This window comes from Pseudomonas asturiensis (assembly GCF_900143095.1).
Taxonomy (GTDB): domain Bacteria; phylum Pseudomonadota; class Gammaproteobacteria; order Pseudomonadales; family Pseudomonadaceae; genus Aquipseudomonas; species Aquipseudomonas asturiensis.
Window position 1 is genome coordinate 108838 of record NZ_FRDA01000001.1, and the last position, 57475, is coordinate 166312.

Sequence of the window (57475 nt, forward strand, 5' to 3'; positions counted from 1 at the left end):
TCCTGACCCTCTTGTCAGCGCTCAGGTCGTACAAAGCCATGATTTTTACTCGGAACTGGGCCTGGCCGACGATTTTCATCCTTGCCCGAGTTATTACTGCTTCGGTGCGGCAGATGCTGACTGTCTGCTGGACAACGCCAGGGCGAGGGGGCAGCGAGTGCTTTCGCGCACTCAGCTTCAGGCTGACAGCCCGCATATCGAATGGGGCGCAGTGGATTACGCCGTAGAGGATAAGCATGCCGGCTTCAGAGATCCCCTGATCACATGGCATGCGCTGCGTGCCGCCTGTGAGCGACTTGGGGTGACCTTCCGGTTCGGTCATCAGGTTCTGGCGTTCGAGGAAGGTGTCGGTGCGTATCAGCTGTTGACGCAAGCGGGGCGTCATGTGGCGCATGGGGTGATCTTCGCCACGGGTTACTGGACATCCAGCCTGCTTGAGCGCCTGGCACTGCCGGTCGTAGTGCGCAATCGAACCATCACCGTTCATCGGCTCTGCGGCCATAACCTGCCGCATCTGCCTTTTGTGGTTGAACACGACAGTGGCTTCCATGCTCGTCCGACCGCGTTTGGCGAGATTTTATTTGGCGTTCCTCAGCTCGATTGGGACGTTTCGCCAGATGACCTGCCTGACCGCGCCAGCGCTCATCTGAACAAGGCCGTTGCCCATTTGCAGCGCTACGCACCCGTGCCGCTTTCATTCTCAGGTGTTCGAACCACACGCTCTGCAGACGCCTTCGCTCCAAGGGCTCACGAGGCGCAAACCACATTGCCTAAACGTACGCATGTATTTGCTTTCGGCGAAGGCGCCGCTTTCAAGTACGCACCGGCCAGAACCTTGGCTTACATCAACTCAATACTGGAATCCTAGATATGCTGAATCAGGGAACGATTGATTTTCGCGGTACATTGCCAAGTTCCGAAGCATTGGTTCACACCTTGGTGAATGGCTATATGTTGTCTGCCTCCTTATTCGGTTGCGTAGAGGTGGATCTGTTCAGTCATCTGGATGAGACCTCAGGAACCGCAATCAGTGAACTGGCCGACGCATGTCTGCTCAGTGCGGCGCACGTGCAGAAACTGGTGTCCTTCGGTTTGTCAGTCGGACTGATCATTCAGCGGGATGATCAGTTCTTCAACTCAAGCGATGCACAGAAACTGCTCTCCCGCCACAGTGCACACAATATCTGCTCGGCGGTCGAGCACCATCGTCGTCATGTCTATCCGTTATTCGGCCATCTGGCCGAGTCGCTCAAAAGTGGCAAGCCCATCTCTGATCGTCTGCACCTGTCTTCGGTGCAAGGCGATACTCATGAGTTTTATGCCGAACTGGATAAAAGCGAGAGCGACTTCGCCGTGTTTATGGCGGCCATGAACACGTTCAGCACGGGAGCGGGGACACGCATTGCCGATACATTGGGCGCAAGAATCGGTTCTGCTGCTCCCTTGCGCATACTTGATCTGGGCGGCGGCGGTGGGCAGGTGTCTATTGAAATCGCACAGGCGATCCCACAGGCGCAGATCACACTGATCGATTTGGAAAAAGCCACGCGCTTTGCCCGCGCCGAAGTTGATCGCAAGGGGCTGGGCAATCGAATTTCCTGCCTGCCAGGAGATATCTTCGCTCGCTTGCCGTTGGCTGAGGCTGGTTTTGATGTGGTGCTGATCTCCGCGGTCTTGGGGGACTGGAGTCATGATTATCAGGTCAAGTTGCTGGCCAATGCTTACCATTACCTCAAGTCGGGAGGGTGCCTGGTGGTCAGTGAGACCTTGCTGGACGATGATCTGGCCGGGCCGATTCTGCCGACGCTCATGAGTCTGTATGTACAGATCCTGACTGAGGGTGGGCACAATTTCACTGCAAAGTCTCTGGTGGCGTTGCTGGCTGGCAACCGGTTCGAACACATCGAAGTGCAGCTCAATCGTGCGCACGGCTGCCGCGACACCGTGCTTGCCAGCAAGACCTCGTAAGACACTCTCCAGAGACCGGAGCACACGCAGTGAGAGCGAAGCATTGATGACCTGACTTCAGGCAATGCATGTGTTTCGCCGGTTTTGACCGATCATGGCTGCGTTGTCCTCCTCGCTGAAAGAGCAGAGGGACCTCATGGGTCAGATGGGGTGTCGATGAAGCGACTGGCTTGGCGTAACAAGAAAGCCCGGCACCTGGCCGGGCTTGGCTCATTTACAGGTCCCGCCCTTATGGTGCGAACCCGTTCCTCCGGTCGGATGTGTGCCCTTTGGACAGGCCGACGCAGAGACTGAAACGATTGAAAGTAGTGCGATAAGTCCGGCTACAGCTAGCTTTTTCATGATGCCTCCTTGCACTGCGGTATGCAGTGCAAGGCTATCGGCGCCAAAGCTGTCTTCTTAATGAAGTTGGCATGTGTGTGTCAGAATTCCTCGTTACCTCCGAACGCGGCGTTGCTTTTGACAGTCTGCCGCGCTGAAGCCTCCTTGAATATTGCCGTTTCCCCCCACCGCTCAATCGCCAGCCCAACTCCACAGACATCCGCTACTTTTCTGCACAGAAACAGGCAGTCATTGCGCCATCTGGTAGCACAATGCGCTGCCTGCCGCCCGTGTATCAGCGGCATCTAATCAGAGAATTGCAAGCAAATCAGGTGGTTACTTTGAAGCGGGTCAGTTGGCACGCACCCTGCTTAAGTGTATCCGTGGATAATTGGATACAAAAATACAGAGAGGCTGCCGATGCAATTTGCCCCCGCTTACGTTGACCGTCAGCCCCTCACAGCCGAGGAGGAGGCCTACAACTTCCTGCTTGACGCCATTTGCAGCGGCCGCTACCGCAAGGGTGACCGACTGATTGCAGAGGACATTGCCAGCGAGATCGGCATGAGCCGTATGCCGGTGCGCGAAGCGTTTCGCCGCCTGGATGCCCAAGGGTTGGTGACGCTGCGGCCGAACCGTGGCGCGGTCGTCAGCGGTCTGGATATCGATGAGTTGCATGAGGTGTTCGAGATGCGCAGCGCCCTTGAAGGCCTGGCGGTGCGCGTTGCGGTTAGCCGCATCGGCGAACGCCAGATGGCGGCTCTGGAGCGTCTGCTGGATGAGATGGATGACTACCGCGACGAGAGCGCTGCGTGGGTCCGCTGCCACCGCGCTTTTCACGAGTACCTGTGCAGCCTCAGCGGGCGCCCGCGCTTGATGAAGCAGATTTCAGCGCTCTATTCGCTGGTAGAAGCTCCCATGCGCTTGTGGCTGCAGCACAGTGAAAAACCCCTCAGTGCGCGACAGGAGCACGCGGTGATCCTTGATGCGATTCGCGCCGGTGACGCCGCTCGCGCCGAAGCCGTAGTGCGCGAACACATCGAAAGCACTGTGCCGGAGTTGAGTCAATTTCTGCAGTTGAAAAAATAAGAGAGGCGGGTCGCACCCGTCCGTGTTTTGACTTTAGTCCTGCCCCGTTATTCAACGAAGTGGAGTGTCTGGTCATGCATAAACAACGCCGCGCCTTGCTGGTGGCTGCAACCCTTGGTCTCTGTTCGCAATGGGCGTTTGCCGCGCCCCAAGTGCCGGAGCGCCTGCAAAAGGTCGATAAACTCACGTACTGCTCGGGGATGGATTCACCGCCTCTGGTGTCCTTCGACGAAGCCCAGAAACCGCGTGGGCTCACTGTTGACCTGGGCCTGGAAATCGCCAAACGTCTGGGCGGCAAACAGGTGCAATGGCGGGTCATCCCGTTCTCCGGGCTGGTGCCGGCATTGCTTGCCCAGCAGTGCGACATGATCGTCGACCAGTTGTTCGATAAGCCCGAGCGCCGGCAGGTGATCGACATCGTCAACTACATGTATTCCAGTCAGGCGGTGGTGGTACCCAAGGGCAATCCCAAAGGCATCAAGACCCTGGATGACCTGTCCGCGCACAAGGTGGCGGTGCTCAACGGCTCCACTATCAAAACCTTGCTCGACACACAGAACGAAAGCCTCGCCAAGGCTGGCAAGCCACCGATGAAGCTGGTGGTTTACAACACCGACACCGATGCGTTCCAGGCGCTGCGCATCAGCCAGGTCGATGCCTATGGCACCACTGTGGAGACTGCCGGTTACTACGCGGCGATGGCCCCGGATCTGTTTCAGGAAGGCGTGCCGGCATTCAGTCGCATCCTCACCGGCCTGGGCATGCGCAAGGACGACCCACAATTGACCGCCGCCGTGCAGCAGATCATCAGCGACATGCGCAGCGACGGCAGCTATGCGCAATTGCTTAACAAATGGCATGTCAGCAGCGACACACTCGACTGAGGCTCTACAACGATGAATTTCAATTGGGATGTGTTCTGGCAGTACCTGCTGCAGCCTAGCGGCGTATACCTTACCGGGCTGTGGCTGACCTGCCTGATCAGCGTACTGGCGATGCTGCTGGGCTGTGCGCTGGGCCTGGCAGCGGCGCTGTTGCGCCTGTCGAAGAACCCGCTGTTGCACCTGCCGGTACGCTTTTACGTGTGGCTGATGCGCGGAACGCCGTTGCTGGTGCAGATCGTGTTTCTGTACACCGCATTGGCCGCGGGCGGGATCTTCCGCTTCGAAGACGTCGAGCTGTTCGGCTTGATCATCCCCGGCAATATTCAGGCAGCAATCATCGCCCTGGGCCTCAACGAAGGCGCGTACATGGCCGAGATCATTCGCGCCGGGATCGGCGCGGTGGACAAGGGCCAATACGAAGCCGGACGCTCTCTGGGCATGGGCTTCGCCAAGCTGATGCGGCGTATCGTGCTGCCTCAGGCGTTCCGCGTGATCGTGCCGCCGCTGGGCAATGAGTTCAACGTGATGCTCAAGAACACCACGTTGGTCAGCGTGATCGGTGTGCAGGAATTGCTCCTCAGCACGCAGATGATCACCTCGGCGACCTTTCGCGTGTTCGAGTTGTACCTGGTGGTCGCCCTTTACTTCCTGACGCTGACGACCTTGTGGGGCTTTTTCCAGCGCTGGCTCGAAAACCGCTTCGGCCAGTCCGATCGGCCTTCGGTGCCACCGCCGGCCGCCAGCCGCATGTTCGGCCGTAGCACCCTGAAACTGCTGAGGGGACGTTAATCATGGCGCACCAAAGTGACGAACTGATCATCGAGGCGCTGGACATCCACAAGTCGTTCGGCGAACTGCAGATCCTCAAGGGCATCTCCCTGCAAGTGCGGCGCGGTGAAGTGGTGGTGCTGATCGGCGCCTCGGGCTCCGGCAAGACCACTTTCATCCGCTGCATCAACCTGCTCGAAGACATCCAGAGTGGGCGCATTCGCGTCAACGGCCGCGCCATGGGCTATCGCGAACGCAGCGACGGCAGCCTGGTGCGCGACTCGGAGCGCAACATCGCCCGCCAGCGCCGCGACATCGGCATGGTGTTCCAGCGTTTCAACCTGTTCCCGCACATGACCGCGTTGGAGAACATTATCGAAGCGCCGATCCAGGTGCTCGGCGTGCCACGTGCCCAGGCACTGGAGCAGGCGCGCGGCTTGCTGGCGCGGGTGGGCCTGGCGGACAAGGCCAGCCATTATCCGTCGATGCTCTCCGGCGGCCAGCAGCAACGGGTAGCAATTGCCCGTGCGCTGGCGATGAAGCCCCAGGCCATGCTGTTCGACGAACCTACCAGTGCCCTCGACCCGGAAACCGTCGGCGAGGTCTTGCAGGTGATGAAGGAGCTGGCCGAGGAGGGCATGACCATGGTGGTGGTTACCCATGAAATGGGCTTTGCCCGCGAGGTGGCCGACCGCGTGGTGGTGCTCGATCAGGGGGAACTGATCGAGCAAGGGCCGCCGGAGCAGATCTTCAGTCGCCCCAGCCATCCGCGTACCCGGGCGTTTCTCAGCCGCGTGTTATGACCTTTTTGAAGAGCCTTTGCCATGTTGAAGTTTTCTGCTCACGAGTATCCCTATCCGTCGCAGCGCCAGAGCGTATTTGCCCGTCGCGGCATGGTCGCGGCGTCGCAGCCGCTGGCCGCCCAGGCCGGCATTCAGATCATGCAAAAGGGCGGCAACGCTATTGATGCAGCAATCGCCACGGCGGCGGCCCTTACTGTGGTTGAACCCACCGGCTGCGGTCTTGGCGGCGACGCGTTTGCCCTGGTGTGGTGCAACGGCCAGTTGCATGGCCTGAACGGCAACGGCCATGCGCCGGCTGCGTTGAGTGTCGAGGCCGTCAAGGCGGCGGGGCATGCGCAGATGCCGTTGTATGGCTGGACCCCGGTCACTGTGCCTGGCTGCCCGTCGGCATGGGCCGAGTTGTCGCAACGCTTCGGCAAGTTGCCGTTCGCCGAATTGCTGCAGCCGGCCATCAGCCTGGCACGCGACGGTTTCCCGTTATCGCCAGTGGTTGCCCAGCAATGGCAGATCTCCCTGAACGAATTCAGTCCGCACCGCGATGAAGTGCTGCAAGCCTGGTTCGACACGTTCCTCATCGATGGGCGCGCACCCCGGGCGGGCGAGATTTTCCGCAACCCGGCCCAGGCCCGCACGCTCGAAGAACTTGCCACCACCCGCTGCGAGAGCCTGTATCGCGGTGCGCTGGCCGAGCGCCTGGATGCGCATTCGCGTGCCAGCGGTGGCTACCTGCGCGCCAGCGACCTCAAGGATTACCGCGCCCAGTGGGTGGATCCGATCCACATCAATTACCGTGGCGTGGATGTCTGGGAAATCCCGCCCAGCGGCCAGGGCCTGGTGGCACTGATGGCGCTGAAAATTCTCGAAGGCTTCAGCTTCGATCACCGCGACAGCCAGCAGACCTGGCATCGGCAACTGGAGGCGATGAAGCTTGCTTACAGCGACGGCCTGCACTACATCACCGACCCGGCGCACATGCGCGTGGCAGTGGCCGACCTGCTCAGCGACGACTACAGCACCCGCCGCCGTCGTCAGATTGGCGAGCAGGCACAGCCACCCAAGCCCGGTGACCCCCATGCCAGCGGTACGGTGTACCTGGCCACAGCGGACGCCGAGGGCAATATGGTCTCGTTTATCCAGAGCAACTATCACGGCTTTGGCTCCGGCGTGGTACTGCCCGACAGCGGCATCGCCTTGCAGAACCGCGGTCAGGAATTCAGCCTCGATGAGGCCCATGCGAACTGCCTGGCACCGGGCAAGAAAACCTTCCACACCATCATCCCCGGCTTCCTCAGCCAGCACGGCAAGGCCCTTGGACCGTTCGGCGTGATGGGCGGCTACATGCAGCCCCAGGGCCATGTGCAAATGGTGATGAACCTGGTGGACTTCGGCCTCAACCCGCAAGCGGCCCTCGACGCGCCACGCTGGCAATGGCTGGGCGACATGAAGGTCGGCATCGAACACGGTGCTTCCCGCGACCTGGTCAATGCACTGGCGCGGCGCGGGCACAAAGTGCAGACCGACAGCGACCTGACCGACTACGGGCGTGGACAGATCATCCTGCGTGACCCGGTTACCGGCGTGTTGTGCGGCGGCACTGAGCCGAGGGCGGACTCACATATCGCGGTTTGGTAAGCGGCTGCACCGGCACTGACCCCGGCGGATCATTGAGCTGTTCGGGGTCAGTACCCTAAGTTGTCAGTGATAAGTTGTTTGAGTTTTCCGAAGTCGGATTCTCTGCTCTTGGGTTATTTGATCTTTCGATATGTTTTTCGCGTACAAGCGCTTAAGAACGTGGCAGCGCAGAGAGGCCAGTCATGTTGACTCGTCAAACACGACGAGGCTCGCCCTCGGCAATTTCGCGTATCAGGCTCAGGTAACGAAGCGCGCCCAACCCCAAGGGCCGGTTTTTTACCCAGATGATATCGACCCATAACCGCATCTGGCTCGGCATGTAGTCAAACACCACCTCCGTCAATGCGCCCGACGTGATGAGAGGCTGTACCAGCGGTTGTGGAAGATAAGCCCAGCCCAATCCTTGCTGCACCAGGTCCAGCGTGGCCAGATAATTGTCGCTGTGCCAAATCCGCCGCGACAGCACAACACGTGGGTCAGAATCTGCAGGTCCTCCAGTAGCAACGATGATCTGCCGAACGTCGACCAGTTGCTCCTCACTTAAGGGACTTTTCTTGCCGGCGGCCGCAGGGTGATCTGGAGCAGCAACCGCTACTAACAACTGGCTCCCTGCTTCAAGAAACGTCTCGCGCTCGTCAAGTCCTGGCCGTTCAAATCCCAGTGCCAATTGCACGCGCCCTTCATGCAACATGCGCATCGCCTCCGGATGGGACGCGGAGCGAATCTCGATTTCAAGCGTGGGAAACTCCCTGGCGATGATGGCCAGCGGACGATTCCATGGGCCTGTCTGCAACTCCGGCGCCATCGCAAGGACCAGGCGCCCCTCCAGCCCCTGATGAAGCTGGAGCGCATGGGCGTCCAGCAGGTTTAGCTGGCTGGCAACCTGACGTGCCTGGGGCTCCAGTGCTTTGGCGATTGCCGTAGGAATGGCTTTGCGGGTTGAACGGTCAAAAAGCAACAAATCCAGCTCTGCCTCAAGCTGCGACACCGCCATGTTGATGGCCGAAGGGACCCGACCCAATTTCCGGGCCGCAGCAGAAAAGGAGCCGCTGTCCATGACGCAGAGGAAGACTTTAAGGGACTCGCTGGTGAACGCCATAAGGGTCGTCAGTTTTTCTGATAATGGTCGTCTTTATGTATCAGGTTTACTGGCTTAGTTTCCACTCTGCTTTCAAATTAAATATGCGGAGCACACCATGTTGGGTATGGAGTCGGAAGGGCATGTGGCACTTGTCAGCGGTGCCGGAAGTGAAGCCGGGATCGGCATGGCCATCGCTCGCAGACTGGCTGCATCCGGCGTGAAGTTGATCATTACGGCAAGCAGTCAGCGCATTTTTGAACGGGTTGAAGAACTGCGCGCTGAAGGGTTCGAAGTGGAAGGCCGGCCAGCTGACCTCACTGATGAAAGTCAGGTGCGTGAATTGAGTCTGTGGGCAGAGTCCGTATGGGGACGGGTCGATATTCTGGTGAACAATGCCGGTATGTCCATGCAGGGAAGCCCTGAGGTGTTATCGGAAGTGGCCACGATGGAACTGCAGGCGTGGAATCTTTCACTGGCCAGGAATTTAACGACCGCTTTTCTTCTGACACGGGCCGTCTTGCCCGGTATGAAGGCGCGAGGTTATGGGCGCATCGTCACTATCAGTTCCACCACGGGCACCCGGGGAAGCAATCCAGGTGAAGCCGCTTACAGCGCTGCCAAAGCCGCGATGGTGGGCATGAACATGGGACTTGCACTTGAAGTCGCCAGGCAGGGAATCACTGTAAACAGCGTGGCTCCCGGATGGATCACCACCGGTTCAACCACGCCCGTTGAAGCAGAGGCGGGGCGCTATACGCCGCTAGGACGGGCAGGCAGTCCGCGCGAAGTGGCGGCGGCTGTTGCATTTCTGGCGTCGCCTGAGGCCAGTTACATCACCGGTGAAGTACTCGTGGTGGATGGCGGTAATTGTCTGGTCGAGAACAAAGCCGCTCAAGCCTGACCTCATGACACGGACGGTCCTTCTTCTTTGGCTGCAAGTCAGACAGCACCTTTCCCCGCCATTCAACAACTGATCGGGGCGTGAAGAGGGCGATGGAGTGTTGTTATCTGAGCGACAACGGATTTCATTAATTTCATAGTAAGCATAGGGTTTTTATCATGTCTAACAGTGGTATTTGTGAATCAGCGATTGCTGCTTTTACCGCCGCCGAGCGCGCACGCTTTATGGAAAACAACCCGACGTCAATGGCGCTGGCCCAGCGTGCCAAGGCCAATTTGTTCAACGGTGTTCCCATGCACTGGATGAGCGACTGGTCGATGCCTTCGCCGCTCTTCGTCCAGCGTGCCAAAGGTGCACGTTTCACCGATGTTGACGGTCATGAATACATCGACTTTTGTCTGGGTGACACCGGTACGATGTTTGGCCATTCACCTGATCCTGTTGCCCGCGCCATAGCCGAGCAGGCAAATAATGGCTTGACCACGATGCTGCCTGGCGAAGATGCGGTGGTCTGCGCCGAGTTACTGGCTCAGCGGTTTGAGTTGCCTTACTGGCAGGTGACCGCCACTGCAACTGATGCCAACCGTTACGTTCTGCGCTGGGCGCGGGCTATCACCAAGCGCAAGGTCTTGCTGGTGTTCGATGGCTGTTACCACGGCACCGTAGATGACGTGATGGTGCGCTACCGCGACGGCAAAACAGTGCACCGTGCGGGTCTCGTGGGCCAGGCCTATGATTTGACCCAGTACAGTCGATCCATCCCGTTCAACGATGTGGCCGCGCTGGAGGCTGCGTTAGCCCAGGGCGATGTCTGCGCGCTGATGTGCGAGCCCGCGATGACCAACATAGGCATGGTCCTGCCGGATCCTGGATTCATGCAAAAGTGCCGGGAATTGACGCTTAAATATGGCAGCCTGCTGGTCATTGATGAGACCCACACTATTTCCACGGGCCTGGGCGGATGCACCCGCCAATGGGATTTGAAACCCGACTTTTTCGTGATGGGTAAACCCATCGCAGGTGGCGTGCCTTGCGCTGTGTTCGGCATGACCGAGTCAGTTGCCTTGGCTATGAAGGACGCTCAAACGCGTGGCAGTGAAGAGAGTGGCGGGCATGGACACAGCGGCATGGGAACGACGTTGTCTGCCAATGCACTGGCGATGCGTTGCATGCGCGCCAGCCTCGAAGACGTCATGACAGCGTCTGCCTATCAACACATGCTGCCCCTGGCCTCAAGACTGGCGCACGGGTTTCGAGCGTTGTTCAGGCGCCACCAGCTGGACTGGTCGGTAACGGAGCTGGGGGCTCGTTGTGAGTTTCAATTCTGTGCCACCTCGCCCAGAACCGGTGCAGAAGCCGAAGCGGCTTTCCATGACAGTCTGCAAATGGCCCTGCATCTCTATCTGATCAATCGCGGCATCCTGATCACGCCTTTTCACAACATGACCCTGTGCTGCCCGCAAACCAGTGAAGCGGATATCGACAGGCTGATCGGTGAGCTGGATAACGCGCTGACCACGCTGCTGGCCCTGCCTGGAGCGCGGGTCATCCGTTCATGACGGGACGTCTGACACCGCCACCTTTCTCAAGTACTGCCACGTCGCTTGAATGAGCGCCAAGAGGTTTGACATGCAATTTGCTGATAAAAAAGAGGCCGAGGATTATCTGGCCGCGCACCCTGAAGTGCTGAGCATCGAGTTGTTCCTTATCGACGCCAATGGCGTTCCACGGGGCAAACTGTTGCATCGTAATGAGCTGCTGGCGATCTACGAAAACGGGCGGCCACTGCCAAGTTCCATTCTTGCCTTGACCGTGCAGGGTGAGGACGTAGATGAGACAGGTCTGGTCTGGGATGTCGCTGATGCTGATTGCTGGACCTACCCCTTGCCGGGAAGCCTGACCCTGCAGCCCTGGCGCACCAACCCCACAGGCCAGGTGCAGGTCAGCATGCACCCGACCCAAGGTATTCCGGCCGCCCCGGCCGACCCGCGCCATGTACTGGTGAACACCATCGAGCGGTTGAAAGCCGATGGATTCCATCCGGTCATGGCCGTTGAGTTGGAGTTTTACCTGCTGGACCGGCAACGCGACGTCAACGGTCGGCCGCAGCCCGCGTTGCAGGCCAATGGGGTACGCCCCGTGGCTCCGCAGGTGTATGGCGTATACGAACTGGAGCAGCTTCAACCGTTTCTTGATGACCTCTACGCAGCGTGTGCATTACAGGGATTACCCGTGCGCACAGCGATCTCCGAGTATGCGCCGGGTCAGCTCGAGTTGACGCTGGAGCATCGTTTCGACGCACTCCAGGCCATTGACGAAGGCGTACGTTACAAACGCCTGGTCAAGGGTGTGGCCAACAAACACGGGCTGCAGGCGTGCTTCATGGCCAAGCCATTCAGCGATCAGGCCGGCAGCGGTCTGCACCTGCACGTCAGCCTGGCCGACGAGCAGGGCAACAACCTGTATGCGAGCGAAGACCCACAGGGCACGCCGCTGTTGCGTCACTCCATAGGAGGAATGATGGCGACCTTGTTCGACTCGCTGGCGATATTTTGCCCCCATGCTAACTCCTACCGCCGATTCCAGACCGGCAGTTACGCGCCGCTGGCCAAAAGCTGGGGCGTCAACAATCGTACCGTGTCTTTCCGCGTGCCTGGCGGCCCCGCGATAAGCCGGCATATCGAACACCGTATTTGCGGTGCCGATGCCAACCCCTATCTCGCCGCTGCCGCAGTACTTGCCGGCATTCATCACGGCATCACGCATCAAAGCGATCCGGGTGCGGCGATTGAGGGCAATGGGTATGAGCAGGCGACCGATTTCCTGCCCACCGACTGGCTGACAGCGTTGCAGGCATTGCAGCGTTCAACCTGGGCACGCGAGGCGCTGGGCGCTGAATTCCTCAAGGTGTTTCTGGCAATCAAGTGGAGCGAGTTCCGTGCATTCAATGCTGAAGTCGGAGAGCAGGACTGGCGCTGGTACCTCACTCACGCCTGAGTGTTCGCCCGTCAGCCTGCCTTGACATGGACCGCTGGCGTCAGACCATGTTCGCGCCGCGCTCGAAGATGAGTTGGCGAGCATCACGGTGCGGACATGGCCGCTGGTGTAGCACCGCTGGGTAAGTTCACCGCCCCGTCGCTCTGGTAACCATCTGTTTTCAGGTGTCGTCATTTGCGCCTTACCTGCGGCAAAACCCCGGTCAGGTGCAGCCGGGCCGCGGCCCAGGCCAGGTGCAGTGCATGACGCAAGGCCACTGCATCAAGACTCATGACCCGTACCGAAACGCCGCAATCATTGGGTAATGCACTGACGCCCACGTAGCTGTCGGTCAGCGCAGACAGTGCGGTGCGCAAGCCCTGTTTCACTTCATCCAACGGCAAGCCCTGTCCGATCAGCATGAACGTCGCCAGGGCCTGGAACGACCCGCTGACACCCGGCAGACAACGCTGCAGGTCTTCGCCGGTGAGGGCCAGACGATCCGCAGCCAGCAAACGTCCGGCGGAGCAGCGCACTTCCAGGTGCGTCCGGTAATAGCCCGGCGGCCCCTTTGAGCCTGATGGGGTGTGCACGCAAAACGCGTCACACATCAGCACTCGCGCGTCGGGGTGCAAGGTCAGCAGCACCTGGCTGTGCAGGCGAGCCTGCGGAAACAGGATGGTCGCCATGGGCAGGTATTCCAGCAGCGCGCCACTTTCGGCCAGCAGGGTGACGGTCTGGCGCGCCGGTTGTTCGACCATACTGTGGACGATGGTCGCCGCACCCGTACTGACGTGGACCTGCGTGCCAGCCTCTGCATGCAGATACAAACGCACGTGTTCCCCGGCAAAAAGGCCTCCCGAGCAGGATTGCAGATAGATCGCTGCCATACCGGGCGGGTCTTGCGGCAGTTTCAGGGTGCGGCCCAGATGAAAGGGATAGCCCACTTCCTGACGAGAGACATAGCTGATCCCTGATGGTGCTCTGCTGAAGCTAATCTGCGCCGCGGGGCGCGTCTGCGCTGGCAGCATCGTCGGGCGGGCGTTCATGCTCGGTCGAACAGCACGGCCCGGCTGATCGCCTCGACCACGTCATCGACACCATCGCCTGTGCTGCAGTTGGTGAACAGCACCGGGCGACCGTCGCGTGCGTCGGCTGACTCACGGCGCATACGCTGCAGATCGACGCCGACATGGGGCGCCAGGTCGTATTTATTGACCACCAGCAAATCGCAGTTCAGCACGCCCGGGCCTCGTTTTCTCGGGATATCGTCACCTCCGGCCACATCGATGACGAAGATCCAGTAATCCACCAGGTCCAGCGAAAAGGTCGAGGCCAGGTTGTCGCCGCCGGACTCGATCAGCACCAGATCAAGGTTCCTGAACTGCGCCTCCAGCTCATCCGCCATTTGCAGGTTGAGAGTCGGATCTTCACGAATCGCTGTGTGCGGGCAGGCGCCGGTTTCCACGGCGCGGACTCTCATCGGGTCGATCAGGCCGCTGCGCTGTACACGTTCTGCATCCTCGCGGGTCGCCAGGTCATTGGTGATGATCGCCAGCTCGGTTCCGCGTGCGATAAAACGCGGGATCAACTGTTCCAGCAAACGGGTCTTGCCTGAGCCGACCGGACCACCGATGCCGACACGGGCGGCGCCAGGGTGAGGCTGTGCTGCAGCGAGGGTGGGCGCATTCAAAGGCAGGTTCATCGTCATTCTCCTTCAGAAAACAGGCTCAGCGCAGCATGTAGCGTTGGGCGAGCGGGACTTGGCTGACCGGGTCGCAGAACAGCCGCTCGCCGTCTGCGTAGACGTCGAAGGTCTGCGGGTCGACGCGAATGTCCGGGCAGGCATCGTTGTGCAGCATGTCGGACTTGCGCAGGGTGCGCGTGCCGAACGCGGGCAGCAGCGCTTTTTTGAGGCCCAGCGTGCTGGCGGTGTCGGCTTCGACGGCCAGCCGGTTGACGAAGTTGACCGACAGCGCCTTGCTCGCTTCGCCGAACGCCCCCCATTGCGGGCGCATCATCAGTGGCTCGCAGGTGTAGAGCGACGCCGCCGAGTCACCCATCACGCCATGCACGATGAAACCGCCTTTGACCACCAGTTCCGGCTTGATGCCGAAGAACGCCGGTCGCCAGAGCACCAGATCAGCCAGTTTGCCTGGCTCCAGTGAACCGATGTAACTGTCGATACCGAACACGCGTGCGGCATTGATGGTGTATTTGGCGATGTAGCGCTTGATGCGCTCGTTGTCGCCCAGCGCAGTGGCTTCTTCCGGGAGACGACCGCGCTGGTCTTTCATCTTCGACGCCAGTTGCCAGGTGCGACAGATGACTTCGTTGATGCGGCCCATGCCCTGGCTGTCCGACCCCAGGATCGAGATCGCGCCGGTGTCGTGCAGGATGTCCTCCGCCGCGATGGTCTGCGGCCGCACTCGGGATTCGGCGAACGCCACGTCTTCCGGCACGTCCGGGTTTAGGTGGTGGCAGACCATGATCATGTCCAGGTGTTCGTCGAAGGTATTGACGGTGTAGGGGTTGGTCGGGTTGGTCGAGGAGGGGATACAGTTGGGCTTGCCCGCCACGCTGATGATATCCGGCGCATGGCCGCCGCCCGCGCCTTCGGTGTGGTACATGTGGATCGTGCGATCGCCGATGGCCGCCAGCGTGTCTTCCAGAAAACCGGACTCGTTGAGCGTGTCGGTGTGCAGTTGCACCTGAAAGTCGTATTCGTCGGCGACTTTCAGGCAGGTGTCGATCACCGCCGGCATTGCGCCCCAGTCTTCGTGGATTTTCAGCCCCAGGCAGCCGCCGCGCAGTTGCCCGAGCAGCGATTCGGGCTTGCTCGAGTTGCCACGTCCGAGAAAGCCGAAGTTGATCGGCCAGTGCTCGGAGGCCTGCAGCATCTTGCCGACATTCCATTCGCCGCCACAGTCGATGCCCACCGTGATCGGGCCCAGCGAGCCGCCAATCAAGGTGGTCAGCCCGGCTGCCAGCGCGTGATCGCACAGCTGTGCCGAGTCGAAATGCACATGCACGTCAATGCCGCCTGGCGTGACGATCAGGCCTTCGGCATCGCGCACGGTGGTGGCGACGCCGCAGATCAGTTGTGGATGGACGCCGTCCATGATCTGCGGGTTGCCGGCCTTGCCGATGGCGACGATCTTGCCGTCCTTGATGCCGATGTCGCCTTTGACGATGCCGATCACCGGGTCGATGATCAACGCGTTGCAAATCAGCATGTCGAGGGCGCCGTCGTCACTGTCGTGACCGGGCATCAGGCCCATGCCGTCACGCAGCGTCTTGCCGCCGCCGTGCAGGCATTCGTCGCCGGGCACCGCGTGGTCGAACTCGACTTCGGCCAGCAGCGAGGTATCACCGAGCCGGACAGCGTCGCCGGTGGTCGGGCCGTACATCGCGGCGTATTCCTTACGGGTCATTGTGGCCATGGGTTCAGGCTCCCTTGAAGTGCTGGGCACGCGCGCGGCCCAGCGCCGTGCGCTTGCAGTCCGGGTCGTGCAGGTTGCCGTTGGTAAGGCCGCTGAAACCGTGAATGTCGCCGGTACCGCCGAACTGCACCAGTTGCACCTCGCGCAGCTCGCCGGGTTCAAAGCGCACAGCGGTGCCGGCCGGGATGTCCAGGTGCATGCCGAAGGCGATTTCGCGGGGGAAATCCAGCGCCTTGTTGACCTCGAAGAAGTGGTAATGGCTGCCGATCTGCACAGGCCGGTCGCCGGTGTTCAGGGCGCGCAGCGTCGCTGTCGGCCGACCGGCGTTGAGCTGAATGTCACCGTCAGGCGCGAGAATCTCGCCGGGCGTGGGCATCGCGGTCAGCGGCAACCGACCCGGCCGGATCGGTTGATGGACAGTGACCAGTTTGGTGCCGTCCGCAAAGGTACCTTCGACCTGCAGCACAGGCAGCAACTGCGCAACGCCGGGCATCACGTCGTCAGTGTTCAGAATCGTCGAGCCGAAGCCGATCAGCTCCGCCACGCTGCGTCCCTCGCGAGCGCCTTCCAGAATCTCGTCGGCGATCAGCGCCGAGGCTTCCGGGAAATTCAGGCGCAGTCCCTTGCTGCGACGTTTGCGCGACAGTTCGGCGGCGGTGTACAGCGTGAGCCGTTCAAGCTCGGTGGGGGTCAGCAGCATAGCGTGGCTCCTGCGGGCAGGTGATCAATTGGCGAACAGGCGCAATTCCTGGGTTTCGTGGCGCATCACGGCGATCTCGGCCATGGGCGTGAAGCCGCTGGCGTTGTCCGGTTCCGGTGGGGCTTGAGCCAGCAGTTGCGCAATCAACGGTTGCATCGTGGTCAGCACTCGCTGTGCGTCAATGTGGCCTATCACGCCGAGGCGCACGGCGGCGCTGACCAGACCGGTACACAGGCCGTGGGCGGCCGCCAGTTGGCAATGCTCCAGATGCATGCCCAGGTGTTTCCAGATCAGACCCTGCAACACGGGCAGGTGCCCTGGCGTTTGGCCCGCCAGTACCCGTTGCTGATACGACGCCGCGCCGGACGTCCCCAACGCAACGTGAACGCCCAGCAACGCCTGGCCGATACGCCGTGAGCCCTGACGCAGCTCTTCGGCCAGGGTCAGCGCTTCGACCTGTGCGTCCAGCGCCATCAACTGATCCAGATCATCGGCTGACTGCCAGGCAGCGACCAGGAAAGCCCGATCAAAACTGTTCCAGCGATGCCGCAATTGGCCTTCGACGAAACCGCACACCTCAGCGCTTCGGTCAGGGCGTGTTTCCCGTTGCCGGCGTCGTGGCGGGATCCGCTCGATCGAGCCCAGATAGCCGTCCGTCTTGAGGGTTTCCAGGCCCCATGACCAGGCCACCGCACCGCCAGGAAAGAAACTGTCGGCTTGCTGCAGGGCCAGCAGGGCGCTGCTTAGGTCGATGCTCTGGTCGTTGCCGGGGGCGTTCATGCGCGCGCCACCCGACCGTCGGCGAGCATCGGGGCCAGACGTTCTAGATAGTCGGCTTCAGGTCCGTTGAGCGGGATCTGCAATCTGTCTTCGGCAAAGCGTACTGCCCAGTGCATGTTGCCCGCGAAGTAACCCAGTTCCAGCGCCGCGGCTGCATCGCGCGGCTTTAGGCTCAGGTATTGCTGATCCTGCATCTGCACGACGATGGCGCGCTGGCCGTCGAGCATCAGCACCGAACCGTTACGCAGCTGTTGATGGCGCTCCAGACGAATCGCGCAGTCGGTGCCCTGGTCGCTGGAAAGACGCAGGCGATGGCGCTGAATGTCGCTGCCGGACAGGCTCAGGGTTTCCACCTGCCCGTTGTGGCTCAGGTCATGAAGCCGGTCGGCGAGGGCCGGGTCGCTGGCCTGGCCGAGGATGCGGTCGAGTATCAGCATGGCGGTTTCTCCTGCTCCGGTTCAGATCGTGAGGTAGCGCAGGATGCGCTCGCGGTCGACGGTTTCGCGCACTTCGCTGTGCACGAATTCGCCTTTTTCGATGATCAGGTAGCGGTCAGCCACCGCCATGGCAAACGACAGCACCTGTTCGGAGACGATCAGCGAGAAGCCACGCTCCTTCTTGAGCAGGTTAAGGGCCTTGGCGATGTCCTTGATGATCGAGGGCTGAATGCCTTCGGTGGGTTCGTCGAGGATCAGCACCTTGGGGTTGGAGACCAGCGCCCGGGCGATGGCCAGTTGTTGCTGCTGGCCACCGGACAGGTTGCCGCCCTTGCGCCTGCGCATCTCGAACAGCACCGGGAAGTACTCGAAGATGTAGTCGGGAATCGCAGTCGCGGGCGCACCCTGCATGCCGGTCAGGATGTTTTCCTCGACGCTCAGGTAAGGAAAGATCATCCGGCCTTGTGGTACGAAACCCACGCCTGCCGCAACGCGTTCGTAGCTCTTGCTGCCTGTGAGTTCCTGCCCGGCCAGTTTGATGCTGCCGCTGCGGGTCGGCAGCATGCCGACCAGGCTGCGCAGCAAGGTGGTCTTGCCCATGCCGTTGCGGCCCATGATCGCCAGCGATTCGCTTGGCGCGAGGTCCAGACTCAGGTCGCGCAGCACATGGCTGTCGCCATAATAGACATTCAGGTGAGTGACATTCAGCATGTTCAGTGCCCCAGATAGACGTCGATGACGCGAGGATCGTTCTGCACCTGATCCATCGAGCCATAGGCCAGGGTCTTGCCCTGATGCAGCACGGTGACCTTGTCGGCCACCGACTTCACGAACTCCATGTCGTGCTCGATGATCACCATTGCCCGGCCCTTGGCGATGAGTTTGAGCAGGCCTGCGGTTTTCTCCCGTTCGCCTGCGCTCATGCCTGCCACCGGTTCATCCAGCAACAGCAGTTCCGGGCGTTGCATCAGCAGCATGCCGATCTCCAGCCACTGCTTCTGGCCGTGGGACAGCAGCCCGGCCTTGCGGCCCAGTTGATCCTTGAGAAAGATCATCTCGGCGGTCTGCTCGATCTCGGTCTGCAGGGCGATGTTCCTGCCGGCGAACAGGCAGTTGAAAATGCCGCGTTTGTCCGGCGAGGAGATGTCCAGGTTCTCGCGCACGGTGAGGTCTTCGTACACCGACGGGTTCTGGAATTTGCGACCCACGCCTGCGCGGGTGATCTGGTACTCGATCATGTTCGCCAGTTGCAGGTCCTTGAAGCGAATGCTGCCGGCGCTGGGGCGGGTCTTGCCGCAGATCATGTCCAGCAGCGTGGTCTTGCCCGCGCCGTTCGGGCCGATCACCACATGAACCTGGTTTTCCTCGACGTAGAAATTGAGGTTGTCCACGGCCTTGAAACCGTCGAACGACACGGTCAGGTCTTCGACACTCAGTAGCAGCGCACCCATCAGTGGGTCTCCTTGTTGTTCAGCCGTTGCAGCAGACCGGCCAGACCTGTGGGCAGGAACAGCACCACACCCATGAACAGGAAGCCGATGAAGTACTGCCAGAAGCTGACGAAGTTTTCCGACAGATAGGTTTTCGCCGTGCCGATCAGTAGCGTGCCGTACACCGCACCGACCAGCGACAGACGTCCACCCAGGGCGGCGTAGATGACAATTTCAGTTGACGGAATGATGCCCACCAGCGAGGGAGAGGCCAGGCCCACCTGCAGGGTGAACATCACGCCGCCCAGTGCAGAGATCAGCGCCGCCACGGCAAAGATGAAGGCTTTGAACAGTGCGGTGTTGTAGCCGGAGAAGCGCACCCGGTCTTCGCGATCGCGGATCGCCACAATGACCTTGCCCAGTCGGCTGCGCAGGATGAAACCGCACATCGCGACACAGGCCAGCAACAACAGGGTGGTGATCAGGTACAGGATCCAGGGTGTCTGCGGCGTTTGCAGGCTCAGGCCGAAGACGGTCTTGAAGTCGGTGAGACCGTTTACGCCGCCGGTGTAGCCTTGCTGACCGATGATCATGATCGACATGATCGAGGCCAGCGACAGGGTGATGATCGAGAAGTACACGCCACCCACGCGCTTCTTGAAATAGGCGTAGCTGAACAGGAACGCCAGCAGCGCTGGAAGAATCAGGATCGCGACCAGTGTGAAGGTCGCCGATTCGAACGGCTTCCACCACCATGGCAACGCCTCGACACTGTTCCAGATCATGAAGTCGGGCAGGGCCGAGCCGTAGAAGGCGGCGAGAGCGCTGGCGGCTTCGTCCGTGGCAGTGGCTTCAAGCTTCAGGTACATCGCCATCATGTAGCTGCCCAGGCCGAAGAAGATCCCCTGGCCGAGGCTGAGGATGCCGCCGTAACCCCAGATCATCACCATGCCTACCGCACAGAACGCCAGGCTCAGGTACTTGCCCGCCAGCCCCAGGCGAAAATCGCCCAGGCACAATGGCAACACCACCAGCAGCAGAACCGACAGCCAGATCAGGCTGTAGCGCTCCAGCAGCGGCAGCCAGCCGCCACTCAGCCAGCCGGGTCGGGACGTAGTTGTCTGAGGCAGGGCGGGCGGCTTTTCAGTCATGTCATTCATCTCAACGTCTCACTTTCGTGGCGAACAGGCCGTTGGGGCGGAAGAACAGCAGTACGATGACCACCAGCAGGGTCATGGCCTTGGCCATGGAACCGGTGGTGAGATACTCCAGCGAAATCTGTGTCTGGCCGATGGCGAAGGCCGACAGGAAGGTCCCGAGCAGGCTCTCGACGCCGCCGAACACGACCACGATGAAGGTGTCCACCAGGTACTGCTGACCGCTGACCGGGCCGGTGGAGGCCAGCATGGTGAACGAGCTGCCGGCGATACCCGCCAGCCCGCACCCCAGGGCAAACGTCACCGAGTCCACACGTGCTGTGTTGATGCCCGCAGCACCCGCCATCGCGCGGTTCTGGGTCACGGCGCGAATGCGCAGGCCCCAGCGGCTGCGGTAAAGAAACAGGAACACGGCGGCGGCGATGACGAATGTCAGGCCGATGATGAACATCCGGTTGATCGGCAGCTCCAGGCCTTCGCTGACTTTCCACGCACCTTGCAGCCACTGCACGGTGGGCACGCTGACTTCCTTGGGGCCGAAGACCTGGCGGAACACTTGCTGCAGTACCAGTGACAGGCCCCAGGTCGCCAGCAGGGTATCCAGCGGGCGGTTGTACATGAAGCGAATGAAACAGCGTTCAAGCAGGAAACCGAAAGCGAAGGTCACCACAAAAGCGACGCCAATCGCGACGATGAAATACCAGCCCATGAGTTCGGGCAGGTAGCGCTGAAACACCACCGACGTGACATAGGTCATGTACGCGCCCATCGCCATCAGTTCACCGTGGGCCATGTTGATCACGCCCATCAGGCCGAACACGATGGTCAGCCCCAGTGCCATGAGCACCAGCACCGAGAACAGCGAGAACCCGCTGAAGACTTGCATTACCAGCGTATCGAGAGTCATGGCGTCGCCACCTGTCGCTGAAGGTTGAAAGAGGCGGGCGCGCGTCAACTCACGCCCCCGCAGGTGTCAGAGTTTCGGGAACGGATTGGGCTCGATGGGCGCGGACTCGTAGATCACGTCAACCTGACCTTGAGCGTTGAGGGTGCCGATACGTGCGCGCTTCCACAGGTGATGGTTGTCCTTGTGGACTTTGATCTCGCCTTCAGGCGCATCCAGCTCCATTTCCGAGGACGCAGCGATGACCTTCGGCACGTCGAAACTGCCGGCTTTCTCGACGGCCTTTTTCCACAGATAGACGGCCGTATAAGCGGCAGCCATCGGGTCGCCGATCACGCGCTGCTGGCCGTAACGGGTCTTGAACGCCTGAACGAATTTGTCGTTGACCGGGTTTTTCAGGCTCTGGAAATAGCTCATGCAGGTCAAAAAGCCGACGAGGTTTTCAGCGCCGATGCCGGTCACTTCTTCCTCGGTCACGGCCAGCGCCATCAGGGTCTGGTTGCTGCTGTCGATGCCGGCGGCCTTGAGCTGTTTGTAGAACGCCACGTTAGAGCCGCCGACGATGGTGGAAATCACGATGTCAGGTTTGGCGACCTTGATCTTGTTGATCACCGAGGAGAACTCGATAGCGCCCAGTGGCAGATAATCCTCGCCGACAATCGAGCCGCCTTGCTTGGTCACCGCCACACGGGCCAGCTTGTTGGTGGTGCGTGGCCAGATATAATCCGAGCCCACCAGATAAACGCTCTTGCCCTTGTTGGCCATCAGCCAGGTGACAGCTGCCAGGGTTTGCTGCGAGGCCTCGGCGCCGGTGTAGATAATCGCCGGGGATTTTTCCAGACCTTCGTAGAAAGTCGGGTAGTAGAGCAGGCCCTTGTTGCGCTCGAACACCGGCAGCACGGCTTTGCGCGAGGCTGACGTGAAGGCACCGAAGGTGACGGCGACATGATCATTTTCCAGCAGCTTGCGCGCCTTCTCCGCGAAGGTCGGCCAGTCGCTGGCGCCGTCTTCGACGATCGGCTCGATGGTTTTACCCAGCACGCCACCGCTGGCGTTGATTTCATCGATGGCCAGTTTTTCGGCGTCCACCACCGAGGCTTCGCTGATGGCCATGGTGCCGGTGAGCGAGTGGATGATCCCTACTTTCACGGTGTCGGCAGCCTGCGCCTGACCGATCAGGGAAAACGGCAGCAAGCTCATGGCGCTCAGCAACAGCGCATGCTTGATCAAACGGCGTTTGTCGTTACGCATTCACTTCTCTCCCAGGAATAAAAAAAGCCCGACGTTCCGTCCTGCGAACAGGCGGAAGGTCAGGCTTTTGTGCCGAATCTGGCGGGACAGACGATGTCCGATCCAGTCGTACGCGAGGTGTCTCCCTACTTGCCAAGAGGGCGTAGGGCAGGCAACTGGCGCGATGTCTCCAGAGAGTCATAGCAAGGCCGGTGCCAAGTGCCGAAAAGGGCGCCTCAGGCCGTCTTGCAACGGGCCGCCAGAGTTCCCCTTCATTAATTGCACGCGCGCAAGGGCCTGCGCTGCTTTGGCGCGAAGGCAGGGCGGGGTGCACCAAAAACGTGACCGCAAACCTGTGACAGACGGCGTGGTGCCTGTCGATTCTCGAGGTTACGGGCGCTGGCCCGCTCCCTGCATAGCCTTGAACGACACCTTCGCAGGGTGCCTTGTCACACGCCCATTCTCGGCAGGTGTGGAAGGCCTCTCGCATGCGCTGGCCCTGACACTGTCGTCACGCCAGCCCAGGCACAACCGCCTGAGAGCCACCGCTGAACCGCGCGGTTTTTCGCTCAGCCCTTTTATGCATGGACCTCAAGACCCCGGCCAGTGGCGGGCGTCTCATCTCACGTTGAACAAGGTTTATAGGCATGGTTGACCAGTCGATCCGCATAGGCGGTCTGTTTTCCAACACCGGGGTCACGGCCGCAGGCGAGTGCTCGACGATGCGCGGCGCGCAGTTCGCCATTCAGCAGATCAATGCCAGCGGTGGCGTGGATGGCCGACCGCTGGAAATGATTACCCGTAACCCGGATTCCACCCCTGCGCTGTTCGCCATGCACGTCGAGTCGCTGATTCGTGAAGAGAAACTGAAGTTTTTCTTCGGCTGCTACACCTCGGCAGCACGTAAGGCCGTGTTGCCTGTCGTCGAGCGCTACGATGCCTTGCTGCTGTACCCCGTGTATTACGAAGGCTTCGAGTATTCACGCAACATCATCTACACCGGTGCCACGCCCAATCACAACGCTGTGCCGCTGGGCAATTACATGTTCGATCACTTCGGCAGCCGCGTCCTGATGATCGGCTCCGAATACGTCTATCCCTACGAAACCAATCGCCTGATGAGCGACCTGCTGTACGAGCGTGGCGGCCAGAAACTGGGTGAGTATTACCTGCCGCTCAAAAACGCCCGTCCCGAGGATTTCGCCAAATTGATGGTCAAGGCGCGGGAGCTGAAACCCTCGTTCATTTTCTCCACGGTGGTCGGTGAAACCATGGCCCATCTGTACCAGGCCTACGCCGATGCAGGCTTGGATCCGGCGGTCATGCCGATTGCCAGCGTGACCACCAGCGAAACCGACATTCAACAGATGGGTGTGCACCTGGGCACCGGACACATCTCGGCGGCCAGTTATTTCCAGTCAATCGACACGCCGCTCAATCGCCAGTGCATCGCCGAGTACCGTGAACTGTTCGGCCAGCATCAAGTGACCGATCGCTGTTGGGAAGCCGCTTATTTTCAAGTGCACCTGCTGGCCAAGGCCATCAGTCGGGCAGGCAGCACCGACGTGGAAGCTGTGCTGCAGACCATGCGCGGTCTGGAGTTCGACGCACCTCAAGGACGAGTGAGAATCGATGAAAACAATCACCATACCTACCTGTACTCACGGATCGGACGCGCCAACGCCGACGGTCAGTTCGACATGCTTTACGAGAGCCAGAAGGCGCTCAAACCCGACCCCTACGCCATTGCGCCCGATTTCAGTGGCTGGTCCGGTCTGGCCGGGAGGCGTCCATGACCCTGCGAGCTGCGAAGAAACGTCTGCGCAACGACAGCGCAGGCGGCATCAAGGACCTGCGTGATATCAGCGTGCTGGTGATGCACCCGGATGACGAAGACGGTCGTAACCTGATCGCGCAGTTGCAGCGCATCGGCTGTCAGGTGCGCGTTCAATGGCCGATTCCCGAACGCCTGCACAGCGAGGCCGATGTGATTGTGCTGGCGGTGTCGCCGGAAAGCCTGGCGACCAACACGCCCTGGCTGTTGCACAGCGCGACCCCGCCGATCATCCCGGTGATCGCCTATGAAAACCCGATCATCGTCGAGGCGCTGGTGCAGTTGAACGCCTGCTCGGTGATTCCCTCACCCGTGCGATCCTTCGGTTTGCTCACGGCCCTGACGATCACCCTGAGCCAGGCGCGCAAGACCCGCGAGCGCGAGAAGCACGTCAAGCGGCTCGAAGGGCGCATGGCCGTCATGCGCACCGTGCAGCAGGCAAAAATCATTCTGATGGAAACCAAGGGACTGTCGGAAATCGACGCCTACAACGCACTGCGTGACCAGGCCATGAGCAAGCGTGAACCGGTGGAGAAAATCGCCGAGGCCCTGGTCAAGGCCCATGAGTTATTTCAACAAGCCTGTTCCTGATTATCTCTGGAGTGTCAGGTCCATCCCTGATCCTCTTCTGCGTGGACGTTTGCCATACGCCCTTGACCGGCAGGTATGGAGCACCGCGTGGCGACCGGCATGGACAACGGCGTCCCCCGGAACGAGCTTGAGCCCGTGCACTCGGCACGGGCGGCTCCTACCGTCATCTGGAGAACATCATGTCCGTAAAACGCCCTGAAAAAGCCGACTTTCTGCTTGCTGCCCAAGACCATGGTTACGACCTGTCTGACAGCCAGATGCAGGCGTACCTGAACCTCGCCGATGAAACCCTGAACGCGTACGAAGCCATCGACACCTTGTACGCCGCCCACATTGCCCAGCCGACACCGGTGCGCGAGCACAGCAAGCCCCACGATACCCAAAACCTGCATGCCGCCTGGTATGTGAAAACCCATATTGCCGGTGCTGCCGAGGGACCGCTGAAGGGCAAAACGGTGGTCATCAAAGACAATGTTTCGGTCGCAGGTGTGCCCATGGCCAACGGCTCGTTGAGCCTTGAAGGCTACGTGCCGTCCGAAGACGCCACGGTGGTCAAGCGCTTGCTGGCGGCCGGTGCGACGGTGGTCGGCAAATCCGTGTGCGAAGACCTGTGCTTCTCCGGTGCCAGCTTCACCGCCGCCAGCGGTGCGGTGAAGAACCCCTGGGACATGACCCGCAACGCGGGCGGTTCATCCAGCGGCAGCGCCGTGCTGGTTTCGTTGGGCGAGGTCGACATGGCCATCGGTGGCGATCAGGGCGGGTCGATCCGCATGCCGTCGGCCTGGAGCGGCATCGTCGGCCACAAACCAACCTACAGCCTGGTGCCGTACACCGGAGCCTTTCCCATCGAACGCACCATCGACCACGTCGGGCCGATGGCCAACACGGTGCGTGACTGCGCGCTGATGCTGGACGTGATCGCCGGTGCCGACGGTCTGGACTCCCGCCAGAAAAATCCGCCAGCGGTCCATTGCCTCGCCACCCTGGATCAAGGCGTTGCCGGTTTGAAAATCGGTTTGCTGCGTGAAGGCTTCGCCATCCCTGGCATGTCCGAGCCGCAGGTGGATTCGTTGGTCAAAGCTGCCGTTGCCCAGCTGGAAGGCCTCGGTGCCATCGTCGGCGAAGCGAGCGCGCCGTGGCATTCAGGCGTAGCGCTGGACATGTGGAGCGTGATCGCTACCGACGGCGCTGCTTATCAGATGCTGCAAGGCAACGGCTACGGCATGAACGTGGATGGGTATTACGATCCGGACATCATGAGTTACTACGGCGCCAAACGGCGCGAACACGCCAACTCGCTGTCCCACAGCGTGCGTGCTGTGGCGCTGACCGGTCACTACAGCCTGAGGAACCTGCATGGAGCCAGTTACGCCAAGGCCCGCATGCTGGTGCCAGAACTCACGCGCCAATACGACGAGGCCTTCAAGTCGTTCGATGTGCTGGTGATGCCGACCATGCCCTTCGTGGCTACGCCACTGACCGCGCCGGATGCGCCCATCGAGGAGTACGTGCACAGCGCCCTCAATATGCTTGCCAACACGGCACCGTTCGACCTCACCGGGCACCCGGCGACGTCTATTCCTGCCGGGCTTGCCGAGGGTTTGCCTGTAGCGATGATGATTGTCGCGCCACGCTTTCAGGACGCGCTGGCGCTGCGTGTAGCGCAGGCTTACGAACAGATCAGGGGGGAGTTTCCCAAGCCGCCGCGTGCTTGAACGCATGCTTGAAACCGCTACGCGCCAGCCAAACGCCCGGATACGTCCGGGCGTTTTCCCACCACGGGCCTCAGGCCGACAGGTAGCCGTCCACGGAGTTGACCGTGGCGTAGCCAAACTCGAACGCGGCCATCATCGCCGCATGCACCTGGGCAGCAGGCGCATGCACGCCGTTATAGGTCAGGTCCAGCGTCGCGCAGGCGTCATGCAGCACCGTCACCGGGTAACCCATGTCGGCCGCCGCGCGCACCACAGCGTCGATGCACATGTGGCTCATTGCGCCGATCACCACGACCTCCTCGACACCAAACGTTTCCAGCTGCTGCTTGAGCCCGGTTTCCCGGAACGCGTTGATATGCTTTTTGACGATAACCGGTTCGTTGCCGTGCGGAGCAACCGCTGGCTGGATCTCGGCTCCGCCGGACCCCTTGGTGAAGATCCCGGCACCTTCGGCGTCGGACTCATGGCGAACGTGGACAACCGGAACGCCATGACTTCTGGCGTGAGCGATCACCCGCACAGCATTGGCGACCGCGGCTTCAATGCCGGTCAACGGCAGTTTGCCGGTGGGCAAGTATTCGTTCTGCAGGTCAACGACGATAAGGCCTTGTTTCATGAGCTGTCTCCAATCAGATGATGAACCGGACATGGGTTTGCCAAGGACCCCATTGTTGCCAAACGCGGGATCATCCAACAGTGGCCTGAATGACATAATCCGATAGAATCGGGCCAATCCCGCTCCCATCAGAGATAGATCGATGCCTTCCATGCGCGTTGCTGTTCTGGCCTTTGACGGCGTCAGCCTGTTCCACCTGTCCGTGCCCGGTATCGTGCTGGGCAGCGTCGAGTCCACTGCGGGCGGGCTTGCCTACGAGGTCAGCTACTGCGCCGAGGTGCCGGGAATGGTGAGCTGCGATCAGGGCATAGGCATCGCCGTTACGCACGGACTTGAGCTGATGCAGGTGAGTGACGTCATCATCATTCCCGCATGGGGCGATGACCTTGAGCCTGCTTCTGCACCGCTCGTGAAGGCGCTCCAACACGCCAATGCTCAAGGTAAACTGATTGTGGGGTTGTGCCTGGGCTCTTTCGCGCTCGGAGACGCTGGCCTGCTTGACGACAGGGAAGCCACCACACACTGGGTGGCCCGCGACGTATTCGCTCGGCGCTTTCCCAAGGCACGTTTTCGACCCGATGTGCTGTACGTAAGCGCAGATAACATCATGACCTCGGCCGGAACCATGGCTGCCGTCGATTGCTGCCTGCACCTGATACGTGAGCGTCACGGTGCTGACGCTGCAAACCGCGCGGCGAGACTGCTCGTGACGCCCCCGCACAGGCTGGGTGGTCAGGCGCAGTATGTTGAAAACCCTGTCCCCCAGTTGGCGACCGACACTCATCTGTCCGACGTGTTGGCCTGGGCGCGCCTCAATCTGGGCAACGATCTGTCGCTGGATGTTCTGGCTGAAAAGTCGCGAATGAGCAGACGTACGTTCACGCGTCGCTTCAAGGAAGCGACCGGCAGTACGGTCTCCAACTGGCTGAACGCCGAGCGAGTGGCCAGAGCGCAGCAGTTACTGGAAACGACTGATCTGCCGGTTGAATCCATCGCGGGTGAAGCCGGATTCGGAACGCCGCTGTCCTTGCGACAACAGTTCAGCGCGCAGTTGGGGACCTCACCTTCGGATTATCGGCGGATGTTTTTTCGGGAGAAGGGTTCGGCAGAGAAAGTGAAGAGGGCGAGCAGCCAGTCGCAACGGCTCGCTGGCGCCTTCACTGATGACTAGCCGTTTTCGGCACACATCTCCCAAACCCGACGCCACCGGAATGAAACTTGCGTGCCGTCACCCTTGTGACCTTGAAACGTATTAAGGGGCAAGGCCGATGAACAACAATAATGTGGCGACACAGGCTGCACCTCACCTGCAGCATTTCCAGACCTGTGACATCGACGAGCACGGCCGCAATCTGGGCGGCTGGCAGGTTCGTTACGATCAATTGACGCCCGGAGGCTTTGAGGGCGAATTGACGGAATTCCGTTCGGATTGGCTGCAATTGGTCCGCGACCGCTCTAATCAGGCGCTCACGAAGAGTGGTATGGCCTGGAAGGGCGCTATCACTTTCGCGTTGCCGTTGAGCGCTGCGGGGCCCGCGTTCTGCGCCGGGCATACGCTTCAAGCGCCGAGCATGATCGTGGCCCATGGCGAACATCTGCCGGAATTGAGCACGCCGCTGCAACTGGATGCGGTGGGTGTGGCGATTGAAGAGGGCGCTTTGGCGCATGCGCTGGAACGCCAGGGCAGTCGTTTTGAAATTACCGATCTTCCCACGTGTTACCGTCTGGTCGGCTCCACTGTGCAAAAGAGGTTCGCGGCACTGTTCGATACGCTGTTGACCGGCGATCAGGCGTGCCTGGATAAGCTTGAGCACGATTCGATCCGGCGTGGCATCCGTGATGCGGTGATGTTGCAGGTGCTTGAGCTGGTCGCACCTGATCAGGCTCCGCCTCTCAATCCCACGGCGCGCAAAAGGATGGTCGATCGGGCGCGTGACTACGTTCTGGCGCATCTGGACGAGCCTCTGTCGATCCTGGATGTGTGCAACCACATCGGCACCAGCCGTCGCAAGCTTCAGTACTGTTTTCAGGAAACGCTGGGTATCAACCCGGTTGCCTACCTGCGCACCCAGCGACTCAACGCGGTCAGGCGCGAACTGCGTGAGAGCAGCCGGATCGAACGTGTTCAGGTGGTGGCCGCGCGCTGGGGGTTCTGGCACTTGAGCCGGTTTTCCAGCGACTACCGGACATTGTTCGGTGAAACCCCGTCGCAGACATTGCAGCGCACGCATCTTTGCTGAAAACGGATAACGACGCGGCGCATAGCTCAATAGCATGACCCCATCACCTTCGCGGTCAGGGGCATGCGATGAGTCATAACAATAATTTCAGGATCAGACGCTTCACCTGCTTGACGCTCGGCTTGATGAGCCTTTGGAACACGGGGCAGGCCACTGAAAACGGGGCGCCTACCACCTCCTTTGGCGTCTACGACTTCGGCGCAGGCATCTCGCCTCCGTCTACCCCCGTGGGCACGCTGGGCATGCGGGTCGCGTTTTACTCAACCAATGTGCAGAGAGACCGTCAGGGCCATTCGCTGGACAACCGTTTTTCCCTGGACGTCTTGTCCATTGGCGTTGGGTACTTTCGCATGACCGATTACCGGATGCTGGGCGCGCGTTTTGGCTACGGCGTGGCGGTGCCATTCTTTCAGATGGATGCCTCGTTTCGGGTTCAGACCCCTTCCGGCCCGCTGGACCTGAAGGCGGATCCTTTCAGGATGGCCGATATCTCGGTGTCACCGCTGATTCTTCAGTGGGATCTTTCTCCCAATCTGTTCGTGAACGCGCGCCTGCAGGTTCAGGCACCTACCGGCGACTACGACAAGAATCGCCCGATCTCGCCAGGCGTGAACCACTGGACGGTTTCTCCCACGTTCAACGCGACCTATATCACTGACAGCGGTTTTGAAGTGTCCAGCAGCTTTCAGACTGACTTTAATACGCGCAACCCCGCGACCGACTACCGGAACGGCGTCGAGTACCGGCACGAATTTGCCGTGGGCCAGCATGCAGGCCCTTTTACGTTGGGGCTGGGCGGGTTCTATTACCGGCAGTTTTCCGATGACGATGCGCCTGGGCTGGAAACGGGCAACCGCGCCAGAGTGGTCGCAGCGGGTCCCGCGATCAGCTACTTCAAGCCCGGCATGCCTGCCGCCTGGTTTCACATTTACAAGGAGTTCGGTGCGCGTAACCGCGCCGAGGGCTATACCGCGGCATTACGTGTGGGCCAAAGCTTCTAGGATGATGTGCATGAATTTTTCAGCCTGAATCCCAACCATCAGGAACCTTCGCATGAAAGACATTCAGACGTTGTTGAACGACGAGGACGGTACCGGTCTGGCCGAGTGGGTCAAGCGTGGAGAGGTTCAACCGATCGATTTGCTGGAGGGAGTGATCCGGCGCATCGAGCAGGTCGAGCCGCAGCTCAACGCGCTGGCCGAGCGGTTGTATGACGCGGCGCGCGCTGCAGCTCGGGATTTGGAGACGGTCGACGGTGTTTTCGCAGGGGTGCCGACGCTCATCAAGGACCTGTTTTCGCCGGTCGCCGGTGCCGTCATGAGCAATGGCTCGCTGTCGATGGGCGAGTTCCGCGCGACCTTTGATTGTGAAGGGGTCAGTCGCTTGAGGCGCGCCGGCTGCGTGCTTGCCGGGACCACCACTGCACCGGAGTTCGGCACGTCCTATTCCACCGAGTCCACGCGCTTCGGCGCGACCCGCAACCCGTGGAACCTCGAGTACAGCGCCGGGGGCTCCAGTGGTGGCGCTGCGGCACTCGTCGCAGCGCGGGTGGTGCCCTTTGCCCACGGCAACGACGGCGGCGGTTCATTAAGGGTGCCTGCATCGTGCTGCGGCGTGTTCGGTTTCAAGCCCAGTCGGGGCCTGATGCCTTCTGGTCCGATGGTGGGCGAGGGCTGGGCGGGCATGAGCACCGCACACGCGATCACCCTGTCGGTACGCGACAGCGCCGCCTTGCTGGATGCCACGGCGGGCATGGATCTGGGCGCGCCGTACGCGGCGCCTGTTCAGGCCACCTCATATGCCAGCGCCGTGCAGCGTGACCCCAAACCCCTGCGCATTGCGTTGGTCGAGCAGTCAGGGACCTGGCCCACCTCGGTCGAGAGTCTTGCCGCCGTGCGCGAGGCGGCGCAGTTGTGCGACTCCCTCGGGCATCGGGTCGAACCGGTCAGTCTGCCCGTGGTGTTGCCCGAGTTTCTGGACCATGTGTTCACCATCATCGGCGCCAACACACGCAACCATGTCGACCTGCTGGGGCGTATGAGAGGCTTTGATGTTCGGGATGCTGAACTGGAAGCGCGCACACGCATTATTCTGCGTGACAAAGGCAACGTCAGCGGCGCGCAGTACACCGCCGCCGTCGAATGGATTCACGCCCTGGGTCGGCAACTGGCGGTCTTCATGCAGGACTACGATGTGATTCTGTCGCCGGTTCTGACACGTGAGCCGGTGCGCATTGGCGAGCTTGTCGTCGCGGATGTCAGCACCCGCCTGGATGAAGTGATCGAGCGCTCTCACCGCTACTCGCCTTTTGCGGCGTTGTTCAATGCCAGCGGGCAGCCGGCCATGTCGGTGCCGCTGTCGTGGGGCGCAACAGGTCTGCCCTTGGGCGCGCACTTTGCCGGACGGTTTGGCGAAGAAAGCCTGCTGCTGGCGCTCGCCGCGCAACTGGAGCGGGCACAGCCCTGGCGCGGACGCGTGCCGCTGGTCAACGCCCGTTGCCTATGACAGCGGGATGCCGAACTCATGAGTGCGGCCGCCACTTGAGCCGGTGACTTCAACAGGCGGCCGTGTCAATGAGCAAGCATGTTGTGATGAATGCTGAACATGATCCACAGCGTCAGTCCGACCAGCAGCACGATGATGACGGTTGAGAATATCAACGCCCGCAGGTTCCAGCGTTGCTCGACCGCGGTGTCCAGATGCAGGAAGAATTTCAGGTGGACGACGACCTGAATCATGCCGGTCAGCACCACCAGCCAGAGCGTGGTCATACGTGGCAGCGCCGGGTACATCGCCATCAGGAAAGGAATGAGCGTCAGCACCACCGAGAGGATGAAGCCGACCATGTAGGACCGGCTGCTGCCATGGCTGGTGCCGGCAGTGCTGCGCACAGGGCTTTGCGAATACATATCAGATGACCCCCAGAATGTAGACGACGGTGAATACGCAGATCCAGACCACGTCCAGAAAATGCCAGAACAGGCTCAGGCAACTGAGCCGCGTCGCGTGTACGGTGGTCAGCCCGCGCGCGTTGACCTGCCACATCAGCACGGCCATCCACACCAGTCCCGTCAGCACGTGCGCACCGTGGGTGCCGACCAGGGTGAAGAACGCGGTGAGGAACGCGCTACGGTCCGGTCCGTGGCCATTCTGGATCAGGTGATGAAATTCATTGATCTCCATGGCAATGAAGGCGCTGCCCAGCAGGAATGTCACCCCTAGCCAGCGCAGCACGCTGGCGCGGTCGTCACGGTTCATGGCGAGCATGGCGTAGCCATAGGTAATACTGCTGAACAGCAGCAGCATGGTTTCGGTGAGTACGTAAGGCAGCTCGAAAATATCGACCGCAGAAGGCCCGCCCGCGACGCTGTCGCGCAACACTGCATACGCTGCGAACAGGGTCGCGAACAGGATGCAGTCGGTCATCAGGTAGATCCAGAAGCCGAAGACCGACATCGATCCCGAGTCTTCGTGGCCTTGTTCTTCGGTGTGGGCGATGCCCTTGTCGATCACGATATTAGACATGCTCAGGCCTCTGCCAATGCTTTGAGGCGCGCCTGTTCGATCTCAGCCACCTCGCGTGCTGGAATGAAGTAGTCGATGTCATCGTTGTTACTGCGCATCACCATCGTGGTCACTGACGCGACCAGGCCCAATGCCGCCAGCCACCAGATGTGCCAGACCAGCGCGAAGCTTGCGATCAGTGCAAACAGGCTGATGATCAGCCCGGCAGGCGTATTGCGAGGCATATGAATGGCGCGGTAGTCGGTGTGGAGGAGCGTACTGACCCCGCGCTCTTTCATGCCTCAATAGGCATCCAGGTCATCGACCCTGGGCTGCTCGGCGAAGTTGTAGACCGGCGGCGGGGAGGCGGTCGCCCACTCCAGCGTCCTGGCGTCCCAGGGATCGCCCGTGGTATCGCGGGTGTTGTGGCGATTGCGAATGCTGACGAACAACTGCAGCAATTGAGCGGCCACGCCGCAGAGAACGATCGCCACGCCGATCAGTTCCAGCATCAGCCACGGCCGCCACTCAGGGTTGTCGAAATGGTTGAGGCGTCGGGTCATGCCCATGAAGCCCAGAATGTAGGACGGCATGAACGCGAAATAGAAGCCGACCAGCCAGCACCAGAAGGAAATGCGCCCAAGCCTGTCATTGAGAATGAAGCCGAACGCCTTGGGAAACCAGTACGTCAACCCGGCCATATAGCCGAATACCGCGCCGCCGATGATTACGTTATGGAAGTGCGCGACCAGAAACAGGCTGTTGTGCAGCAGAAAGTCAGCGCCCGGCACGGACAGCAGCACGCCGGTCATGCCGCCAATACTGAAGGTCACGATGAAACCGATGGTCCAGAGCATCGGCGTCTCGAAGCGCACCCGACCGTGGTACATGGTAAACAGCCAGGTAAAGATTTTTACCCCCGTCGGCACGGCGATGATCATCGTCATGATGCCGAAGAACGCGTTGACGTTGGCGCCTGCACCCATGGTGAAAAAGTGGTGCAGCCAGACGATGAAGGACAGCACAGTGATCACGATGGTGGCCCATACCAGCGACTTGTAGCCGAACAGGCGCTTGCTGCTGAAGGTGGCCGCGATCTCGGAGAAGATACCGAAGGCTGGCAGGATCAGGATGTAAACCTCTGGATGGCCCCACGCCCAGATCAGGTTCACGTACATCATCGGGTTGCCGCCCGCTTCGCTGGTGAAAAAATGCATGCCCAGATAACGGTCCATCGTGAGCATGAACAGCGTGGCAGTCAGGATCGGAAAGGCGGCAAGAATCAGGATCGACGTACACAACGCGGTCCAGGTGAACACCGGCATCTTGAACAATGTCATGCCCGTGGTGCGCATTTTCAGAATCGTCACGAAGAAATTGAGCCCGGTCAGCAGCGTCCCGATACCTGACACCTGCAATGACCAGATGTAATAGTCCACGCCCACGCCGGGGCTGTAGCCCAGCTCTGAAAGCGGGGGATAGGCCACCCATCCGGTCCGGGCGAATTCGCCCACGCCCAGCGAGAGGTTCACCAGCGCGACACCCACTACGAACAGCCAGAAGCTCAACGCGTTGAGAAACGGATACGCGACATCGCGCGCACCGATCTGCAACGGCACCACGATGTTGATCAGGCCGACCATGAACGGCATCGCCATGAAGAAAATCATGATCACGCCGTGTGCGGTGAAGATCTGATCGTAGTGATCGGGCGGCAGATAGCCAGGCCCACCTTCGGCGGCCATCGCTTGCTGGGTGCGCATCAGGATGGCGTCGGAAAAGCCGCGCAGCAGCATGACCAGCGCCACGATGATGTACATGCAGCCGATCTTCTTGTGATCCACCGTCGTGAACCATTCGCGCCACAGGTAACCCCACGCGCCTTTCCAGGTAATGGCCGCGAGGAGCGCCATGGCGAGCACGCCGACCCCGCCCAGGGTGTACATGATGATGGGGTCGTGAAGCGGGATGGCATCCCAGGACAGTTTTCCGAACATCTCAGCGCTCCTTCCGGGTCAAATTCCGGTCATCAGCCTCTTCACCCGCCACGGGCTCCGGCATCGTCTTTCTGGCCTTGTTCATGCCCTCGTATTTGTCGACGATGGTCTTGAAAAACTGCTGATCAACTCTCGAGTAATAAGTGACGTCATAGCCGTGGGTCGGGATCGCCAGGGTCTTGTAGGCACCGAGATCAAGGGGGCGAGAAGCCGCTCTGACCCTGGCGACCCAGGCGTCGAATTCGGCGGGTGAGGTCGCCAGCGTGCTGAAGTGCATGTCGGAAAAACCGGGGCCACTGTAGTTGGCGGAGAAACCCCGGTACTGACCCGCCTCGTTGGCGATCATATGCAACCTGGTTTGCATCCCCGCCATCGCGTAAATCTGGCCACCGAGTGCGGGAATGAAGAACGAGTTCATGGCCGCGTCGGAGGTGACCGTGAAACTGACCGGCGTGTGCACGGGCATGGCCAGCTCGTTCACGGTGGCGATACCCAGGTCCGGGTAGATGAACAGCCACTTCCAGTCCATGGCGATGACCTGGACATTGAGGGGCGGGTTGGCCGACTCGATCGGTCGATAGGGATCGAGCGTGTGCGTCGTGACCCACGTGACCCAGCCCAGGATCATAATGATGATCAGCGGTACGCCCCACACCACCGCTTCGATCTTGTGAGAGCTGTCCCAGCGCGGGGAGTACCTGGCGTTCTTGTTCGTCGATCGATATCGCCAGGCAAACAGGAACGTCATGACGATGACGGGAATCACCACGATGAGCATCAATGCAGTGGCAAGAATGATCAGGTTGCGCTGCTCAAGTGCGATCTGGCCCTTGGGATTGAACAGCACCCAATTGCATCCTGATATCGGGGCGATCACCAGCGCCATCAGACAAGACTTGATCCTTCGCATTGACGCTGTACCTCGCGTTCCGGATAAACCAACTGCAGTTAAGTTGCCATGATTCAGGAGGCTGACTGGCGGTCACGCTGCTACGGAGTTGATCGGTCTGTCTCATGTCATGCGCTCAGCTAACGATCAACGGTTAACGGTGTTTCGTTCCTGTGGCTCGCCATTGATAGCCGAGTGAGTGTCAGGTACGTGAGCGTGCGGGCCTTGTGAAGGGTGGATACCTGAACGGTCCACTGGCCAGTCTATTCATCAGGCACTCATAACTATTGCGTCCGACTACAGCCTTTAATATTCGAAAGGCTGTTGAAGCTCGTTATTCGATGTCAGCGGCATCAGGAACACCCATGTCGTGCGCACACTATAAAGACTTGCACTATTTCCGAGGCTAACTTCGTCGGGGGCTGTTAATCGGCTTGAATGAACACAGTGTGGCTTGCTTTCAGAAAAATGCCCGGCAAACGACGAGTGGTACAGCTCGCTAGTTGATAAAGTGCCTCTTGTCGGCGGGCCTGGAGAGTGTCCGCGGATTCAATATGCTGATAGGGATGCGTGTCCCTTGTTATTACGTTATCGGAGGGCAATATGTTCAATAAACGATCCACGTCTGCTGCGCAACCTGAACACCCGGTCATCGACAAACAGTATGAACGCCATCTTGAAAACGGCTGCAAGGCCAATGTCTGCGCTCATCAGTTGCCCGACGGTGATATCGAACTGGTGGTGTGTGTGTTTGGTCCACACGGACATACAGTCGCCAGGCGGACGACGAAATTGCCGGGCGCTGAATGGACTGTCCCGGATGCCATGAAGCGCGGCCGGGATCAGGCCGAGCGGATTGCCGGAGGGGAGTCGGGCCGTCTGCCCTGCGCTGATCGCGCCGATCGGGAAGAGGACGACGATGACTGACCGGTATCCGTCAGGTACAGGGTGGGCGCCAGTCCAGTAATAGCATCAAGTACGTTCAATGTCAGGCCCCCCCCCCCTGTAAGTGCATAAGTCTTTATTCCGGTTCTGCCCGGATACGTATGTCATTCCCCTCAGGAATAACAAGGCCAGTACCCCGAAGTGTCTGTTTCGCCTTATGGGCGGGTCGGATTTTACGGTATCAACTAATGGTTCTTGAAGTGTGTGCTCGTCGAGCGTGGCCCGTTGTTTCAATAAGCGTCATGTGTACATCGTTTGTACGACGTGGGGGTCGCCTGTTGCGTGGCGGCAGTTGTAAAGCAGGTGTACAGATAAGAGCGTAAATAGACAGTGTTGCACTGTTTTATCAGGTCGCAGTGTACCGAGGGGCGATAGGCACTCAGCCAGGTTGCAACATTGGGTTTGTTCGGCGTCGCCCGCTACTGTCGATGAGTACCTGCTGATACAGGCAGGGCAACGGGGTGCAAAAAAATAATCAGCACGCCCGTGATCCGACCTGCGCAACTGCGCGTATGCAGAGGTTGGTTTTTTTCAGGTACTGATCTTCTCACGTTCGGGAGGCACATGGATCCGCGTCTGGCAGGCCTTTCTTTCCTGCTTACCCTTACCTGGGCCGCAACCGTAGGCGTAGTCATGTGGTTTTTTTCCTGATTCGACGCTGCAGCAATCTTCGGATTATCGGTAGTGGCGAACTAATGGCACCTCGGGCAGTCTGTATCAAGTGTTCAGGGCTTGATACCTGGCAGGCCTTTGAAAACTGCGCGGCGGCCCTATCGGGCAAATTGATAAATACGATTACCGGATTGGCCCTGCAGGCAGCAAGGTCTTACGCATCGGGGAACGTTTTGCAGGGTTGAGAAACGCCGATGTGTCATCACTATTTCCATTGCTGTTTTACCTTCAGAGCACCACTCCATGCCGACCACCATTGAAAGCACCCCTAAGGAAATAACCGAGGTGCAGCTGGACCTGCGCTCGCTGATGACGGCCATTGATCGGTCGCAGGCGATGATTGAGTTCGATCTCGAAGGCAATATTCTGCACGCCAATACCAATTTTCTGGACTGTGTCGGATATCGTCTCGATGAGATTCAAGGGCGGCACCATCGCATTTTCTGCACCCCCGACCACGCTTCCAGCCTCGAATATGCAACGTTCTGGAAAAAGCTGGGCGAGGGCGCTTTCGACGAAGGCCAGTACAAGCGGCTGGGCAAGGGCGGCAAGGAAATCTGGCTGCAGGCCACCTACAATCCGGTGCTCGACGAGCAAGGCAATCCGTTCAAGGTCGTGAAGTTCGCGACCGACATCACTCACCAGCGCAAGACCAATGCCGAATACGAAGGCAAGGTCTCCGCCATCGAACGCTCTCAGGCGGTGATCGAATTCGATCTGAACGGCCGGGTGCTCACCGCCAACGAAAACTTCCTGTCGATTCTGGGCTATCGCCTGGATGAAGTGCAGGGCCAGCACCACAGAATGTTTTGTGATGAAGAGTACCTCAGTAGCCCGGCTTACCGTGCGTTCTGGGCCAAGCTGGAGCGTGGTGAATACGACTCCGGTGAGTACAAGCGTGTCGGCAAAAACGGCCGCGAGTTGTGGATCAGCGCCACTTACAACCCTATCCTTGACCCGGATGGCCGTCCTTACAAGGTCGTCAAATTCGCCAACGACGTGACGGAGAGTCGCGCACGTCAGGCCGAACAGGCCGGCAAGGTGACCGCTATCGAGCGTTCTCAGGCCGTGATCGAATTCGATCTGACCGGCAAGGTGCTGACCGCCAACCGCAATTTCTTGAACGTGTTTGGTTATGACCTCGAGGAGATCGTCGGCGAGCATCACCGCATGTTTTGCTCCGAGGAATTCATCGCCAGCCATGCTTACCGCGATTTATGGGACAAGCTGGGTCGTGGTGAGTACGACGCCAGTGAATACAAGCGCAAGCGTAAGGACGGCAAGGAAATCTGGATTCAGGCCACCTACAACCCGATCTTTGATGCCCAGGGCAAGGCATACAAAATCGTCAAGTTCGCCCTGGACGTGACCGACGCCAAAGAAAGCAGTGTCGAGGATAAGGGTAAGGTCACGGCAATCGACCGTGCCCAGGCGGTGATCGAGTTCGACATGGCCGGCAATATCCTCACCGCCAACCCCAACTTCCTGAAAGCAATGGGTTATGGCATGCAGGAACTCAAGGGCCAGCATCACCGGATTTTCTGTGAAGAAGAATACGTGCGCAGCACGACCTATCGCGAGTTCTGGCACGGTCTGGGGCAGGGCGAATTCTTCTCCGGGCGTTTCATGCGCCTGAGCAAATATGGCCAGCGCATCTGGATTCAGGCCACTTACAACCCGATCTTCGACCACGAAGGCAAGCCTTTCAAGGTCGTCAAGTTTGCTACCGACATCACCCGGCAGGTCGAAATCGAGCAGGCCATCGAGGCCAAGACCGTGGCGATGGGCGAGTCGGTCAAGTCGCTGATGAACGCCATCGCCTACGTGGCGCAAAGCACCGATACGGCGACCGGGCTGGCCAGACTCACGCGTGATCAGGCCAGCCGTGGTTCGCAAACGCTGGGCAAGGCGTCCGAAGCCATGGGCATGATCGCCAAGTCCGCCGAGGGCATTCAGGACATCGTTCAGGTCATCAGCGAAATCGCCAGCCAGACCAACATGCTGGCGTTCAACGCGGCCATCGAAGCGGCACGTGCAGGCGAGCATGGTCTGGGCTTCTCGGTTGTGGCCGACGAAGTGCGCAAGCTGGCCGAAAAGTCGTCGCGGGCCACCAAGGAAATCAACAAGCTGATTCTGGAAACGGTCAGCCGGATCGAGTCGGGCAACGAGATTTCCCGCAGCGCTGGCGAAGCGTTCGAGCACATCGTCGAAGGCGTCATGCAGACCACCCAGGCGATTGACGGGATCAACACCGCCACTGAGAAACAGCGTGAGTCTGCCCAGGAAGTCGAGGCATTGATCGTCGAATTGCACAAAGCCAATGCCAACGGCAGCACCGAGACGCTGGACAGGATGTCTCTCGGACAACCTGCATGAGCGGCATGAACGCCTATGGCGTGGTGCAGATCAACGGCACCTATCTTGCTGTCGTCGCGGACGCGCTGATGGAGGCCGTGCATTGGCCGACGGATCTGCAACCGCATCCGCTCACGCAGGGTGCGTTGCTGGGCGTGTTCACGTTGCGTGGCAAACCCGTACCGTTGGTGGATCTGCGCGGTCAGCTTGCCAACGGGGCTGACCATTCGGCACCCACGGCGCTGGTTGCCATCCTCAAGTTCGGCGGCGGGTTTCTGGGGCTTGCGATCGATGCGGTGTGCGACATCCTTAAGGCAAGTGACTCGCAGTTCTGCTCGATAGGGCCTGGAGGCACCCGCACCGGATTGCTGCCGGAGTTGCTGTTGGGGGGCGAAGAGTCACGCATGATCTACAAGCTGGATCTGCAGGTGCTGGCCGATCTGCCAGGTGTCATGTTCGCGGCTGATCAGCACGCGCAATTGCTCGAAGAGCAAGCGCAGGCGGCCAAGCGGCGCCTGCTGCATTACCTGGTGTTCGAATGTGACGGTCGCCACTTCTGCATTGATGCCAGCGTTGTCACCGAACTGGTGGACGGACCTGAGATCAGTGCATCGGATTTTGGCAGTGACTGCTGCTTTGGCGTGACCTCGGTGCGCGGCACGAAGGTTCCGGCGCTCAACCTCTCTGAAGTGCTGGGGCTGGACCATACGCGGCAAACGCTCAAGCCCCAACTGTTGCTCCTGACCACGCCGGACGGCCGGGTATGCGGGTTCGGTTACGACCGGATGGTTGCGATCCACCGGCAGGACCCGGACAGTCTGTTGGCAGTGCCTGGCTATGGGTTACCCCATCCGCAGTTGTTTGCTGGCGTGATGAACTTGCAGGAGGGTGAGCAAGCCTTGCTGCTCAATCACCCGGCGTTACTGCAACGGCCTGAGGTCAGCAGTTACACCAAGGTCTACCAGCACGACGTGCAGCCGGCGCAAGCTTCGCATGATGTGACCAAAGCCATGCTGCGGCATGCCTGTCTGCTGTTCGATGCCCCAACCCGTTTCGTAGCGCCGTTAAGCCAGATTGTCGAAATCCTTGCCATGCCGAGGCAACTGATCGGCCTGGCTCAGCCGTCTACGCATCTGCTGGGGCAGTTCAACCTGCGCGGTGAGCAGGTGCCGTTGATCTGCCTGAGCAGCCTGCTTGGGGAGACGTCTGCGGAGCCGACTGAAGCCTCCCGCGTGTTGATTGTGCGCGGCGAGCGTCTCTGCTTTGGTTTTACGGTGAGTCGTGTCGACGCTATCGATGCGTTCAATCAGTTTGATCCGGCAATGCTGGATCAGGGCTGGCAGAACACGCTGGGCAGGGATATTTCGGTCAACGACCGGGCGCGCTCACTGGTCAGTGTCGGCAGTTCTGAGCGCAGCTTGCGTCTGACGCTGCTGGATCTGCAGGGCGTCGCCAGGCAGTTGGAGCGCAGCGTCGATCAGCGTGCAGTGGCCTGATGTGTGGTGAATCAATCTGAACCGAATGCGGCACACGTGGCCTTACATGAACAGCCACGAGTGGAGCATCTGACGATGACCGAGAAGAAAGACGAAAAGAAACCGGAACCTCGCGACGACGTGCCTGCGCACTCGACGCCTGAGGAAAAGGAGCGCCTCAAGGATTTCAACAAGGATGGCATTCCGCCCGGCGCCTGCTGAAACCGGTCTTCACCCAAACGCCCGGCCTGTCATCAAAGGTCGGGCGTTTGGCATTAACAGGTGTGTGACGATCATTTTCCGGCGGCGAAATCGTGCAGGACACTGCCTTCCATTCGATAGCGCACCCACTCGTCCTGGGGCGCTGCGCCGATGGCTTCATAGAACTTGATGGCCGGTTCGTTCCAGTCCAGCACGCTCCACTCCAGACGACCACAGCCGTTGGCCACCGCTTCGCGCGCGATGTGGCGCAACAGTGCGCGCCCGGCACCGACGCTGCGGTGTTCTGGCGTGATGTAGAGGTCTTCCAGGTACACGCCGTTGCGCCCCAGCCAGGTGGAATAGCTATAGAAATACACCGCGTAACCGATGGGCTTATCGTCGTACAGGCACATCAATGCCTTGGCGGGCGCGTCGTCGGTAAACAGGGAACGCTGGATGTCCTCTGCGCTGGCCTTGACCTCATGCCCGGCACGCTCGTAGATCGCAAGTTCGGTGATAAAGGCCAGAATCTGATCGGCGTCGGCAGCAGTGGCGGGACGAATGTCGAGGGACACAAAGACTCTCCTTGGATGATGGACGCGGCATGATAGCCGTAGGGTCCTGCAATCCGGTAGTCAGGCGTCACGCAACAGGTCGTTGGCGTTGAGCAATTGCCAGGCGATATGCGGGTTTGCTTCCAGTGCCCGCCGAATGGCTGCTGGAATGGACTGGCGAGTCTTGCGGCATACCCCGACCTTTTGCTCGACGGCAATATGGATACCGCGCATGGTTCGAACCTCGTTGAAGCCTGGCATGACCTCTACGCGCACGCCCAGTTGTTCGGCGATCCTGTGCAGAACGTGCTCCAGATCGCTCAGGCTGGTGATGGCTTCGAGCCGTTCGAGCAGGCGCTTTTCCTGATCCCGAGTCAGCAGCAGAATCCGCCGGTCTGCATCGGGTGCGTCCAGTTGCTCCCGCTTACAATCGCAGACGCCAGGTGGGCAGGGGTTTCGTGTAGGAGGCGAGGCATTCATGGCGCTCAGCATAGCCACGGAGTATGGCGTCTGACCATAGGTGTTTCAGGTCATTTATCGTGGCGCTAACACGATTTTTTCTTCAGTGGATCACAGATGGCTGGACAGGAGGGCGGCTTGGTCCGGGCGGCAATCCTGCGATAAATGCTGCCGGCGATTTTTCTGATACATCGTGCGCGCCTTATCGCCGGCAAGCCGCCTCCCACAATCGCGTGTTTGCTTCGAGACAGCGCAGCCCGTCAGGGCGCTCGGCGTCCGTCCGGGATTCTGCGAAAGTTGCCAGCCCTGATGTTACGCGTGCAACGACCGATCAGATCAGTGCGGCCACTTCATCTCGCCCTTGATTACCTTGGCGCTCATCTCCAGCGAACCCGGCTCGGCCAGTTGCGGCCAGGCTTTTTGCATGGCATCAATCAGCGCAGCGGAGTCCTTGGCCTTGGTGGCGTTCTCGTCGAAGGACTTGAGGTAGTCGGCGGTGAACGTCACGGCTTTGGTGCCTTCGGGCACCTGACCCAGGTAATGGCCCGGGATCACCGTCGTCGGTTTCAGCGCCTGGATGCCCTCAAGTGTCGCCAGCCAGTCCTTGCGGGATTTCGGCGTCTGGGTGTCGGCGATCCAGACATGAATGCCACTGGACACCACGACACCACCGACAACGGTCTTGAGTGATGGAATCCACACGTAGCTGCGTTCAGGTGCCGCGCCGTCCAGACCTTTGATCTGCAGCGTCTGACCTTCAAGCGTCAGATGATCGCCCTTCAGGACTTCAGGCAGTACCAGTCTGGCAGGGGCATTGTCTTTGAGGATCGGCCCCCAGTACGCCAGCTTGCCCTGCATCGAGGCCTTGATGGCGTTGACGGTAGGCGCGCTGGCGACGATCTTCGCTTCAGGAAACGCGGCCTGAATCACGTCAAGGCCGAAGTAATAGTCCGGATCGCTGTGGCTGATGTAGACGGTGGTGAGCTTCTTGCCACTGGCCTTGATCTTCTGCACCAGTGCTTCAGCGTCATTGCGCTGGAACTGAGCGTCGATCAGCACGGCGTCGTGCTGGCCCGTGATCAATTCGGAAGAGACCGGGAAGATGGCTTTTTCAGCCGGGTTGTAGACATCGATCTTCAACGGGTCGGCGGCCTGTGCAGCCAGCGGAAAGAGGGTGGCGAAGGAGAGGGCCAGCAGGGAACTGCGCAACATGGGAATGACCTTTTCGAATAGCAGAACAGAAGTGCTTTTATCTTAAGTTGCTTGAACTGAAACAAAAGCCCCACTATTGGCAACTATCAGTTGCTTGAATCGGACGAATCATGGATCGCATCATGGCGGCACGGGTTTTCATGGCCATCAACGAGCGAGGCAGCCTGATCGCGGCGGCCGAATCGCTGGATATGTCTCGGGCGATGGTCACGCGTTACCTGGCGCAAATGGAAACCTGGGCGGGTGCACGATTGCTGCACCGAACCACCCGAAAGCTCGGCCTGACGGCGTCCGGTCAAGTGACGCTGGCACGCTGTCAGCAGCTGCTGGAGCTGGCCGATGCCATGCCGCTGGCAGCCGACACGCAAGTGGACGAGCCACGCGGCATGTTACGTATCGCCTGTTCCCAGTCACTGGCGCAGACGGTGTTGGCGCCTGCAGTGACGGCCTATTTGCAACGCTACCCCGGCACGTCGGTGGATCTGCTGATCGGCAATCAGGCCGTGGATCTGGTCAGCGAACGGATCGATCTGGCGATTCGGATCACCAATCAACTGGACCCCAATCTCATTGCCCGGCCGTTGGGAACGTGCGAGTCGATCATGTGCGCATCGCCCGCTTATCTGGCTGCGCATGGCACGCCAGCCCGGCCGCAGGAGTTGAGCAGTCACAACTGCCTGACCTATTCCTACTTCGGCAAAAGCCTCTGGGAGTTTGTCGTCGCGCGACAGCCGTTGAGTGTACCGGTGGGTGGCAACCTCAGTGCCAATGATTCAGTGGTCTTGCTGGAGGCCGCAGTGGCCGGGGCGGGCATTACCCTGCAACCGGCGTATTCAGCCGCGCCATTGCTGGCCAATGGAAAGCTTGTCGCCCTGATGCCCGATTACTCGCCTCGCTCATTGGGCATGCACGGGATCTACACCTCGCGTCATCATCAGTCAGCGACGCTGCGTACCATGCTGGATTTTCTGGCGCAGTGGTTTGGCGGGGAGGTTTTGTTGCGCGGGTAGACCAGCAAGGTCTTTTACTGTGAGGGATGTCTGTGTCCGGGCTGCGCTGGGGCAAAAACCGGGCAGAGGGAGGCGTTTGCTCGGCAGTTCACGCGGTCGTGGGAGCGAGCTTGCTCGCGAAAGCCATGTTTCACACGCAACGTCTCGACTGGATGTACCGGCCTCCACGCGGGCAGGCCGACCGTGACGCGGCGCATCACGGGAAGGCATAGAATGCGGACTCAGTGAGCCGAGTGCCTGGCTCAAGTCACCCTTGCGCCCTTACGGCGCCCTACTTTGAGGGACCAAAGTAGGCAAAGTCCCTGGCTCCGGTTCCGGCCCCGGCTTCGCCGGGGTTCCTTCGTCCTGACACTGATTCGGGAGTGTCTCCACTGACGCGTAGAAAAAACGTGTCAGTGCTGCTGCGTTATTTGGAAAGTCAGAAGACTCACTTGAGCACGTCTGACTGGATAACGATGAAACCCCGTGGGAGCGGACTTGTCCGCGAATGCAGCAGCCAAGCCACTGCATTTTCTTCGGATGTATATAAAAAACGCGTTCCCTCAGCAGGTCACGCGTTCGCCTTGGGTTCGCGTTCTTCCTGAAACTCCAGGCATCAAGTCTTGAACTTGCGCACCAGTGCATCCAGTTCGTTGGACAGTGACGCCAGGCTGCTGGAGTCTGCGCGGGCCGAGTCCGACAGGTCTGCGATCAGCTGCGCATCGCCATGGATCTGGCTGATGTGCCGGTTGATGTCTTCGGCCACCTGGTGCTGCTCTTCGGCGGCCGTCGCGATCTGGGTGTTCATGTCGCGGATCACGTCCACCGATTCGCGAATCTGCCCGAAGCTGCTGCGCGCCTGACCGATTTTGGTGACGGAATCCTGGGACACGTCCAGACTTGCGTTCATCTGTTGCGCCACAGATTTGGTGCGTTTGGCCAGGTTGCCCAGCAAGGTGTCGATCTCGGCGGTCGAGTCGGCCGTACGTTTGGCCAGTGCGCGGACTTCGTCAGCCACCACGGCAAAACCGCGACCCTGTTCACCGGCTCGCGCAGCTTCAATGGCGGCGTTGAGTGCAAGCAGGTTGGTCTGTTCGGCAATCGAGCGAATGGTGGCCAGAATCGACTGAATATCGACGCTGTCTTTCTCCAATTGTGTGACGTCCTTGGCCGAGCGGGCGATTTCCTCACTCAACTGATCCACGCTGCGGACCGCATCGTCGATCTGGCGCTGACCTTCACGGGCCTGCTGTTGACCGCTGTCGGCCGAGTCTGCGGCCTGGCTGCAGGAGCGGGCGACTTCGTTGGAGGTTGCAACCATCTCATGGAACGCCGTGGACACCATGTCCACTGCTTCGCGCTGACGACCTGCTGCTTCAGCCATGTCATTGGAGACACGGGTGGAGCTGTGAGACGCCTCGAGAATCTTGTGTGCAGCCTGGCCTATGTGCTGAATCAGGCTGCGAATCGCGGTCAGGAACTTGTTGAACCAGCCCGCCAGTTGCGCGGTTTCATCGTTTCCGCGCACAGTCAGGTCATGGGTCAGGTCGCCTTCGCCGCCCGCGATGCCCTCAAGACCGGTCGAGACGCTGTGAATCGGACGCACGATGACGCTGGCGAACCTCGCACCGACAATGGCGAACACCAGCGCCAGCACAGCGGCAATGACACCGATCAGCCAGGTCAGGCGTGTGGCAGAGGCCATCACTTCGTCCTGTTTGATCAGGCCGATGAAGTTCCAGCCCAGTTGCTCGGACGGATAGACGTTGGCCATATAGCGCTCGCCATTGAGCGTGACTTCGACCAGGCCGCTGCTGGTTTTGGCCAGATCGACAAACCCTTCGCCCTGTTCACCCAGCTTCTTGAAGTTGTGTTCCGGTTGCTTGGGATCGACCAGTACGTTGCCGTTCTTTTCCGTAAGGATCAGGTAGCCGCTTTCGCCCAGTTTGATCTGCTTGACGATGTTGGTCAGTTGTTTGAGCGACACATCGATGTTGACCACGCCGCCGGGGTTGCCGAGCTTGTTGGGAATCGCGCGGATGGTGCTGACCAGCACCGCATCGTCGGCGGCCCAGTAGTAGGCGTCGCTGCGCACGGTCTTGCCGACGTTGGCCATCGCCGTCTTGTACCAGGGACGAACACGCGGATCGTAGTTGCTCATCCTCGGGTCTTCCGGCGTCATGACGTAACTGCCGTTGATCAGGCCGTAGGACACATAGGAGTAAGCCGGGTGTGCCTTGGCGATGCTGGCGAACAGTTCGGTCGCCTGCCTGTCGTTTTCCGACTGAGGCGTTGCCGCTGCTCCCGTATAGTTTCTGAAATCATCGCTGGCGCCCGCGATCAGCGGATGCGCCGCAATGTAATTGACGTTTTGAGTGATGCCGTCGAAAAACAGCTGCATGGCGTTATCGACCTGACGAATCTCGCGTCCACTGCTGTTCACGAAGTCATTGGTCGCCTCATCGCGCAGGTTCACGACGACAACGGTCGCCACTACCAGGATGGGCAGGCACGCAATGACTGCGAATGCCCAGGTCAATTTCTGTTTGATGTTCATGTGAGCTCCGGAGTGTCCATTACTACCGCGTGTTGGGCGCTGCATTTAGGCATGCAGTCTGTCGAACCAAGTCATCACCTGGAGCGTTGTCTTATGGTCTACCACTAGCACGTCGGCATCGGAACGGGATTCTTTAGCGGTTATGACGCGATTGGGAATTTCTGTCGTTTCTGGGTCAGGGGCGATAACCCAGGTCATTGCTGATGCGTTCGCTGCAGGCCAGCAACAGGTCCTGAAAACGTTCTCGCGCGCCCTCCGGGTCCATAATCGCATCTGGACCTGACAGATTGATGGCAGCGGTTACGTTTCCGGCGTGGTCCTTGATCGACGTTGCGATGGCTGTTGAATAGTCCGAGCGGTGCAGCACCCAGCCGCGCTCGCGGTCCTGCTCGACCATTGCCTGAAGCTCAGGCAGTGTGCGAGGCGCCGGGGCAGGGTAGTCGTCCAGACGCAGATGCTGATAGAGCCTGCCCAGTGCGGCGGTGTCCAGCGCTGTCAGTAACATGCGACCCATCGCCGTGCAGTGGCAGGCGATACGGGTGCCGACGGGTACGTTCACCGACAGGCGTTGCGCGGCGAACGCACGATAGAGGTACAGGCTGTCGGTCTGCTCGCGAATGCTGAGGTGACAGGACAGTGAAGACTCGTCGCGGAGGCGGTTCAGATGCGGCATCGCCACGTCGACGATGTCGCGGCTGGCCAGGTAGCTGAAACCATCACTGATCACTCGCGCACCCAGCTCGTACTGGGTGCCGTTCTTGTTCAGATAACCCATGGTGGTCAGGGTGAACAGAATCCGGTAAACGGCTGAACTGCTGACCCCCAGACGCTCGGCGATTTCGTGAATGCCGAGCGAGCGGGTCCGGGCCGAAAACATGCCCAGCACACTCAACCCTCGAGCCAGGGCGGGCACGAGGTAGTCGGTGTCTTTTTCAGTCGTGTCAGTCATGGATAGCTTCACACTGGCTCATGTTCGTTTTCGTCCCCGCTGGATGAAACACAGAATGTATGGGAGGCGGCTTGCCGGCGATGTGTTTGTTCAGTTGACCGCTCGCTGACGGGGCGTACGCTTTCGCCGGCAAGCCGCCTCCCACGGGATATGCATTCAGCCAGCCACCCTTGTTTTGGGTCCGCTTTTCGCGCTCGTTGTGCAATGACGAATACAGCACGTCAGAACGATCTCAAATACTCACCCCGTCAAACTCCGCCATCGCATCCAGCAGCGCATCCTTGAAGTACGTCTGTGACGCCCGATCAAACAGGATCTGGAAACACGGCACCGATTGCGCGCCGAGGTTGATCACGATCACATTGATACGCGCCGCCGAGGTCTGAGCCACCGCGCCCGGCGGGAAGGCTTGCGCGCGAAGGTCGACGCCGCACAGTTTGGCCATGACCTCGCTGATGCACACGCCGCTCAGTTGCAGCCAGGCGTGGCTGTCCTGGCGTGGCAGCAGGTAGTTGGCAGCGTGGTCCAGTTCCCAGCGGGCTTCCTCGTCGGCGACTCGCTGGCCTTGATCCTGCGGGCTGCCCAGCAACAGGTACTCGGTCTGTGACAGGCGCGCAACATGGCTGCCGTCGGCCTGAGCCACGGCCCGATTGGGCGCGTCGGGCAGGGTGAAACCACGTGCGGTCAGGTAACCGGCGCTGTCTGTGCCGCGAAAACCGACACGGGGCAGGTCGATCATGTCCTCAAGCGTACACAAGGGCATCGGGTCGAGTCCGACAGCGCGTTCTGCAATAAGAAGGGTCATGGTTCAGAGCTCCTGGCGCTGATTTTCGGGGTCGAAGAAGGGCAGTTTCACGACGGTGGCCTGGACCACTACGCCGTCTTCGACGCGAATCGGAATCTGCTGGCCGGGCACACTCTGGTCGAACGCGGCGTAGGCCAGGCCAATGATCTTGCCCAGTGTCTGCGAATACTCGCAGGAGGTGACGTTGCCGCTGATATCCGGCCCCTTGAGCACCAGATGGCCTTCGAGCGGCATCGGGCTGGCCTTGGGCAGCGTGAAACCCACCAGTTTGCGTTTCTGTGGCTGGGCTTCGAGGATGTCCACCGAGCGGCGGCCGACGAAGAAGGTTTTGCTGCGGCTGACCGCCCAGCCCATGTCGATCTCGGCCGGGTGGGTCATGCCATCGGTGTCTTGACTGATGATCACGTGACCTTTTTCCAGTCGCAGCAGACGCTGGGTTTCAACACCGAACGGGCGCATGTCGAACGCACGGCCCGCTTGTGTCAACGCGTCCCAGAGCTTGAGCCCGTGGCGCGCCGGCACGTGGATCTCGTAACCCAGTTCACCGACAAATCCGACCCGCAGCAGACGCGCCTTGATGCCCGCGACCGTGCCTTGACGTACACCCAGATAAGGAAAGCCGTTGGGCGACAGGTCCAGATCGCTGCACACCTGTTCCAGCACCTTGCGCGAATCGGGCCCGGCCACGTTGACCGCGCAGATCGCCGCCGTGACGTTGGTGATGTCCACGTTGAGGCGCCACTGGGCGTTCCACTTGAGCATCTGTTGATAGATGCGATCCACGCCGCTGGTGGTGGCGGTCACGTAGAAATGCTGTTCGGCAAAGCGCGCGCACACGCCGTCGTCGATCACCACGCCTTGTTCGTTGGTCATCAGGGCATAGCGCGAACGACCAATCGGCTGCTTGAGAAACGCGAAGGTGTACAGACGGTTGAGCAGCTCGGCGGCGTCAGGCCCACGAATGTCCAGCCCGCCCAGCGTCGACACGTCGATGATCCCGACCTTGCCACGTACATGCGCCGCTTCTTCCTGCATGCAGGCATCACGCTGCGACGGCTTGCCGTAGAACGCCGGGCGTTGCCAGATACCGGCGGGCATCATTTTCGCACCCGCTTCAAGGTGTCGGCGGTGCATGGGTGTTTGCCGATACGGGTCGAAGGCACGGCCTGCAACGTGGGCCAGCTTTTCGGCCTCGAACGGCGGACGCGCCGTGGTCACGCCGGTTTCGCTGATGCTGCGCTGGGTTGAGGCAGCGACCAGACGTGCCGTCGGCAGCGCCGAGTGGCGACCCTGCGACGGGCCCATGCCGACAGTGGAGTAACGCTTGACCAGTTGAATATCGCGGTAGCCGATCCGGGTAGCGTTGATGATATCGCGCACTTGAAGGTCTTCATCGAAATCGACGAAGTCCTTGCCCTTGGGGTGCGGAAAGATCGGCCAGGCAAAATTGACCCGCGCTTCGCTACGCAGTGATTGCAGGGTGCCGCTGAAGGCCAGCCCCAGCGCTGTGACCACGTCGGCGGCGGCGCGAGTTGCGTCGGCCAGCACGTTGTCCAGTGCATGGCAGCCGTTGACTGAACCGGCGATGCGCAGGTTCTGCGGCAGGCCCCTCAGAGCGAATTCGGCCTGGGCGTCGTCGTAGTCGAGTTTGCCGCCTGCCTGACACAATAACTGGTAGGCGGGCATGTAGCCGCCGGACATGCACAACAGGTCGCACTCGACTGTCAGGCCGCTGCTCGCCACCTGCCCTTGTCCGGTGATCTTGCGCAGGTCCGCACCACTGACGTGGCGCATGCCTTTTTCGTGCAGGGCTTCGAACACCGTCGTGCTCATGTGGCAGGTGATGCCGCGTCGTTCGACGGCGTTGTGCAGTGCCCGGTCGGACGCGTGGGTGCGCATGTCGACAACGGCAACGACCTCCACGCCCTGATCGTGCAGGTCAAGCGCCGCAAGGTAGCCATCGTCGTTGCCGGTCAGTACCACCGCGCGCTTGCCGGGTTTGACCGCGTAAAGCTTCATCAGACGCTGCACGGCGCTGGTGAGCATCACGCCGGGCAGGTCGTTGTTGCGAAAGATCACCGGCTGGTCGAACGAGCCGCTGCACACCAGACACTGCGTGGCGCGCACCTTGTACATGCGCTTGCCCTGAATCACCGGCAGATAATTGTCGGTGAACCAGGCGTTGCAGGTGGCTTGCTTGAGCACGCGGATGTTGGCGTGACCCTCCACGGCCTCGACCAGATCACGGCGGACCTGTTCGGCACGCAGGCCTTCGAGGTCGAAGCGCGCGTAAGTCAGCGAACCACCGAGGATTGCCTGCTGTTCGATCAAAAGCACGCGAGCACCGGCGTTGGCAGCGGTCAGTGCGGCCTGCATGCCTGCTGGCCCTGCGCCAACGATTGCCAGATCAGTGAAGAGGTAGGCCTTGTCGTGATACTCCGGCTGGAATTTCAGGTCGAGCACACCCAGACCGGCTTTCTTGCGAATGATCGGCTCCCAGACTTTCCACATACCCTTGGGCTTGTAAAACGAACGGTAATAGAAGCCCACCGGCATGAATTTGGAAAACTTGCCCAGGTACGCATCCTTGTCGTTATCCAGCGAACCATTGAAGTTCTGTCCGCTGGCGTGCAGACCTTGCTGCAGCGCAAAGGTGTCGGCCAGCACGTTGGGCTCATGGGGCAGCTGGATCAGGCTGTTGGCATCTTGCCCTGCCATCGTCAGTGGGCCGCGCGGACGGTGATATTTGAACGAACGCGAGAGCAGAAAACGACCGTTGGCCAGCAGTGCGCTGGCGATGCTGTCGCCTTGCAGGCCCTGATAGGTCTTGCCGTCGAAACTGAAAGTCAGCGGCTGGTTGCGGTCAATCAGCAAGCCCATGGGCGCGGGCAGGCGGGCGAGGGTGGTCATCCTGCGATCTCCTTGGAAGGCACGGGGGCGAAGTCGACGCGGGCGGTGAATACCTCGCGTGGATCGAAGGTGCGGATGATCTGGTCACTGCCAGTGTGACGCTCGGCCAGAAACCAGTAGCTGGACGGGTTGTGCATCCACCATTCGCGCACCACGCCCAGCGTGTCTTCGCTGTTGAATACGTAGTCGGCCCACTCGGCGTCGCTGCACGTCTGCGGGTCTGGCATCTGCTTGAACTCGCCGCCGTAGGTGAACTCGCTGATATTGCGCGGCCCGTTGAGCGGGCAGGTCATGATTTTCATGTAATGCTCCTTACCGATAACGGGTCAGTGGCTGGCGGCGGTTGCGCCCATTTCGTTGACTTGCTGGAAGGTCGAAAAACGCTCCAGGGCGAAAGGCTTGATCAGTTCCGGGACCTTGCCGCCGCTGGCGACCAGTTCAGCCATGGTCTTGCCGCAGATGGGCGTCGCCTTGAATCCCCAGGTGCCCCAGCCTGCGTCCAGGTAGTAATTCTTCACCGGCGAAAGGCCCATGATCGGGCTGTAGTCCGGGGTCATGTCGGTGATCCCGGCCCACTGGCGCATCAGCTTGGCGTTGGCCAGAAACGGAAACATCTCGATGGCGTGTGCCAACAGGCTCTCTTTCAGGTCCAGCGTGGAGCGAGTGTTGAACAGCGGGTACGGATCCGAGCCGCCACCGAAGACCACCTCGCCACGGCTGGTCTGTTGCACGTAGCAATGCAGCGCGGAAGAGCTGACCAACGGATCGAGGAACGGCTTGAACGGCTGGGTGACCATTGCCTGCAGCGGAAAGGTCTGGATGGGCGAGCGAATTCCGGCCTTTTTCATCATCTGCGAACTCATGCCTGCGACCGCCTGTACGGCGCAGCCGCACTGGATGGTGCCGCGATTGGTCTTGACTGCGGTGAGGGTGCCGTTCTCGATCACCAGTTCCTGAACTTCTGTGAGCTGATGGATTTCCACCCCGCGCTTGGCCGCCTGTTTGGCATAGCCCCAGGCAACGGCGTCGTGACGGGCAGTGCCGCCATCGATGTGCCATAGGCCGGCAAGCACCGGCAGGTGGCCGGGATCGAGGTTGAGGCTGGGCACCAGCTCACGAATCTGCTGGCGGTCGATCATCTCGGTGCGCCCGCCAAAATGCTTGTTGACCTCGGCGCGCTGGCGGAATGAACGCACGGTGGCATCGGTGTGCGCCAGGGTCAGTTGGCCGCGCTCGGAGTACATGATGTTGAAATCGAATTCGTTGGACAGCCCCTGGAACATCTTCACCGACTCGGCATAGAACCGGACGCCTTCGCTGGTCAGGTAATTGGAGCGGATCACGGCGGTGTTGCGCGCCGTGTTGCCGCCGCCCAGATAACCTTTTTCCAGCACCGCGATGTTAGTGATGCCGTGGTATCTGGACAGGTAGTAAGCGGTGGCAAGGCCATGACCGCCGCCGCCGATGATTACCACGTCGTAGGCTTTTTTCAGTTCCTTGGGCGCGGGCAGGTCCACGTCCACCGGGTATTCCGGGCTGAGCCCGTATTTCAGTAGATTGAAAGGCATACGGCCTCCGATTGGCTGCGTTGCGCCTGGGACTGCTGACGGGCAGCGGTCACGGTGTTTTTCATGAGAAAAGCGATGGTCATCGGGCCGACGCCGCCTGGCACCGGCGTGATGGCCGAAGCCACGTTGCGAGCACTGTCGAAATCCACGTCGCCCACCAGTCGGCTGCGCCCCTGATCCTGAATACGGTTGATGCCGACGTCGATCACCACAGCGCCGGGCTTGAGCCAGCTGGCGTCGATCATGCGCGGCCGGCCGACGGCAGCGACCACGATGTCCGCCAGTTGGCACAAGGCCCTGGCGTCCTGGCTGCGCGAATGCACGACTGTTACCGAGCAATGAGCCTGAAGCAGCAGGGCGGCCATGGGCTTGCCGACGATGTTGGAGCGACCGATCACCACCGCATGTTTACCGGTCAGGTCGCCGCAGGTTGCCTGTAACAGGTACATGCAGCCGGTCGGTGTGCAGGGCGTCAGCACATCGCGGCCCTGACAGAGGCCGCCGACATTTTCACTGTGAAAACCATCGACGTCCTTGGCCGGATCGATGGCCTGCAGGGCGCTGGTTTCTTCTATATGAGCTGGCAAGGGCAATTGCAGCAAAATGCCGTTCACGCCCGGGTCGGCATTGAGTCCGGCGATCACCGCGAGAACACGGGCCTGTGAGCTGTCGGCCGGCAAGCGGTGCTCCAGCGAGCGGATCCCGGCTTCCTCGGCGCGCAGAATCTTGTTACGCACGTAGACTTCGCTGGCCGGGTCGTCGCCCACCAGAATGACTGCCAGCGTCGGGGAGGTGCCTTCAGCCTTGAGGCGTTGCACCTCGTCACGTACCTGCTGCAGCACCTTGCCGGCTGCGGTCTTGCCATCAATGAGTCGGGCCTGATTCATCGGAAAATCACCGTTCGGTCAGTGTTGAGGAACACCCGATGTTCCAGGTGATATTTCACGGCGCGCGACAGTGCGATGGTCTCGGTGTTGCGGCCCGCTGCGACCAGGTCGTCCGGCAGGTAAACGTGATCGACGCGCTGCACTTCCTGCTCGATGATCGGGCCTTCATCCAGGTCACTGGTGACGTAATGCGCAGTGGCACCGATCAGCTTTACGCCCCGCTCGTAGGCCTGGTGATACGGCTTGGCGCCCTTGAAGCCGGGCAGGAACGAGTGGTGAATATTGATCGCCCGGCCCGAGAGCTGGCGGCACAGGTCGTCCGACAGAATCTGCATGTAGCGCGCCAGCACCACCAGCTCGGTGCCGGTCTCGTCGACCACTTTCATCAATGCCGCTTCCTGTGCGGCCTTGGTGTCCTTGGTCACGGGCAGGTAGATGAATCGAATCCCTTCACGCTCGGCCATCGGCCTCAGGTCCAGGTGGTTGGACACGATGGCGGTGATGGTCATGTCCATCTCGCCCTTGTGGTAGCGATAGAGCAGGTCGGTCAGGCAGTGATCGAACTTGCTGACCATCAACAGCACCCGCATCGGCTGGCGCGTATCGTGCAACTCCCACTGCATTGCAAAATCGCCGGCCACGGCATCGAATCCGGCCTTGAGCTGCTGAATATCGCCTGCGTGCCCATCGTTGAAGCGAAACACGGCACGCATGAAAAACGTGCCACTGAACTCGTCGTCAAACTGCGCCATTTCACCGATGTAGCACTGATTGCCTGCCAGGTATGAAGTGACCGCCGCCACAATGCCGGATGTTGCCGGGCAACTGATCTTCAGGATGAAATGGTTCTTCTCGTGTTGCATGGTCAGTCCTCTGGAAGGTGGCGGCAGCTCGATGTGGCAAAAAATTCAGGGGTAAAAACTATTTTGATGGGTGAATAAAAATTCCTATCAGGAATTAAATATTCACAATTGCTGTTTTATAGGCGAAAGAAAATGCAGCGTCCAGAGGTTTATGGAAACTTTATTAATTGAGGGGAATATTTTGGCAGTGAATCGTAGGTGATCGTGTCCGCGCGTTGCGTCGGCACTCAACCGTGGACGCTCAGGGTCTCATTCGAGTCTGAACAGGCTGTATTCAGTACGTAGAGCCGGACGCGGATCGTCCGGTGAGGCGGTCCCAGGCTGGCACTTGGGACCGATCAGGTTGGCGTGACGGGCCCGGCTTACTCCCCCTGCGCCCCATAGTTCATGATCGACAGTAACCGGATCGGCACCTGGACCAATTGCTCCGGCCCATGGGGAATGTCGCCGTCGAAGGTCAGGCTGTCGCCCGCCTGCATGGGGTAAAGCTGATTTCCGTGACGGTAGATCAACTCGCCTTCCAGCAGGTGCAAGAACTCGGTCCCTGGGTGGGAGAAGGTCGGAAACTCTTCACTGGCATCGTCCATCGTCACCATGTACGCCTCGAAACTCTTCTTCGGCCCTCGGGTGTGATTCAGCAGGTGATAGGTATGGCCTTTCTCGGTGCCGCGCCTGACCACTTCCAGACCTTCATCGGCCTTGACCAGCAGCGCGCTCCCCCCTTGTTGGTCGTACTGGCTGAACAGCTTGGACATAGGCATGCCCAGCACGTCACACAGTCGGCTGAGGTTATCCAGGCTGGTCGAGACCTGGGCGTTCTCGATCTTGCTCAGCATGCCCTGGCTGATCCCGGCAATCCGCGCCACGTCGGCCAGTTTCAGCTCCTGCGCTTGACGCTGACGTTTGATCTGAATGCCCAGGTATTGCTCAAGCTTCAGCTTGGGAGGCGTTTCATTCGGCTTATTCATGGAGTCTGTCATCAGGTTTGCACGGTTTCCGCTCGTTAATTTTTATTTCGCACCGGAAATGTGCATCTTGTCCGATGGACAGGCAGATTATTCCCGGAGGGAAAACGAGTTTCCCATATAAACAGCAGAATTACCCCTCTCTGAAGCATTCGACTCCTGGCATACCAAACTGGCAAGCGCTTTGCATTCCTAAAGGGAAAGTAACTTTCCTTTGCGGAATATAGACAGCGGACAGTGAAACAACGATTCCTACCTGAAACGTTTTGCCCATGCCAGGAGACAAGTCTCATGTTGCCACCCGAAACACAGCGTCTGATCGAACAGCACGGCATCAAGTACGTACTGGCTCAGTTCGTGGATATCCATGGCTCGTCGAAGACCAAATCAGTGCCGGTCACGGGTCTGGAAATGGTCGCCGAGGACGGTGCCGGTTTCGCCGGGTTTGCCATTTGCGGTATGGGCATGGAGCCGCATGGTCCCGACTTCATGGCCAAGGGCGATCTGTCTTCGCTGACGCCGGTGCCTTGGCAGCCCGGTTACGGTCGGGTGGTGTGCATTGGGCATGTGGACGGCAAGCCCTGGCCTTATGACAGCCGTTTCGTGCTGCAGCAACAGGTCGAACGCCTGACCCAGCGTGGCTGGACCCTCAACACCGGGCTTGAACCCGAGTTCAGTCTGTTCAAGCGCGATGCGGCCGGCAGCCTGCAAATGGTCGATGCCAGCGATAACCTCGACAAGCCTTGCTACGACTACAAAGGCCTGTCGCGCTCCCGTGAATTTCTCGAACGTCTGACCGAAGCGCTGCAGCCAGTCGGTTTTGACATCTACCAGATCGATCACGAAGACGCCAACGGCCAGTTCGAGATCAATTACACCTACAGCGACGCGATGGAGTCGGCGGATCGCTTCACCTTCTTCCGCATGGCCGCAGGCGAGATTGCCAACGACATGGGCATGATCTGCTCGTTCATGCCCAAACCCGATCCCAAACGCGCTGGCAACGGCATGCACTTTCACCTGTCGATCGGCAGTGCCAGCAACAAGAATCTGTTCCACGACGCCAGCGATCCCAGCGGCATGGGGCTGTCAAAGATGGCCTATCACTTCGCTGCGGGCTTGTTGGCGCATGGTCCGGCGTTGTGTGCGTTCGCCGCGCCCACGGTTAACTCCTACAAAAGGCTGGTGGTTGGCAACTCGTTGTCAGGCGCGACCTGGG

50 protein-coding genes and 4 pseudogenes (2 of these 54 running past the window's edge) are annotated in these 57475 nt (G+C 60.1%); 24 read left to right on the forward strand and 30 right to left on the reverse strand.

What is annotated here, in order from left to right:
- The 7 genes from BUB69_RS00645 to BUB69_RS00675 form a co-directional block, all read left to right on the forward strand.
- Positions 1-868 carry the 3' portion of an NAD(P)/FAD-dependent oxidoreductase gene (locus BUB69_RS00645; protein ID WP_073161804.1) on the forward strand. It extends 176 nt beyond the left edge of the window, so the window shows 868 of its 1044 coding nt (coding positions 177-1044); the start codon falls outside the window, past its left edge; the stop codon is at positions 866-868.
- A 2-nt stretch (positions 869-870) separates the two neighbouring features.
- The gene (locus BUB69_RS00650) at positions 871-1968 is read left to right on the forward strand and encodes a methyltransferase (RefSeq protein WP_073161805.1); all 1098 of its coding nucleotides are present in this window, start codon (positions 871-873) and stop codon (positions 1966-1968) included.
- Positions 1969-2709: 741 nt separating this feature from the next.
- Positions 2710-3378, forward strand: a complete 669-nt coding sequence (locus tag BUB69_RS00655) for a GntR family transcriptional regulator (RefSeq protein ID WP_073161806.1) — start codon at positions 2710-2712, stop codon at positions 3376-3378.
- A 74-nt stretch (positions 3379-3452) separates the two neighbouring features.
- Entirely contained in the window at positions 3453-4262 is an 810-nt protein-coding gene (locus tag BUB69_RS00660; protein ID WP_073161807.1) for an ABC transporter substrate-binding protein, read from the forward strand.
- Between the two features lie 12 nt (positions 4263-4274).
- Positions 4275-5051 (forward strand): amino acid ABC transporter permease, encoded by a 777-nt coding sequence (locus BUB69_RS00665; protein WP_024689325.1) that lies wholly within the window; start codon positions 4275-4277, stop codon positions 5049-5051.
- A gap of 2 nt (positions 5052-5053) precedes the next feature.
- Positions 5054-5833, forward strand: a complete 780-nt coding sequence (locus BUB69_RS00670) for an amino acid ABC transporter ATP-binding protein (RefSeq protein WP_073161808.1) — start codon at positions 5054-5056, stop codon at positions 5831-5833.
- Between the two features lie 21 nt (positions 5834-5854).
- Positions 5855-7465 (forward strand): gamma-glutamyltransferase family protein, encoded by a 1611-nt coding sequence (locus BUB69_RS00675; protein ID WP_073161809.1) that lies wholly within the window; start codon positions 5855-5857, stop codon positions 7463-7465.
- 193 nt (positions 7466-7658) lie between these two features.
- Here BUB69_RS00675 and BUB69_RS00680 read toward each other — a convergent pair whose 3' ends face one another.
- Complete coding sequence (locus BUB69_RS00680; protein WP_073161810.1) at positions 7659-8564, reverse strand: LysR family transcriptional regulator; 906 nt, start codon at positions 8562-8564, stop codon at positions 7659-7661.
- A gap of 106 nt (positions 8565-8670) precedes the next feature.
- Here BUB69_RS00680 and BUB69_RS00685 point away from each other — a divergent pair, with 106 nt between their 5' ends.
- The 3 genes from BUB69_RS00685 to BUB69_RS00695 all read left to right on the forward strand — a co-directional run bounded on the left by BUB69_RS00685 (position 8671) and on the right by BUB69_RS00695 (position 12444).
- Entirely contained in the window at positions 8671-9447 is a 777-nt protein-coding gene (locus BUB69_RS00685; protein ID WP_240033428.1) for an SDR family NAD(P)-dependent oxidoreductase, read from the forward strand.
- Positions 9448-9605: 158 nt separating this feature from the next.
- Positions 9606-11006: an aspartate aminotransferase family protein gene (locus tag BUB69_RS00690; protein WP_073161812.1), complete on the forward strand. Its 1401-nt coding sequence runs from the start codon at positions 9606-9608 to the stop codon at positions 11004-11006.
- A 70-nt stretch (positions 11007-11076) separates the two neighbouring features.
- A complete protein-coding gene (locus tag BUB69_RS00695; protein ID WP_084537016.1) occupies positions 11077-12444 on the forward strand; it encodes a glutamine synthetase family protein in 1368 nt (455 codons plus the stop codon).
- A gap of 170 nt (positions 12445-12614) precedes the next feature.
- Here the strand turns inward: BUB69_RS00695 and BUB69_RS00700 are convergent, their stop codons facing one another.
- The 11 genes from BUB69_RS00700 to urtA form a co-directional block, all read right to left on the reverse strand.
- Positions 12615-13472: an urease accessory protein UreD gene (locus tag BUB69_RS00700; protein WP_073161814.1), complete on the reverse strand. Its 858-nt coding sequence runs from the start codon at positions 13470-13472 to the stop codon at positions 12615-12617.
- Positions 13469-14128 (reverse strand): urease accessory protein UreG, encoded by a 660-nt coding sequence (ureG, locus tag BUB69_RS00705; protein ID WP_073161815.1) that lies wholly within the window; start codon positions 14126-14128, stop codon positions 13469-13471. Before ureG ends, BUB69_RS00700 begins: the two co-directional genes overlap by 4 nt.
- 25 nt (positions 14129-14153) lie before the next feature.
- A complete protein-coding gene (gene ureC, locus BUB69_RS00710) occupies positions 14154-15866 on the reverse strand; it encodes an urease subunit alpha (RefSeq protein WP_073161816.1) in 1713 nt (570 codons plus the stop codon).
- Between the two features lie 4 nt (positions 15867-15870).
- Entirely contained in the window at positions 15871-16566 is a 696-nt protein-coding gene (locus BUB69_RS00715; RefSeq protein ID WP_073161817.1) for an urease subunit beta, read from the reverse strand.
- A gap of 24 nt (positions 16567-16590) precedes the next feature.
- Positions 16591-17346, reverse strand: coding sequence for an urease accessory protein UreF (locus tag BUB69_RS00720; RefSeq protein WP_073161818.1), 756 nt, complete (start codon positions 17344-17346; stop codon positions 16591-16593).
- The gene (gene ureE, locus BUB69_RS00725; RefSeq protein ID WP_073161819.1) at positions 17343-17783 is read right to left on the reverse strand and encodes an urease accessory protein UreE; all 441 of its coding nucleotides are present in this window, start codon (positions 17781-17783) and stop codon (positions 17343-17345) included. The genes BUB69_RS00720 and ureE overlap by 4 nt, the downstream gene beginning before the upstream one ends.
- Positions 17784-17804: 21 nt before the next feature.
- Positions 17805-18494: an urea ABC transporter ATP-binding subunit UrtE gene (gene urtE / locus BUB69_RS00730; RefSeq protein WP_073161820.1), complete on the reverse strand. Its 690-nt coding sequence runs from the start codon at positions 18492-18494 to the stop codon at positions 17805-17807.
- 2 nt (positions 18495-18496) lie between these two features.
- Entirely contained in the window at positions 18497-19234 is a 738-nt protein-coding gene (gene urtD, locus BUB69_RS00735; protein ID WP_073161821.1) for an urea ABC transporter ATP-binding protein UrtD, read from the reverse strand.
- Positions 19234-20373 carry an urea ABC transporter permease subunit UrtC gene (gene urtC, locus BUB69_RS00740; RefSeq protein WP_073161822.1) on the reverse strand — a complete coding sequence of 380 codons (1140 nt, stop codon included), beginning with the start codon at positions 20371-20373 and terminating at the stop codon, positions 19234-19236. The genes urtD and urtC overlap by 1 nt, the downstream gene beginning before the upstream one ends.
- Position 20374: 1 nt before the next feature.
- On the reverse strand, positions 20375-21277 hold the full coding sequence (gene urtB / locus BUB69_RS00745) for an urea ABC transporter permease subunit UrtB (protein ID WP_084537017.1): 903 nt from the start codon (positions 21275-21277) through the stop codon (positions 20375-20377).
- A gap of 66 nt (positions 21278-21343) precedes the next feature.
- Complete coding sequence (urtA, locus tag BUB69_RS00750; protein WP_073161823.1) at positions 21344-22525, reverse strand: urea ABC transporter substrate-binding protein; 1182 nt, start codon at positions 22523-22525, stop codon at positions 21344-21346.
- A gap of 626 nt (positions 22526-23151) precedes the next feature.
- Between urtA and BUB69_RS00760 the strand changes: the two genes are divergently transcribed.
- From BUB69_RS00760 to BUB69_RS00770, 3 genes are all read left to right on the forward strand, one after another.
- The gene (locus tag BUB69_RS00760) at positions 23152-24300 is read left to right on the forward strand and encodes a transporter substrate-binding domain-containing protein (protein ID WP_073161824.1); all 1149 of its coding nucleotides are present in this window, start codon (positions 23152-23154) and stop codon (positions 24298-24300) included.
- Positions 24297-24929 (forward strand): ANTAR domain-containing response regulator, encoded by a 633-nt coding sequence (locus BUB69_RS00765; RefSeq protein WP_073161825.1) that lies wholly within the window; start codon positions 24297-24299, stop codon positions 24927-24929. The genes BUB69_RS00760 and BUB69_RS00765 overlap by 4 nt, the downstream gene beginning before the upstream one ends.
- Before the next feature lie 179 nt (positions 24930-25108).
- Positions 25109-26644: an amidase gene (locus BUB69_RS00770; protein ID WP_073161826.1), complete on the forward strand. Its 1536-nt coding sequence runs from the start codon at positions 25109-25111 to the stop codon at positions 26642-26644.
- A 70-nt stretch (positions 26645-26714) separates the two neighbouring features.
- Here the strand turns inward: BUB69_RS00770 and BUB69_RS00775 are convergent, their stop codons facing one another.
- The gene (locus BUB69_RS00775) at positions 26715-27260 is read right to left on the reverse strand and encodes a cysteine hydrolase family protein (protein WP_073161827.1); all 546 of its coding nucleotides are present in this window, start codon (positions 27258-27260) and stop codon (positions 26715-26717) included.
- 142 nt (positions 27261-27402) lie between these two features.
- Here BUB69_RS00775 and BUB69_RS00780 point away from each other — a divergent pair, with 142 nt between their 5' ends.
- From BUB69_RS00780 to BUB69_RS00795, 4 genes are all read left to right on the forward strand, one after another.
- Positions 27403-28431 carry a GlxA family transcriptional regulator gene (locus BUB69_RS00780; protein WP_073161828.1) on the forward strand — a complete coding sequence of 343 codons (1029 nt, stop codon included), beginning with the start codon at positions 27403-27405 and terminating at the stop codon, positions 28429-28431.
- Between the two features lie 97 nt (positions 28432-28528).
- A complete protein-coding gene (locus BUB69_RS00785; protein ID WP_073161829.1) occupies positions 28529-29500 on the forward strand; it encodes a helix-turn-helix domain-containing protein in 972 nt (323 codons plus the stop codon).
- Positions 29501-29568: 68 nt separating this feature from the next.
- Entirely contained in the window at positions 29569-30501 is a 933-nt protein-coding gene (locus BUB69_RS00790; protein WP_073161830.1) for a SphA family protein, read from the forward strand.
- 52 nt (positions 30502-30553) lie between these two features.
- On the forward strand, positions 30554-32005 hold the full coding sequence (locus BUB69_RS00795) for an amidase (RefSeq protein ID WP_073161831.1): 1452 nt from the start codon (positions 30554-30556) through the stop codon (positions 32003-32005).
- 65 nt (positions 32006-32070) lie between these two features.
- Here BUB69_RS00795 and cyoD read toward each other — a convergent pair whose 3' ends face one another.
- From cyoD to cyoA, 4 genes and pseudogenes are all read right to left on the reverse strand, one after another.
- Positions 32071-32409: a cytochrome o ubiquinol oxidase subunit IV gene (gene cyoD / locus BUB69_RS00800; protein ID WP_073161832.1), complete on the reverse strand. Its 339-nt coding sequence runs from the start codon at positions 32407-32409 to the stop codon at positions 32071-32073.
- A gap of 1 nt (position 32410) precedes the next feature.
- Positions 32411-33025 (reverse strand): cytochrome o ubiquinol oxidase subunit III, encoded by a 615-nt coding sequence (cyoC, locus tag BUB69_RS00805; RefSeq protein WP_073161833.1) that lies wholly within the window; start codon positions 33023-33025, stop codon positions 32411-32413.
- A gap of 2 nt (positions 33026-33027) precedes the next feature.
- A pseudogene (gene cyoB / locus BUB69_RS00810) lies at positions 33028-35001 on the reverse strand (cytochrome o ubiquinol oxidase subunit I).
- A gap of 1 nt (position 35002) precedes the next feature.
- Positions 35003-35911: a ubiquinol oxidase subunit II gene (gene cyoA, locus BUB69_RS00815; protein ID WP_073161834.1), complete on the reverse strand. Its 909-nt coding sequence runs from the start codon at positions 35909-35911 to the stop codon at positions 35003-35005.
- Positions 35912-36493: 582 nt separating this feature from the next.
- Between cyoA and BUB69_RS00820 the strand changes: the two genes are divergently transcribed.
- From BUB69_RS00820 to BUB69_RS29265, 5 genes and pseudogenes are all read left to right on the forward strand, one after another.
- Entirely contained in the window at positions 36494-36817 is a 324-nt protein-coding gene (locus tag BUB69_RS00820) for a hypothetical protein (protein WP_073161835.1), read from the forward strand.
- A 999-nt stretch (positions 36818-37816) separates the two neighbouring features.
- A pseudogene (locus BUB69_RS00825) lies at positions 37817-39256 on the forward strand (PAS domain-containing protein); the annotation flags it as partial.
- A gap of 165 nt (positions 39257-39421) precedes the next feature.
- Positions 39422-39883: pseudogene (locus BUB69_RS29415) on the forward strand (methyl-accepting chemotaxis protein); the annotation flags it as partial.
- Positions 39880-41358, forward strand: a complete 1479-nt coding sequence (locus tag BUB69_RS00830; RefSeq protein ID WP_073161837.1) for a chemotaxis protein CheW — start codon at positions 39880-39882, stop codon at positions 41356-41358. The pseudogene BUB69_RS29415 and the gene BUB69_RS00830, both read left to right, overlap by 4 nt.
- Before the next feature lie 75 nt (positions 41359-41433).
- A complete protein-coding gene (locus tag BUB69_RS29265; RefSeq protein ID WP_073162229.1) occupies positions 41434-41559 on the forward strand; it encodes a hypothetical protein in 126 nt (41 codons plus the stop codon).
- Between the two features lie 71 nt (positions 41560-41630).
- Here BUB69_RS29265 and BUB69_RS00840 read toward each other — a convergent pair whose 3' ends face one another.
- The 3 genes from BUB69_RS00840 to BUB69_RS00850 form a co-directional block, all read right to left on the reverse strand.
- Positions 41631-42113 (reverse strand): GNAT family N-acetyltransferase, encoded by a 483-nt coding sequence (locus tag BUB69_RS00840; protein WP_073161838.1) that lies wholly within the window; start codon positions 42111-42113, stop codon positions 41631-41633.
- Positions 42114-42173: 60 nt separating this feature from the next.
- Positions 42174-42572, reverse strand: coding sequence for a hypothetical protein (locus BUB69_RS00845; protein WP_073162230.1), 399 nt, complete (start codon positions 42570-42572; stop codon positions 42174-42176).
- A 315-nt stretch (positions 42573-42887) separates the two neighbouring features.
- On the reverse strand, positions 42888-43763 hold the full coding sequence (locus BUB69_RS00850; protein WP_073161839.1) for an MBL fold metallo-hydrolase: 876 nt from the start codon (positions 43761-43763) through the stop codon (positions 42888-42890).
- Between the two features lie 110 nt (positions 43764-43873).
- Between BUB69_RS00850 and BUB69_RS00855 the strand changes: the two genes are divergently transcribed.
- Entirely contained in the window at positions 43874-44773 is a 900-nt protein-coding gene (locus BUB69_RS00855; RefSeq protein WP_073161840.1) for a LysR family transcriptional regulator, read from the forward strand.
- 595 nt (positions 44774-45368) lie between these two features.
- Here the strand turns inward: BUB69_RS00855 and BUB69_RS29420 are convergent.
- From BUB69_RS29420 to BUB69_RS00900, 10 genes and pseudogenes are all read right to left on the reverse strand, one after another.
- Entirely contained in the window at positions 45369-46136 is a 768-nt protein-coding gene (locus BUB69_RS29420) for a methyl-accepting chemotaxis protein (protein ID WP_425439335.1), read from the reverse strand.
- 90 nt (positions 46137-46226) lie between these two features.
- A pseudogene (locus BUB69_RS29425) lies at positions 46227-47354 on the reverse strand (HAMP domain-containing protein); the annotation flags it as partial.
- 130 nt (positions 47355-47484) lie between these two features.
- A complete protein-coding gene (locus BUB69_RS00865; RefSeq protein ID WP_073161842.1) occupies positions 47485-48258 on the reverse strand; it encodes an IclR family transcriptional regulator in 774 nt (257 codons plus the stop codon).
- A 232-nt stretch (positions 48259-48490) separates the two neighbouring features.
- Positions 48491-49063 (reverse strand): sarcosine oxidase subunit gamma, encoded by a 573-nt coding sequence (locus BUB69_RS00870; RefSeq protein WP_073161843.1) that lies wholly within the window; start codon positions 49061-49063, stop codon positions 48491-48493.
- 3 nt (positions 49064-49066) lie between these two features.
- Positions 49067-51973 carry a 2Fe-2S iron-sulfur cluster-binding protein gene (locus BUB69_RS00875; protein WP_073161844.1) on the reverse strand — a complete coding sequence of 969 codons (2907 nt, stop codon included), beginning with the start codon at positions 51971-51973 and terminating at the stop codon, positions 49067-49069.
- Positions 51970-52275, reverse strand: a complete 306-nt coding sequence (locus BUB69_RS00880; protein WP_073161845.1) for a sarcosine oxidase subunit delta — start codon at positions 52273-52275, stop codon at positions 51970-51972. Before BUB69_RS00880 ends, BUB69_RS00875 begins: the two co-directional genes overlap by 4 nt.
- A gap of 24 nt (positions 52276-52299) precedes the next feature.
- The gene (locus tag BUB69_RS00885; RefSeq protein WP_073161846.1) at positions 52300-53541 is read right to left on the reverse strand and encodes an FAD-dependent oxidoreductase; all 1242 of its coding nucleotides are present in this window, start codon (positions 53539-53541) and stop codon (positions 52300-52302) included.
- The gene (folD, locus tag BUB69_RS00890; protein WP_073161847.1) at positions 53523-54428 is read right to left on the reverse strand and encodes a bifunctional methylenetetrahydrofolate dehydrogenase/methenyltetrahydrofolate cyclohydrolase FolD; all 906 of its coding nucleotides are present in this window, start codon (positions 54426-54428) and stop codon (positions 53523-53525) included. Before folD ends, BUB69_RS00885 begins: the two co-directional genes overlap by 19 nt.
- Positions 54425-55291: a formyltetrahydrofolate deformylase gene (gene purU / locus BUB69_RS00895; protein ID WP_073161848.1), complete on the reverse strand. Its 867-nt coding sequence runs from the start codon at positions 55289-55291 to the stop codon at positions 54425-54427. Before purU ends, folD begins: the two co-directional genes overlap by 4 nt.
- 362 nt (positions 55292-55653) lie before the next feature.
- Positions 55654-56259, reverse strand: a complete 606-nt coding sequence (locus BUB69_RS00900; protein WP_073161849.1) for a helix-turn-helix domain-containing protein — start codon at positions 56257-56259, stop codon at positions 55654-55656.
- Positions 56260-56547: 288 nt separating this feature from the next.
- On the opposite strand from BUB69_RS00900, the gene glnT reads away from it, so the two are divergent.
- Positions 56548-57475, forward strand: partial view of a type III glutamate--ammonia ligase gene (glnT, locus tag BUB69_RS00905; protein WP_024685133.1) — the 5' portion only. It continues 407 nt past the right edge of the window; only the first 928 of its 1335 coding nucleotides appear in the window; the start codon lies at positions 56548-56550; the stop codon falls past the right edge of the window.

Bases quoted from the DNA above. Each gene is read 5' to 3' on its own strand.
- BUB69_RS00650 (WP_073161805.1), top strand. From the start codon at position 871: ATGCTGAATCAGGGAACGATTGATTTTCGCGGTACATTGCCAAGTTCC.
- BUB69_RS00655 (WP_073161806.1), top strand. From the start codon at position 2,710: ATGCAATTTGCCCCCGCTTACGTTGACCGTCAGCCCCTCACAGCCGAG.
- BUB69_RS00660 (WP_073161807.1), top strand. From the start codon at position 3,453: ATGCATAAACAACGCCGCGCCTTGCTGGTGGCTGCAACCCTTGGTCTC.
- BUB69_RS00665 (WP_024689325.1), top strand. From the start codon at position 4,275: ATGAATTTCAATTGGGATGTGTTCTGGCAGTACCTGCTGCAGCCTAGC.
- BUB69_RS00670 (WP_073161808.1), top strand. From the start codon at position 5,054: ATGGCGCACCAAAGTGACGAACTGATCATCGAGGCGCTGGACATCCAC.
- BUB69_RS00675 (WP_073161809.1), top strand. From the start codon at position 5,855: ATGTTGAAGTTTTCTGCTCACGAGTATCCCTATCCGTCGCAGCGCCAG.
- BUB69_RS00680 (WP_073161810.1), bottom strand. From the start codon at position 8,564: ATGGCGTTCACCAGCGAGTCCCTTAAAGTCTTCCTCTGCGTCATGGAC.
- BUB69_RS00685 (WP_240033428.1), top strand. From the start codon at position 8,671: ATGGAGTCGGAAGGGCATGTGGCACTTGTCAGCGGTGCCGGAAGTGAA.
- BUB69_RS00690 (WP_073161812.1), top strand. From the start codon at position 9,606: ATGTCTAACAGTGGTATTTGTGAATCAGCGATTGCTGCTTTTACCGCC.
- BUB69_RS00695 (WP_084537016.1), top strand. From the start codon at position 11,077: ATGCAATTTGCTGATAAAAAAGAGGCCGAGGATTATCTGGCCGCGCAC.
- BUB69_RS00700 (WP_073161814.1), bottom strand. From the start codon at position 13,472: ATGAACGCCCGCCCGACGATGCTGCCAGCGCAGACGCGCCCCGCGGCG.
- ureG (WP_073161815.1), bottom strand. From the start codon at position 14,128: ATGAACCTGCCTTTGAATGCGCCCACCCTCGCTGCAGCACAGCCTCAC.
- ureC (WP_073161816.1), bottom strand. From the start codon at position 15,866: ATGGCCACAATGACCCGTAAGGAATACGCCGCGATGTACGGCCCGACC.
- BUB69_RS00715 (WP_073161817.1), bottom strand. From the start codon at position 16,566: ATGCTGCTGACCCCCACCGAGCTTGAACGGCTCACGCTGTACACCGCC.
- BUB69_RS00720 (WP_073161818.1), bottom strand. From the start codon at position 17,346: ATGAACGCCCCCGGCAACGACCAGAGCATCGACCTAAGCAGCGCCCTG.
- ureE (WP_073161819.1), bottom strand. From the start codon at position 17,783: ATGCTGATACTCGACCGCATCCTCGGCCAGGCCAGCGACCCGGCCCTC.
- urtE (WP_073161820.1), bottom strand. From the start codon at position 18,494: ATGCTGAATGTCACTCACCTGAATGTCTATTATGGCGACAGCCATGTG.
- urtD (WP_073161821.1), bottom strand. From the start codon at position 19,234: ATGGGTGCGCTGCTACTGAGTGTCGAAGACCTGACCGTGTCGTTCGAC.
- urtC (WP_073161822.1), bottom strand. From the start codon at position 20,373: ATGAATGACATGACTGAAAAGCCGCCCGCCCTGCCTCAGACAACTACG.
- urtB (WP_084537017.1), bottom strand. From the start codon at position 21,277: ATGACTCTCGATACGCTGGTAATGCAAGTCTTCAGCGGGTTCTCGCTG.
- urtA (WP_073161823.1), bottom strand. From the start codon at position 22,525: ATGCGTAACGACAAACGCCGTTTGATCAAGCATGCGCTGTTGCTGAGC.
- BUB69_RS00760 (WP_073161824.1), top strand. From the start codon at position 23,152: ATGGTTGACCAGTCGATCCGCATAGGCGGTCTGTTTTCCAACACCGGG.
- BUB69_RS00765 (WP_073161825.1), top strand. From the start codon at position 24,297: ATGACCCTGCGAGCTGCGAAGAAACGTCTGCGCAACGACAGCGCAGGC.
- BUB69_RS00770 (WP_073161826.1), top strand. From the start codon at position 25,109: ATGTCCGTAAAACGCCCTGAAAAAGCCGACTTTCTGCTTGCTGCCCAA.
- BUB69_RS00775 (WP_073161827.1), bottom strand. From the start codon at position 27,260: ATGAAACAAGGCCTTATCGTCGTTGACCTGCAGAACGAATACTTGCCC.
- BUB69_RS00780 (WP_073161828.1), top strand. From the start codon at position 27,403: ATGCCTTCCATGCGCGTTGCTGTTCTGGCCTTTGACGGCGTCAGCCTG.
- BUB69_RS00785 (WP_073161829.1), top strand. From the start codon at position 28,529: ATGAACAACAATAATGTGGCGACACAGGCTGCACCTCACCTGCAGCAT.
- BUB69_RS00790 (WP_073161830.1), top strand. From the start codon at position 29,569: ATGAGTCATAACAATAATTTCAGGATCAGACGCTTCACCTGCTTGACG.
- BUB69_RS00795 (WP_073161831.1), top strand. From the start codon at position 30,554: ATGAAAGACATTCAGACGTTGTTGAACGACGAGGACGGTACCGGTCTG.
- cyoD (WP_073161832.1), bottom strand. From the start codon at position 32,409: ATGTATTCGCAAAGCCCTGTGCGCAGCACTGCCGGCACCAGCCATGGC.
- cyoC (WP_073161833.1), bottom strand. From the start codon at position 33,025: ATGTCTAATATCGTGATCGACAAGGGCATCGCCCACACCGAAGAACAA.
- cyoA (WP_073161834.1), bottom strand. From the start codon at position 35,911: ATGCGAAGGATCAAGTCTTGTCTGATGGCGCTGGTGATCGCCCCGATA.
- BUB69_RS00820 (WP_073161835.1), top strand. From the start codon at position 36,494: ATGTTCAATAAACGATCCACGTCTGCTGCGCAACCTGAACACCCGGTC.
- BUB69_RS00830 (WP_073161837.1), top strand. From the start codon at position 39,880: ATGAGCGGCATGAACGCCTATGGCGTGGTGCAGATCAACGGCACCTAT.
- BUB69_RS29265 (WP_073162229.1), top strand. From the start codon at position 41,434: ATGACCGAGAAGAAAGACGAAAAGAAACCGGAACCTCGCGACGACGTG.
- BUB69_RS00845 (WP_073162230.1), bottom strand. From the start codon at position 42,572: ATGAATGCCTCGCCTCCTACACGAAACCCCTGCCCACCTGGCGTCTGC.
- BUB69_RS00850 (WP_073161839.1), bottom strand. From the start codon at position 43,763: ATGTTGCGCAGTTCCCTGCTGGCCCTCTCCTTCGCCACCCTCTTTCCG.
- BUB69_RS00855 (WP_073161840.1), top strand. From the start codon at position 43,874: ATGGATCGCATCATGGCGGCACGGGTTTTCATGGCCATCAACGAGCGA.
- BUB69_RS29420 (WP_425439335.1), bottom strand. From the start codon at position 46,136: ATGGCTGAAGCAGCAGGTCGTCAGCGCGAAGCAGTGGACATGGTGTCC.
- BUB69_RS00865 (WP_073161842.1), bottom strand. From the start codon at position 48,258: ATGACTGACACGACTGAAAAAGACACCGACTACCTCGTGCCCGCCCTG.
- BUB69_RS00870 (WP_073161843.1), bottom strand. From the start codon at position 49,063: ATGACCCTTCTTATTGCAGAACGCGCTGTCGGACTCGACCCGATGCCC.
- BUB69_RS00875 (WP_073161844.1), bottom strand. From the start codon at position 51,973: ATGACCACCCTCGCCCGCCTGCCCGCGCCCATGGGCTTGCTGATTGAC.
- BUB69_RS00880 (WP_073161845.1), bottom strand. From the start codon at position 52,275: ATGAAAATCATGACCTGCCCGCTCAACGGGCCGCGCAATATCAGCGAG.
- BUB69_RS00885 (WP_073161846.1), bottom strand. From the start codon at position 53,541: ATGCCTTTCAATCTACTGAAATACGGGCTCAGCCCGGAATACCCGGTG.
- folD (WP_073161847.1), bottom strand. From the start codon at position 54,428: ATGAATCAGGCCCGACTCATTGATGGCAAGACCGCAGCCGGCAAGGTG.
- purU (WP_073161848.1), bottom strand. From the start codon at position 55,291: ATGCAACACGAGAAGAACCATTTCATCCTGAAGATCAGTTGCCCGGCA.
- BUB69_RS00900 (WP_073161849.1), bottom strand. From the start codon at position 56,259: ATGAATAAGCCGAATGAAACGCCTCCCAAGCTGAAGCTTGAGCAATAC.